We start from the raw sequence: 57,671 nt of genomic DNA, 5'->3' as shown, positions 1-57,671 counted from the left end.
GTCCGAAACGTTACCCGGCCTTTGTCAAAAGCCACTGCTAAATAGTCAGGCTTATAATCTGCAAGCAATTTTACCAGCATGGTCGTAAAGCCGTATACAGCATTCGTATACAGCCCGCCGGCGGTTCGTAACATAGGCAGCGCATGAAAGGCACGATGTACCAGACTGCTGCCGTCAATAATAATAAATTTTTGGGGCACAAGCCCACCACCTAACATTCCATTATTGTCCAATCTATTTGTATTTGCTATAAAACCTAAAATCCCTGCTCCTATTTTCTTAAATCCTGGCCCAGCTTATGTAATAGTATAACAAAAAAAGATTGCTTCCGTGCATTCGCTAGGACCGGACGCAAAATGGCTGCGCCTGACACAATGAATGCATCTATAGCAATCTTACCCTTGCTTTGTCTTTAAATCAAGTTGTAAGTTCCAGAGTCTTGCCCTCGTCATTCCAATATACATACACGTCAAAATATTGATTTATATCGGTGATTTTAACATAGGGAGTTGCGCCAATCATGCTGACAGGCACTTTTATACTTTTTCCCTTATCATCCATTGTTAAGCTTTGCGTACTTTCGTCCCAGTTTATTTGCCGGCCAAGTGCATCAGCCAGTGATCGAGCCGATACGGCTGGCATTCCCTGGAGTTTATTAACCTCAAGATACACCGGCTTCTCATTTAAAAAGGCAGCAACTGCGCCGAAGGCCAGCAGATTCTCACCGGCTTTCCAGTTTTGTTCAACCTGAAACAGCATACCTGCATTTGCCCGCGCCACATATACCACACCGTTGCTATCAATACCCGGAACAATGGTTTTGCCGTACAGAACAGACTTTGTTTTTTCATCCCAGGCAATTTTTTGTTTAAAGGCCTGAGCGACCGGCAATATTGGCACATATTGCACATCACCGACAGTCAGCCCGCTTTCACCTAATAAAACGCCATTAACAGTAATTCCAAACTGACTGGCAATGACAACCCGGCGGTCCCCAGGTTCATCAAGCAACTTTTTCAGCAAATCATTGCTAACCAATGCGTTTAACCGGTAAGCATTAAGCCGGCTCTTTATATCTGCAATTGTTATAGTGCCCGATCCATATATATCCGGATATACCGACAATAATATTTGCCCTTTCGCATCTTTCCGCACGTTTACCCGATCGTAGGTGACTTTCACCGGTGTACCGACATTTACCATATCAAACAGCTCTTCTACGTCTTCTTCATACATGCGGATACACCCGTTTGAGACTGCCAACCTGATTGACCAGGGAGCGTTTGTCCCATGAATGCCGTAAGTGTTCCAAAAACCTATCCACCTGTAACCGAGCGGATTATCCGGCCCTGACGGGACAGCGATCCCCTGTCGGTCCGGCGGATACCAGACAGGGTTTATTTCCTTGCAATCTACTGCAAAACTGCCGAGTGGTGTCGGCGTTGCCAGCTTGCCAATGGCTATTGGATATTCCTTTACCAAGCGGTCACCCGAAAATAATTCGATTGTCCTACTGGGCAAATTAACAGTTATATTCACCGCCGGCACAACGGCTTTTACCTGCCCCACCCCAAAAAATATCACAAAAAAGATAAGTAAGAAAATGGTTCTACTAACCCGGAGTAACACTAGCATCCCTTCTTCACACAGTTTTCTGTAGCAATAACATGATATGAAGAACAGCCGCTAGGTTATTACCCCATAAGGTAACTTTTTTCGGATTATCTTTGACATGGATTATTGAAGATTTAATATTTGCTGGTGAACCACCCGTAAACGCTGGTGACGCTCATCAATGATCGGCAGGTAAATATGAATATTTGCGCCTGATTTGGCGGTGGTTGTGGCCGGATTAATATTAATAAAACCGCCATGTTCACCAATTATCCGGTGCGCTACCGGCAATCCCAGTCCCATATGCTCAAGTTTGGTTGTATAGAAAGGTTCAAATACCCGGGGCAAAATTTCCGGCGCTAAGCCCGGACCGGTATCAGCAATGCCGATTACCAGCATACTCAGCTCAGAATTAATCCAAGATCTAACCGACAGCACACCTTCTCCAGGCATTGCCTCAATAGCGTTTTGCATAATGTTAACGATAGCCTGTTTTACTAAATTACTATCCACACTTACTTGCGGCAGATTTGCAGCAAGTTGCTTGTCGATAGCAATCTTTTCTCCGCCTAATTGTTTAAAAGTTAACAACAGGGCTTCCTCGATCGTCCGGTTTATATCAATATTATTCTCCTTATTAACAGGCGGCTTAGCGAACAAAACAAGTTCTTTTACAACATTATTAATGCAAGAAACTTCATCCAGCATCATTTCGAGTACATCACGGCCTACCGTATACCGGTCATCCTCCAGACGGCCTAACATTACTTGCAAATACCCGCTTATGGTAGTAAGCGGCGTCCGGACATGATGGGCCACGCCGGCTGCCAGTTCTCCCAGCGACATTAGCATTTGCGTAATCTGTATCTGTTTTATGGCGGCCCGGACTGCCGACAAATCTTGAATAATAACAATTAAGCCGCTGCCCTCCCCGATTGAACCCCTGAGCCGCAGAGCGTCAATATGGGCATAGATAAACTGATCCTTAACTTTAAGCTTCAAATTGACAGAATTTAGATCTTCGTATTCTTCCATATGAAATATTTGTAAAAACTTTTCGCCATGATGCTTAAATACATCTTCTACCCGCCTTCCAACCGACTTAGCCCTGTCAATCCCGCAAATCTTTTCAGCTTCCCGGTTGAGGTTTTTTACACGATGCTCGCCATCTATAAAAATAATACCCGTAGTGGTGTCAAACGAATCCTGACCGTCATCCTCCCTGTGCAAGTACACAACATTGTGACTAAGCGCTTCTGCCGCAGACATTGTCGATCGCCTCCCTGTGACCTGATTTAACACTTTGTGCAGTTAAACATTCTTGTAAGATATTGTAATTCCTGCTAAATTAGAACAATTAGTTTTCGTAAAAAACCGACAGTATTTATTTTTTACTTGTCGAAATAGAAGGCCAGGATCAGGCGACCCTTGAATTCCCTGTATTTATCCAAATACATTATTTCGACATGCTCACCTATTATGTCTTCTTAATACAAGCCACTCTTCAACATAAATAGGTATTAAGCCCTATCTAATTCCATAATTTGTAAGTTAAGAGATAAATTTACAAATTATGGCAAATAATAAAATAATAAAAACGGTAAGCAGATGTGTCATACCTGCTTACCGTCTATGTGCCGATGTTATTCACCCTTTAACCGAACAAACGCCGCCAAAATGACTTTGAAGTGCTGTTTTCTCTCGCCTCCATTACTTCCTGTAGCCTGGCATCGACAAGCTGGAAGTGATCTGTCATTTCTGTTTCCAGACGCTCTTCAAGCTTGGCTACTTCCTGTTTTAAATTTTGCAGTTCTTCCTGCTGCCCGTTTACAATATTAATAGTCGCCGCAATTTGCTGCAAAGCTTGATTTTGCGAAGATATAACAGCCATGATCGCAGAACCGTCAAGTTGCGTTAGTGGTGATAATGCCTGCGATTGGTTATTTTCATCATCTTGCGGATATGTTGCGCTACTGTTTTGCGATTCGGTGCTTACTTCAATAAAACGTGTGAAGCGATTATTAAGATCTTTGGCAATATCATCGGCGTTCTTATTTTGGTGCATCCCCTTGGCAATGGCTTTAAACACATCAACTGCTTCCGGATAAAACCGTCTTTTTTTTCCTTCTCCTGTTGCCGGTAAAAACTCCATGAATAGATCACGATAATACCTAAGGGTACTTTGAGGAATACCTATTTCCTGCGAAATGTCTTTGATACTAAGCAATTCAGTCATAATACCACCCTTCGCGTTTTAGTTGTTGCGTTTGTATTCGCTACGCCAAGGTGATTTTCCTGCTATTTTTATGAATTTTTGTAAAAAAATACCAACTAGATTTTATTCACAATCATCTTATTTTATTCCTTAAACAGGATCGACCAATAAAAGAGAGGGCATCTGATCAATCTGTTACCGTGCCATCAACCTTAGGCTATACTGGTTTCGCCCTCTTCATCCTTCGTTCTCGATTTAAAAATCTTATAAATTACCCCAAGTATTATAAACCATACAGGTGTTACAAACAGGGCTACACGAGTTTCCTCGTTGAGTGCCAACGTAACTAAAACAAAAGCAAAAAATGCTAATATTACATAGTTGATGATTGGGTATAGCGGCATTTTGAATTTGTTCTTGGCAGCAAGTTCAGGATTCATTTTGCGATATTTTAGATGGCAGACAATTATAATTGCCCAAATAAAAATAAAGCAGAATGTTGATATACTCGTAATAAGTACAAATACCCCTTCCGGCATAATGTATTGCAGAATAACCGCAATCAAGACAACAACCGCCGAGACCACTGTCGCATTAGCAGGTACTTGATTGGAAGTTAATCTTTTCATTGACTCAGGTGCATTATTTTCTTTCGCCAGAGAATATACCATGCGGCTTGTACTGAAGATTCCGCTGTTGCAGGCAGATGCGGCTGAGGTTAGGACAACGAAATTTACAATAGTTGCTGCGGCTGCGATTCCCACTGCTGAAAATACCTGGACAAACGGGCTCCTATCCGGACTAATTGAAGTCCATGGATATATGCTCATAATGATAAGCAGTGCGCCGACATAGAAAATAATAATTCTGATTGGAATATTGTTGATAGCCTTGGGAATAACACGTTCTGGATTTTCTGTTTCACCAGCGGTTAAACCAACTAATTCGATTCCCGTAAACGCAAATACAACCATTTGGAAGGAAAGGATAAAGCCGCTTAAACCATTGGGGATCCAGCCGCCATAACTCCAAAGGTTAGTAAAACTAGACGCACCTGCATCTGTAGCAAACCCTTTAATAATCATAAATGTACCAATTACAATTAACGCCAGAATCGCAACCACTTTAATTAAGGCAAACCAGAATTCCATCTCACCAAACAATTTCACTGCAGTAAGGTTCATGATCAATAAAATCATAAGAATTATAAGACTTGGAATCCATTGCGCTATATTCGGAAACCAGTACTGTATATAAAGACCAGCAGCCGTTACATCAGCCATGGCAAGTGAAATCCAGCAGAACCAGTAGGTCCATCCGGTAATAAATGCTGCTCCGTTTCCCAGATACTCACGCACAAAGTCAACAAAAGAATGGTAGTTTAAGTTTGAAAGCAATAATTCCCCAAGGGCACGCATAACAAAAAAACAAATTACCCCTGTTATCATATAGGCAAATAAAATAGAGGGTCCTGCCAGGTGAATAGACCGGCCTGCACCTAGAAATAATCCCGTACCAATTGCTCCACCAATCGCAAGCAATTGAACATGACGATTTTTCAGTCCTCTCGATAAATTTTGATCTTCCGACATAGGTATTCCGCCTTTCTAAATGCTACTGTTTTTATAGTTGCGTTATCGCAATCCCAATTTTTTCCCATTTACTATTTGCTTACTGGGGTATGAATTTCTATTGAATTGGCTGACTCCCCCCCAAAAATGATACCGTCCTCCGAAAAAACAGAAAGAGGCCAAATTATACAATCTGGCCTCAAAAAAACAGAAAGAGGCCAAATTGTATAATTCGGCCTCAAAATAAAACAGTTATCTGCTCTGTCCTTTTACCTGAGAGATTCACTGATTCAAAACAAATCAGCTTGCTCCTTCGGTGCTCTATTGAGGCTCTCCAGAGTTTCGTCCAATAACGGTCCTTTTGCCTGAAAGCATGACATCTTCGGCGGATTATACAATCGCTCTCCCATTATCTTCATACGAAGTTCGGTATTAAGTTAGTAGTACATTTACATACTCTACCATCGTTTTTTATAAATGTCAACAGAAAACATACTTTTATATCTTTTGTATGCAAGCAAAGTACAATCGATGTTTTTCCAAACGCTTACTATCAACGATTCTGTAATGTAGTAAGGTAATAAAGGCGCTCCCCCCATCCTGGAAGCCCCTTTCAGCATAGAACACGCTCACCCCAATCACTAGTAGTCATATTTAATTTGACTACTAGACCAACTTTGAAGGACTATCAAGCTAGCCTATACTTTACACTAATCAGAATCGTAACTTAAATCCACTCCTTATAGCTTTCCCATTCGCCGTTTATCCTAGCTTGAACTTTTTCTTTAACAGGGTTAGGTAAATTTGGATACTCTACTACCATTTTATAATATTTGAGAGCTTCTGCACCTCTGCCCATTAGCTCATATGTTTGTCCTAAATTAAAAGCTGAATCCAGAGGATTGCCCTTAAGTTCAAAGCATTTTTGAAAATCTGTTATAGCCTCTTCATATTTCCCCATAATAGCATAGGCATTGCCGCGACCAGCATATAGGATTGCCTTCTTGGGATTAATCTGAATTGCTTTATTCTCATCTTCTAAAGCTAATTGAGCGTTTCTAGCTTTAATATGTGCATAGGCACGTTCATGATAAAAGAAAGCTTCTTTTGGGTTTAACTCAATCGCCTTAGTCATTGCAGCAATAGCTTGGTTATAATCGCCCTTCTCAGAATTAGTATACGCAATTTGATAAATATATTCTGTGTTCTTCACATCTAAATTGGCAGCTTTAGAAAAAGCATCGATAGCTTTATCATATTCTCTATTTTTCTGGTATTCATATCCTTTGAAAGCCCAATCATAAGCTGTCATTGATTGAAGTTTAAATGAATTTAACACTGATAAAAATATAGGTTTTAATTCCTCAAATTTCTCGGGTTTTGTAGAAACTGCTATTTGACATATTGAATCATTTACCCAGAAGTATACATTCATAAGTTTAAGATTAGTATTGTTTTTCGTAGTAAAAGAATAAATCGACGATATAGCTTCTTGATTGCCAATTTTTTCGATTAATTTAGTATCATCAACTGCACCTGGAGTTTTTTTGCTCATTCTGTTGCTTATCTCATTAAGAATTAAATTGCTTTCATCTTGAGATCGGCTTAAGGGGTATTTGGGCAGAAAGGCAATGACAATTTTTGCTTCATTGTCATTGCTGGATATAACAGACATAGTAGGGTTTGTTTGAATAACCCTCCAATATTGCGGTATTTCAATAGAATAGCCATTGTTTTTGTCTTCATATACTTGTGCATCTACAATAGGAATAAAAAAGAATAGATTAATTACAAATAAAAGAAATATCTTACGAAACATTAAACAACCTCCAAATATTATTTGTTATCCGAATTACCTTTAGAGAGCATATTATTTAAATAGTTCCATTGCTTTGTGTTTTGCTATTGTGTTCAAAGATGCGGCTTTGTGTGTCTCAACAATTATTTCCTTACATATAACTTCAAAGCATGAATCATGAAAGAAAAAAATATAATGCTTACCTTGCATAAACCTTTCCTTATTATGATATGGATGAACACTATTGCCTTTTTCTAATTCCGCATACCAATCTGAATTTTCCACCTCATAAATTCGATATGGTAATAGTCCTAATTTCTTGTACTTATGGCCCGCGTATGCTTCATCATTTGGCCAACCGTATTTCACCTGCTTATAATGCCTAAATTGAACACAAGCTACGCCTACATCATCATTATTATCTCTAACATGTATAGTAGTGCCATTCCAGTTTGGCTCAAAGTGATTTAGATAAAATATAAGCATGACAATATGTTCATTCGAAAGTATAACCGGGCTTGGAGCACCACTATCCATTTGAATACCTAAATCTAATTCTTTTAAGATAGGTTTACTCCTCGAAAACAAATCCATATTTAACCTCCAATGGTAAAAAGCACTATCTCGATTATGGCTTCAAATCTGTAACAAACAAATTCATTTCATGCTGAAAATCACTTATATAATAGTCACCAAAGGGAGCATTACTTTTTTCCTGAATCGGATAGTTATCTTTAGTCAAACAATAGTATTTTAACTTAAGATATGCGGAGATAGGAAAATCATGATTAACCCATGTCTCCTTATAGCCAATAAATCCATGCTTACTTAGGAGTACTTCGACGCTCTCAACTATCATTTCTAAAAATTGATCTAAATTGCAGACTAAATCCATCTCAACCTTACGGTCACTACTCGGATCGAAAGCATCTGTGACTGATTCGATTTTAACTCTTATGTTAGAATCACCAAATAGCTCTATAGTCCAATTGTATCCGCTAGGTTCAGCATGCCATAAGAATGAGTTTTTGAAAAACTTCTTAGGTTGTGATTGAGGTAATAGATTAACTAAACAATTTAAGAAGTCTCCTAGAGCGTCTGAAATATAACTAACAAAGAAATATTGTACCTTTCCGTCTAATTCCCAATACACATCTGCCCAACCACTATCAGCTAACTCATATGTAAATTTCATATGCTCCCTACTTCAATTTTAAAATGTTTTTTAATACAGTTATTCATGCTTTAGGACATATTCTTTTTAATTCTTTCATTGCTTTATGCCGAAATTTCCGGCTCCCTTTTTTGTGTTCTACAATTTTAATTAAGGAACCTTTTAAGGCTTCTCTCTTTTCATATCGTAATTCATCATACCAATTAAAAGCCAATTCAGCCCAATATGATGTTCCAACTTCAAAGGCTGCTTTAATGATTTCAATAAAAGGAAAAATATCATCTATATCTTCATCAACGTTTAAAGAAATAAAACTATTCTTTACTTGTCTTCGCACTTCGGAAAGTGGAAGTTCAAGTAAAACAAAAACTCTCCAATATGATGCAAGAGTACTTAAGTCTCCAAAAATCCCACGACTCTCAACAATCCAATATCCCTCGCTAGAAATGCCTACCCATATATCGGCTTTTAATTGAATTATGGGTATCCAGTAAGAACCATTGGATTGACTCAAAACAGAAGATGGATTTGAGTCCACTATCATTTTGAGTTTATTCATTAAGCTAATCTCCCTTATTAACTTGATAATTATTCATTTGCCCTAATATTTAATTCTCTAATTTTCTTCCAATTACCTCCAAAATTTCTTCTAATCATCCTCTTAATAAGTTGAATCTATTCTTGAAAAGAAAAAGCGACTACCTTTTAGTAGTAGCCGCCATTACATTAAGCCTGAATTTCCTTGGATAATAAGGTTAGAGGTTACGCCGTAAAGCCCTTCTTTGATTTTAGCGTTTTTATCATACTTCATTTGAATAATACTTTGGTTAAGTTGGGCTAATTCCGCTTTTCTTTTGGCAAAGTCCTCTTCAAACTTTCGCTGATCCTCAATACCCATAAGATCTTTCTTTTGTAGGTATTCAGCCTCAAGACGTAAAAATTCGTCATTTCATCCGCGTGCTGATAAATGTCTTCTTCATCTGGGTAAATAAAAAAGCCCATGTAATTAAAATTACATCGACTTCCTAATCCTCATAAACCTAACAAATAAGCGGCTTCAAAGGTTTTTCTGGTGCCCGGGAAGGGACTTGAACCCCCACGTTGTTACCAACAAAAGATTTTGAGTCTTCCGCGTCTGCCATTCCGCCACCCGGGCATTTTTTGTTTATGTCTCACATCGGACATTTGTTATGATACCATTTACACAAATTATTGTCAAGTAAGTTTTTATGAGAAAGTTACAGTAGAATTTTTATCCTGATACAGGACAATGTCGCTTTCCGGCTAATATATACATCAATTACAAATACACACAAAGGAAACTAATCATGCCGACAATTCAAATAGACAACTTTGCTATTAACTACATAATACGTCTCGATAAACGCCGCAAAACCATCCAATTAAAATTACTTCCGGCCGCATTGGTCGAGATTGCGACGCCGGGTATACTGACAGCCGACGAGATCGCCCAGATTCTTACCGCCAAAAAGACTTGGCTGACAAAACGGATCAATAAGCTTGCCTCGCTTGCCGGCAACCCTGTAAATCAGGTGCTGGCGCCCGGTCATAAGCTATTATACAAGGGCGAACCCCGCACACTGACCTTTTTGCCTGGCGGCGTCAAGGCTGATGTCGCGGTTAAGCCACAGGAACTGCTTATTACGCTGCCTGGCACCTTTCCGGCCGGAGAAGAGACGGCCATGGCAGCAAAAATACTAAAAACCTGGCTTATTAATGAAGCCGGTGCACAGTTTCTGGATAAAACAAGGCATTGGGCGGCAGTAATTGGAGTCCGGCCAGTTCGCATAGCCATTAAAGATCAGAAAACTCGCTGGGGAAGTTGTTCGAGTCTGGGAAACATAAACTACAATTGGCGGATTATTATGGCGCCGCCAATTGTAGCTGATTATTTGGTTATTCATGAGTTATGCCATTTGCTTGAACCCAATCATTCCGCAAAATTCTGGAATCAAGTCGGGCGGTTTATGCCCAATTACAAGGAATGCCGGCGCTGGCTAACTGATAACGGCAAGTTATTATCCCGTATCCTCTAATGCTGTTTACCGGAAAGTTCATTCTCTGTTATATACCGTGAAAGCAATTCGGCAGTAGTCCCGGTAATTTTTAGGCAGGTTCGCCGCTGTTGCGGGCTGCCGAATTCATGAGGGTTTAGTACCCGGCAACAGGCCGCGCCAAATTCGCTGGCAAAAATGTCATGAAACCCTTGGGAGCTACTGTAAATAGGACCCCGGCTTTGCTCTTTGCTGCTTCTGCCTTGAAACATTCCAAGTACCATGATTGCTCCTGACAGTGCGCCGCACATACAGCCGGCATGCCCCAGACCGCCGCCAAAGCCTGATGCCATTTTAAGGGCTTCATCGGAAGCATCCAGCTTATAGAAATCACGAAAGGCGCGGACAACTGCTTCGGCACAATTATAACCGTTCTTAAAGTTTTGTCCGGCCAAATCCTTAACATTCAAACCTGTCGTTTCATTTTGTTCACTCATATAAAAACCTCCGTTACAGGTATTTAAATTTTTCTGTTTACAGCAAAAGGGAAACTGTTATTTAACGCATTCATAGGGAAGCGCAATTTTTACAGTGGTTCCCAAGCTTTGCTCGCCGGCAATATCAAGACCGAAATGCGCCCCAAAATAATGCTGAATCCGCTTGTGCACGTTTATAATACCCAAACCTGTTGTTTGGCCTTTACCGCCAACGCGCTTTTCGTTGCGGAAGATGCGTTCTATCTGATTTCGCGTTACACCAATGCCTGTGTCCTCAATAAGTAATTCAAACTGATCTTCATACAGCCGCCCGGAAATATTAATATTGCCGCCCCCCCGCTTGGGTTCCAGCCCGTGAATTATAGCGTTTTCTACCAGTGGCTGCAAAGTCATAACCGGAATCTTTTGCTCCAGCAGTGAAGCCGGAATATTGATTTCTGTCTGGATTCTGTCACCAAAACGCATTTTTTGAATCAACAAATAGTTTTTGATATATTCCACTTCTTCGCCAACAGTTACCATTTCATCAATATTTCGCAAATTATTGCGCAACAGATCTGACAGCGCATAGACTACTTCCTGCGTACGCGGCGCATTCTCCAGTAACGCAAGTCTTGCGATAGTATTTAGCGTGTTAAATAAAAAGTGCGGGTTAACTTGCGACTGTAATGCTTTAAGTTCTGCTTCCCGCAACACTTTTTCCAAATCAGCCTTGGCTTTCAGTTCATTCATGAGTTGTTGTTGTGCGATATTGGCCATAGCAATTTCTACAATATAATTAGTCATTATATATAGCAAGTCAGCTGCTGCTTTTACCCGTTCCTCCGGTACTACCCGAATTTCGGCCAACATGTCAAGAATAGCAGCATCATCAAGTTTCAGGTCTTGTAAGCGGTTTAACACATCACCGGCAACCTCTGCTCCATCCTGCGGCAGCAGGACCTGCCCTGCCAAAAAACCGCCTAAATGCTGCTGATTCAGCCTGATAGGAGCTCCTAAATCTATAAGCCCACTATGGCAACGGTATACAGACGGGCATAATTGCTGGGCCGCCATTCTGCCGCCACAGTCATCCGATCCCATACAACGGGACAAGCCTTCCGGAGTTGAACGAATGAGATTGCACAGACGGGTAAAATTACTTGGTTCAGTTACCGGCTGCCCTCCGCTGTCGACAATTACAGCTGCCAAACCGGTAGCTTCTGAAAATTTATCCTGTATTTCCTGCAAAACTTTTACATTAACAATATCCGCCAAGGTTAAGTCGTGATGAACATGCATAAATAACCCCTCCATGGCTGGCTAAAATCGGGCTGCAAATATGATTTATCATATAATTCGCTGTCTTATAAATATTTTGCTATCATCTTGGAAAATTCCTGCCTAAAAATGAAACATTCACGCAAGTGAAAAAAAACACTCGCAAAGAGTGTTTTTTTCCATCTATAAGCTAATTTTGAAAAAAGCGATGTCCGCTTACACTGAAGAAGCTCGTAAGATGAATTATCTTATACGCCTGGCGATAAGGAAGGACAGTATTCCGCCCATTACACCGGTTATTAGTTGCGGCCAGCTCATGGCTAACATGATGCCGGCAGCGATTTTGGCCGGGATGGCAACAAAAGTGAGCAGCCAGGCAAAGGAAATGTATAAAATTCCGGTTTTACCAATTGCCGCTATGGCAATCCGGGCAATACTTCCCCATTGCCGGCAAAGTAAAAACAAAAGGACATAGACTGCATTTCCTAAAGCCACCGGAATTATAAAAACAGGTAAAGGCAATAACTGCTGAAAATAAGCAACGATCGGCGCAATCAGCGAAATAACGGCTGCCGGCCATAAACCCGCTTTCTCAGCAGCAATGAGTAAAGAAGCATTGACAAGACTGCCAATAATAAAAGTCGATAAAAACGGCGGCAGCGGAATAAAAAAACGCAGTGACTGAAAGATAAGGGTAAGGGCCAACAAAAGGGCAGTTCTCGTGATATGCCGGTTGTCTGACATAGCCTGTCGCCTCCGATTATCTACGGCGGCGGTTAGAATAATTGCGCCCAAACATCATATAGGCCAGTAGGGCCAGCAGTGCCAAATTACCGATAATGCCGTTCATAATACCTAAATCCACCAACACATTAACCGCCGTTAAACCGCCAAGAAAGATCATAGAGCGTTTCAGATCAATAAAAGGATCTCTCCTCAATAGTAAATAAGCCACACCTAAAACAGCCAAATCAATGACTACCCATGCCAGAGTGTTAATAACCAGATACTTAAGCATACTGCCAACAATCATGACTGCCAAAACTTGAAACCACATTTGATTCATCATAATTCCCCCTTGATATATCTACCGCCAAAAGCATGACTCTCGGCATGAGATCCAGATTCTCTATGATACAATTATGCCCCGTCCGGGAAAAATCCTGCCTTTTGGCGCTATTTCCAGGAATAACAGCAATAAATATATTATTTTTTTTAATATAATGTTTATAGTTTTGTAAGTTTGAGCATACTTTTATTACAAATATTACAAATTGAAGTTAGGGAGTGAATTAATGTGAATGAAGACCAAAGCTTTTCTTTTACTCTGTTTGAACCACATCGTACCCGCCAACCAAAGAATGACCAGCCGTTAGTAGAAGTTCGTCCAAATGGCCGAATCGTTTTTAACAAACGAGCTACTCAGCTTTTAGACAATAACCATTTCTGTATGTTGGGTTACGACCCCTCAAACCGGGCTCTGGGTATATTGCCGTTAGGCGAATTACAACCTAATACGTTTCCGGTACGCTATGCCGCTAAAGGTGCATATATCGGTGCAAAAAAGTTTTTTAAACACTTCGATATTTTGCCAGGTCAGTTAGTAGAGAATTCACCATTTAAAAGCGGTGAGTTCATCGGTATAACCTTGTAGTCTATTTTACCCTTTAATTCAGTCAAAAGTTACTCGCAGGAGTAGCTTTTGTTTTTTTCTTTGAGTGCAGAATACTTTCGTCTGGAAAAAGACAGTACGGCTTATGGTTTCACAAAATTTACCGCGACTGTGTTTGTATTAGAGAAACGTTTTCTCTTGTCAATTATTATCAAATTGCTGTAAAATTAAAACAACAGCTTGATTACAGATAGGAGATCAATTATGGACATACATACCAACGCCGCTATTACCATGCCGGCATTAAAGACAGCTTTTGAATCCCAAGGCTACATCAGCGATAAGGAACTCTTAACAACTATCTATCTTGCTTTAAAATTAGAAAAGCCATTGTTGGTAGAAGGCGCTCCCGGAGTCGGCAAGACGGAGATAGCCAAGGTACTGAGCAAAGTTTTTAATACTGAGCTTATTCGCTTGCAGTGTTATGAAGGCCTTGACGAAAATAAGGCTCTTTATGAATGGAATTATCAGCGTCAGTTAATCAAAATTCAAATGACAAGAGATACTTCCTGTCAAAATCTTTCCGAGGACGATATTTTTTCATCGGAATATCTCCTGGAACGGCCCTTGTTAAAAGCAATTCGCGCCGAGAAACGTTCTGTTCTCTTGATTGATGAGATTGACAAAACCGATGAGGAGTTTGAAGCATTTTTATTTGAAATCTTATCTGATTTTCAAATTTCAATCCCGGAGCTTGGCACTATAAGAGCCAAACACATCCCCGTCGTTGTCCTTACAAGCAATCATGACAGAGAGCTTTCCGAAGGGTTGCGCCGGCGTTGTGTATACTTATATATCGATTATCCCTCCATCGAGAAGGAAATCAATATTATTCGCACAAAAATTCCTGAGGCTACCGAAAAGTTGGCTCTGCAAATTGCCACTGCCGTTAACCACCTGCGCCGCAACCTAACTCTAAATAAACAGCCTTCCATTGCTGAGACCCTTGACTGGACAAGAGCGCTCATAGCCATGCACGCCGACCATCTTGATTCAACCCTGATTAAACAGACCATGGGGCTTTTATTTAAGAACCGGGATGATTTAACAGGATTTGAAAAAGAATTAGGAGCTGAAGGCCTTTATGCTGCAGTGGAACAGGCAACTGCAGCCAAGAATGAAGGTTGCCATTGTCATGGCCGTACTACAAGCCTTGGAGGCTGATTATATTGAACTCGCTTGCTGATAATATCGTAGGGTTTGTCCAGATTTTACGCCAGCTCGGGGTACGGGTTAGTATTGCAGAAACCATTGATGCGGTTGATAGCTTAACAATTATTGATAATTTTGACCGGGATGAATTCCGGGCCGCATTAAAAAGCACACTAGTAAAAAATTCTGAAGATCAAGTGGCTTTTGACCAGGCATTCAATTTATTTTTTGTGCCTCCCGAGGCCAAACAAGAGCAACGCAGCACCTGGGAATCTAAACAGCAGCTTGAGCTTGAGCAATCACAGCAGGCTGATGAAGAACTTGTCTTTCAGGGCCGCCCACTCGATATTCCCGACGATCTTAAGGATGTTTACAAACGCTTGCCTGAGCAGGATAAGAAACGGCTGCAGGAATTTTTGGAAAAAACGTCAACAGGGCATAATGTTAAAGAATCATTCCAACCGGTCGTGGAAAACCTGCTGAAGAGTTCATTATCTTTCTGGCAGCGCCAGCTTTCGCCTGAAGACCTAGCCCAATTGGCTGCCGCCCGCCGTCAGCTGTTAGGCTACGAAGAACTGGATCATGTGGTCGAGTCGTCTGCAGGAATCGGCGGTACCGGCCGCAATCCTTTATTGTATAAAAATATGCAGGACATTGCCGAGCATGAGATTCCCCAAGTTACTGCCCTGATTAAGCGGCTGGCGCACCGGTTGACAACCCGTATATCCCGGCGATTTAAAATGACTGGCCGCCGCAAACTCATTGATATCCGTCAAAGTATCCGCCGTAATATGCGCTACGGTGGTACCATGATTTCTCTAAAGTATAAAATTAAAAAAATACATAAACCTAACATTGTTGTTATTTGCGATGTGTCTGCCTCCATGACAAAATATGTACGGTTTACATTGCCGCTTTTATTCGGTCTGTCCAGTGTTGTCAAAAATATCGAGACCTTTATCTTCGCCAATGACCTGGAGAAAGTGACCGGTTTTTTTCGCGCCCGCACAGATTTTGCCGAGGTTACCGAAAAACTGATAACAGATTCTGCGCAAATGGGGCAAGGCACTAACTTGTTTATTGCGTTAGCAAGTTTACAAGAGCAGTATAAACAATTACTCTCCCCTTCCACTTTACTGTTTATCATTAGTGACGCCAATACAATGGCGCCGCTGGAAGCAGCAAGTGAATTAGCCCTTGTCAATAAAAAAGTTAAACGCATTTTATGGCTCAACACTCAGCCAAAAGAGCGCTGGCCCCAGGTGAGCGCAATACAGCTGTTTGCTAAATATTGTAGTATGTTCGAGTGTTATTCACTGGCTCATCTGACTAAGATTTTATCTCTTAACTTAACGCGCAATACATAATGGATATTATAAAAAGGATGTGATGAACCATGTTTTATGATGGCCCTACCTTAGTCGCCCATTATCAACGCTGGCTCAATACGTATCGTGAGCCCATTGAGGCCAAGTTAACCACGGCGCTCAGCCATAGAGACCCGAATCAAGCCATGCACAATGCCATGGATGTTTTGCTCACCGAGGTGCTGCCTATGGCGCTGGCTGAAATGATCCTATTTAACAACGGACGTCTGGAGGAACAGATGCAGGAAAACGGCGCCGGTTGCTCCAGCTGCGCAACTAACTTGAAGTAATGTAAAAAAATGCCGCAGGCTTTGCGCCTGCGGCATTTTTTATTCTATATAGAAAGTATAACTTTCGCCTGGATAAGAACAATATCGGCTCTCGCATTCGCCATAGGCGCAGCGAAAGCTGTTTTTTTCTAGCAGGATGTACAGTCACCACAGCTTTGTCTAGGCATTGGCAATCCAAACATGCCTAATTTTTGTCCAAACAGGTTCGTTTCAGTATCAATCCGCAGCAAGATCTGGTCATTGTACTCTGCCACCGAACTATGCGCATGCACAGTTACGCCATCAATCTTAAAAGACTGATAGTCGGCTTTTTCATAATCCTGAGGCTCTCCTACCCGCACAGCCGCAACGTCAGCAGTCTGAGTTTTTCCGCAGCCGGGGATCAGTCGTTTTTCAATTCTAACGGTAATCACGCCGCCTTCTTTAGCAATAAACTCCTGAGCCCTTTCTGTCACGGTCATGTTCATTGAAATACCTCCTTTTTCTTTTACTTACGGGCGCATTCTTCGTCAATAAGCGCCCAATAAGCGTCTTGAATTTTGCGGGTAATCGGGCCTACGCCACCATTCCCCACTGGCTGCCCATTTAGCGCAACGATAGGTACAATTTCACTGTTAGTGCCGGAAATGAAAGTCTCTTCCGCCGCTTTGGCAAACGCCTCATCAAATTTCTTCTCCACTACTATAAGACCAAGTTCTGGTGCTATCTTTTCCATAATCAGCGTTCTAGTAACACCGGTAAGAATGAGATTGCTTTTGGGATGTGTCCAGGCAACGCCATCTTTAATCACAAAGAAATTACTGCTGGTTCCTTCGGTTACAAAGCCGTCCCGGACTTGAATGCCCTCGAAGCAGCCGGCGTCCTTTGCTTTTTGCTTACCCATGACATTGCCCAGCAGGTTTAAGGACTTGATATCACAACGCAGCCATCTTTCATCAGGTATCAACAGCCCTTTGGTTCCCTCCAGTTTATTCTTATCCGGAGCAGCGCTGACAGGACGAATTGACATGGTCAAACGCGGCACCACGTTCTCAGGAAAACCATGGGCGCGAGGATAAATACCGCGGGTAATCTGCAGGTAAATGGCGCCGTCGGCAATGCCGCTTTCCTTTATAAGCAAATCATGAAATTCCGCTAATTCTTCATATGTATATACTGCCGGGATACTTAATTCCCGTAAGGAGCGGTAGAGTCGATCCACATGCAGCTTGAGCGCAAAGCAATGTCCGTTATAGACTCTGGTTACCTCATAGACACCATCACCGAATTGATGACCTCTGTCTTCCATTGGCACAACATTTTCGCTTAAATCTATCAATTTCCCATCTAATAAACCGACCGGCTTCATGGAAAACCCTCCCTAATAAATATTTACTATGTTAAATTACCACGACTGTCCACGATTTCCTGCCATTCAGGAAAAAAATCTCTAAACTTTTGCTGTAAGGACAGCCAATACAGCCCGGGCATGACCGTCAACTTTTACTTTACGAAAGACATGGCTTATTTTACCCTGCTCATCAATCACAAAGGTTGATCGTTCAATACCCATAACCTTTTTGCCGTACATAGTTTTTTCTTTTAAAACACCATACAGCCGGCAAATGGTACTGTTTATGTCACTCAATAGCAAATACGGCAATTCATGCTTGTTAGCAAACTTTTCATGGGTGCTGAGGCTATCCCTGCTTATTCCCAGGATAACGGCCCCATAGGCGGCAATTTCAGCGTGGACTTCCCGGAACTCGTGAGCCTCAGCGGTACAACCGGCGGTATTGTCTTTCGAATAGAAATACAGCACTACTTTCTGCCCACGGTATTCACTTAGGGATATTGTACTGCCGTTAGTTGCCGGCAGGGTGAACTCCGGTGCTTCCTGACCCGCTTTTAGTTCTTTATCCATATACTTTCATCTCCCTTATGGAAATTGTATTGCAGTTAAAACATTTACGGCCTATAATAAATGAAGACAGTTGGAGTGAATTATACTTGGCAATACTATGCTCCGTCTGTACTTTTTATATGTTAACCTAAGTACGGGCCTGCACCAGCACCAAAACAATATCTTAAGGAGCAGAATGTAAAGTATGGCTAAACAGCACATCGTTGCTTTGGATTATATCCGTGGATTGTCCATGCTGGGGGTTTTGGGTATTCATACCGGCGCTTACTCCTTAACCAACCCGGCTGCTAACCCTCATCTGTTCGTATTGCTCGAAATAGTATCAAGATTTAGTGTACCCATCTTTTTCTTTGTGTCGTCCTTCGGGTTATTTATCAGTCAACCCTTACAAAAGGAATTTCACTATCTCGATTTTATGCGGCGGCGTTTTAACGCGGTATTCTTACCCTATATAGCCTGGTCACTGCTGTATATGCTGCATTATACCTGGATCAGCGGCGATGCCGGTATCTGGGATAAACCGCATTTTTATGAGTTTCTCTTCTTTGGTCTGGCTTCTTACCAACTTTATTTCTTAGTTATCCTGATTTGGTTTTATGCGCTGATGCCTTTATGGCGAATGTTAGCCCGTTTTTTGATTAATAATCCACTGTCAGGGCTTGTATTGCTTATTGTCCAGATAGCCTTTAATTATTATTCCAGTTATATCCTAAAGCCGGGCTATGACAATTATTATCTTAATCTGGCTGTTCAGCACCGGATGAGTTATCTTATTCTGCATTATGTATTTATCTTTATGCTAGGGGCCGTATGCGCTGAATTATACCCGCAATTTACAGCCATATTGAAACGAAAAAAAACATGGGTAACCGTTTTTTTTACCGCTACTTTGACCGGCATGATCGGCTTCTACTACTATTTGCTATACGGTGAACACTATTCCCTGGAGGCCACGGTCAATACCATTCATCAGCTTAGTCCTATTGGAATACTATATACCATTGGCGCAACCTTATTCTGGTTTACAGTGTTCAGCCGGGATCTGCCAGGCTGGGTAGCCAACTGCTTTGCACGCCTGGGGGAATATTCCTATTTAATTTATCTTGTTCACCCGTTAGTAATGTATTATGTGTTTTTCTATATGGAGCAGGCTTCTCTCATCTTTACGGCAAATATCACCATAGCTTTTTACGCTGCCACTCTGGCCTTAAGTACAGGCCTGGCTATAACCGTAAAAAAAATCGGGAGCCTTATTCCCCTGCTGGGCCTGGCTCTCAGCGGCACTTTTCCAAAACAAAACACTCTTAAACAGAAGGTATAAAGGCGGATAAATTCCGCCTTTTTACATGATCAGGAAATACATCCGCCTTATAATAAGAAGCCGAGCTTTTGTAAATGTTCCTGGTGAGCCAGCGTTATAACATTGCCGGCATTAAAACTGCTGCCTTCGGCTGTTATGTGCTTTTGCCGGCGTTTAATCCTTGTCCCATACAAAAACAATAACTGGCAAAATCGCTTAATGGACTTTTCCTGGCCAATATTATTTTGCTGTTTGCTCCACTTGTGGTAAATCTCATCGATGATATCCGCAAAAGTTGTGGTAAAGTTCTGCCTGGAGACAAATTCCACTAGTTGCAGGCATTCCCGTAACAGGGTATACAGCGCATCCTGCCGAAAGGTATCATTATAGTGACCGGCATTCAGCTCTGCGCCCAACAGGCGCCTGCCTGCCTCAAACAAGGGATAGACCACCCCGAAACTCTCTGACAAAAACCTTTGAGCCACTGCCAGCCGGGCGGCATGCCCGGCCCCGTCAACAGCCTGCCGCCAGATAGCAGGCGTTTTTACTTTTAGGGCCAATTCCAGGACAAAAAGGGATATTCTGCCGGCCAGACGGCTAAAAGGATTAAGGCTTTCCATACCTGCTAAATGCACGCATTCCTTGACAATAGTATTTACTGCCGGTGCTGTTAACCGCTGTTCCTCAACCAATTGATCAATATACTGCGTCAGAATCTCATACATATCGACATCACCGGCTTTTACGCTCCTGTGCAGCCATGCCGTTATCACTTCAACCGCCAGCTCTTGTCGGGAAGCAAATTCCGGCTGCGCCGCCAGCCACCCGCCAATTTTGACAAGCATTTCGCGGATAAGTCCCGAATCATGCCTGCGCAACGCGGTAAGGCCGGCTAAACGAAAGGCTCGCATCACGGCAGCCTGCGCACCATCTTCCTGTGCGCTTGACATTCCGGCAGAGATAACTTCAATTGCGCGGGCTGCTAAAAAGTTCTGGCGCTGTTTCAAACTAATAACAGCAATCAGCCCCAGCTGTTCAATGACAGCAGGCAATTCGGCCGCCGTCACATTTTTCAGCAAAGGGCGAAATGTATCAATACAGTGGCCAGCCGCATCCAGTTGTTTCAGCCTCAGTGCCAGATAAAAAACGGCACTAAGGTGTACGGCTTCTCCTTTTCGCCCCAGGCCGTTGCCTAAAGCCAGCTTTAATAAATCAAAAGCCCGATACGCTTCATCAGCTTTACCGGCAAGCAAGCAGGCATTCACAATTTTATAAAGCTGACGCAAAATCCGTTTACTGCCAGCATGACTCTGCCGCGAGACAGACATTTTGTTCAATTGAGACGCAATACGGGCAAATTGCCAAGCAAGCCGCCTGGTATAAAACCACCAGGCGGCTAAAACTATCGCAACTGCTGTCAGCACAAAAAACCATACTGCCATAAGGGTTTCTCCCTATCTAGCGTTTATTTCTCCCTGGTATACAATTCCCCGGGCCGCATCCACAGTGACAATGGCACCGTCCTGCAGGCGTTCTGTAGCGCCTTCAACCCCGACAAGCACCGGCATGCCGAAACTAACGCCGACAATGGCGGCATGCGAGGTTAACCCACCTTCTTCAGCCACAATAGCGGCGGCTTGGGCGGCATATGGAGCGGTCTCTTCGTCGACACTGCTGACTACCAGGATATCACCCGGCTGAAACTTGGTTTTAATGTCTTTGCATGATGAAACCACGGCGATTTTTCCGGTAACGGCCCGTTGCCCAATACCTGTGCCGCGCATCAAAATATTACCAACAACATGTACTCTGATCATATTTGTCGTCCCGGACATTCCTGCAGGTACCCCGGCTGTAACGACAACTAAATCTCCGTCTTTTACTACGCCGGCTGTTAAGGAACTGGCAACTGCACTTTGCACCATTTCATCCGTATTATTGAAGCTAGGCCCTAAAATCGGATAAACACCCCAGAGCAGAAGCATCCGCCGTACCGTTTTCGAACTGGGGGTAACAGCCACCACGGTTGACTGCGGACGGTATTTAGATACCATGCGGGCAGTATAACCGGTTTGCGTTGAAGTAACAATAGCCGCCGCACCCAATTCATGCGAAATCTGGGCAGTAGCGTGACTGATCGCATCTGTGGTCGTACGCTGCAGTTGGATACCTTTTCCCTTTAATATATCAGTGTGACGTAAAGATGTTTCCGTACGCATAGCAATACGGGCCATAGTCTGTACAGCTTCCAGCGGATATTGGCCTGATGCGGTTTCCCCGCTGAGCATAATGGCATCCGAGCCATCGAAAATAGCGTTCGCGATGTCACTGGCCTCAGCCCTTGTCGGCCGCGGATTGGTGACCATCGACTCCAGCATTTGTGTTGCAGTGATAACAGGTTTGCCGGCCCTATTGCATTTTTGAATCAGCATTTTTTGAACCAAGGGCACTTCTTCGGCAGGAATTTCAACCCCCAGGTCGCCCCGGGCAACCATGAGACCATCGCAGACTTTTAGAATTTCATCAATATTTTTAACGCCTTCCGCGTTCTCAATTTTAGGAATGATATCCATGCTGTAGCAGGCATCCTCAAGAATTTTACGGATAGCCAGCACGTCGGCCGCTCTTTGAATGAACGATGCAGCAATAAAGTCCATTTGTTTTTCAATGCCAAACTTGATATCCAGGATATCCTGTTCCGACAATGGCGGCAGGTTAACAGCCACCCCCGGCGCAGCAACCCGCTTGCGGTCGCCAATCTGGCCGCTGTTATTCACCGTAGTGATAATATCATCGCCTTCAACAGCATCAATATGAAGACTTACCAGACCGTCAGATATAAGGATTGTCTGCCCTGGTGCAACTTCCTGCGGCAGAAACTTATGATTGACAGAAGCGATTTCCTTTGTGCCTGTGACATCCCGGCCGGTTAACACGAACTTCTGGCCTTTCTCCAATAAAACCTTGCCTTCGCCAAACAAACCTAACCGCATTTCCGGACCTTTAGTATCCAGCATCAGTGCAACCGGCTTTTTCACGTTTTCCGCCGCTTCCCGAACCCTGTCAATGCGTTTGGCATGCTCTTCATGCGAACCATGCGAAAAATTGAACCTGGCAACATTCATGCCAGCCTCGATCATAGCTTCCAATACACCGACGTTATCAGTGCTTGGGCCCACAGTGCAAACAATCTTGGTTTTCTTTAACAAATATATCACTCCTTCAAATATTACAATAATTAGCGTATTGCATGTTGACATAAAATCGAATGCGCTTCGTCGGCTTCCGATTCTAAAACCAAAATTTCGTATAAGCCGTCACCAAGAGCGGAAACCACTCCGGCCGGGCGTATATTGGCAAGCACACCTTCATTGCACAGTACGTTTTTATACAGCTCCGCCTGTGCTCTATTAGAAGCTATGTATACTACGGTCCACATAAGTATCCTCCTATTAGCTTCTTCCTACTAAGCTTTACAAATACTCCAAAAAACAACAAGAAGCTAGCTACTATAGCTTTGTTCTCCAAAGCCGGCAGTATTCCTGCAAAAAAAATGGTTTTTATAACAAGTATCAGTGCAATTTATAAATCCACAAAACCTAAAAATACCCGGTAAGGTCCTGGAGTTCCCGGCGGTACCAAGGCAACCCTGTCACCAGCCTTTATAACCGCGTGCGCCAGCGGCTGGGCTCTGCCGTTAATAAACATGGCTTCAACTTGTTCCGCAGGGATAGCAAGCAGTTCTAAAAGCTGGTGTCCGTTTACCGGCGCCGCGATTGTATAATGATAAGGAATTTTCCAGCCTCGCTCATTAAACAATTCAGCTAAATGCAAAAAACCGCGCAACTCAATCGTACCACTGGCTTCTTCAGAATTAGCCATACCCTTTCCTCCATCCTGAAATTATTGCCAAGGTATATTTCACCAAAATACGTATTTTTCCTCTAAAAGAAATATATTTTTTTTAAACCGGTACCGATTCGTTTTATTTTCCCTCAAGAGTTAGCTTCCTGGTTCAGTAGTTGCAGCGCTGATTCCACCATGATTTCCACGCCATAACCGAGCGCTTTTTCGTCCATATCAAATTTCGGGTGATGATGAGGGTATATCAGACCTTTATTAGAATTGCCAATCCCGATAAACATAAAACATCCCGGTACATGCTGCTGATAAAAGGAAAAGTCTTCACCTACCATAACCGGGCTTATTTCTATTACTGCATCTTTTCCTAGTACTCTTTTACCACACTCTGCCACTACTTTTGCAATTTGCGGGTTATTAACCACCGGCGGATGGCCAAAACAACTTTCCAGTTTATAGGTGGCTCCCGCTGCCGCGCTAATACCGCTCGCGATCCTGTCAATATGAGCGAAGACTAGTTCGCGGGTTTTGGTATCAAATGTACGAACCGTTCCCTGCAAGATAGCAGAATCAGGGATAATATTAAAAACCTCGCCAGCCTTAAACATCCCCAGTGATAATACCGCCAGTTCGTTAGCATTGATGTTATTGCCAGTGATAGTTTTGAGTGCTAATACCATCTGGGCGCCGACATATAGGGGGTCTATTGTCTGATGCGGCATGGATCCGTGCCCGCCCCGTCCTTGCACTGTAATTGTGAATTGATCAGGCGCGGCCATCATCGGCCCAAAAGTTATTCCCATGGCCCCTGCTTCCAGCGGCTGCCACAGGTGAGCGCCGATGATTGCATCCACCGCTGCCAGCGCCCCCTCCTCAATCATGCCCAGGGCCCCGCCGGGAAACTGCTCTTCACTGGGCTGAAACAGCAGCCTGATACTTCCGGTCATTTCAGATTTAATGGCATTAAACACTCTGGCAATACCAAGCAGCATGGCAGTGTGTCCATCGTGCCCGCAGGCATGACATATTCCGGCGTGCTGCGAACAGTAAGGCTGTTCAACCTCATCTTGAATAGGCAAAGCATCCAGGTCGGCGCGAATAGCAACCGTTTTGCCGGGCTTGCCGCCATCAATCTGAACAATTACACCTGTGCCGGCAATTGCCTTTGGAGTCAAGCCCATAGCTGTCAGCTCGGACATAATTTTTTTCTGTGTTTCGTATTCCTTGCCGCCGACCTCCGGGAAAGTCCGAAAATGCCGCCGGAGAGCTATGACATAGTCGGCGTTATCTACAACAATATCATGAATCTGCGTTTTCATACCATTCGTCCTTCCTGCCCCTGTTTAGAAATTAATTCTTATACAAGCATATCAAAAAATCCTTCTTTGGCATCTGCCGGCTGCATATTATCTATATAATTCGCAAATTGTCCAGTATTTACAAAAAAAATAAAGGCTCAACCATATATGGTCTGCCTTTTCTGCACGGGAACTACCAATAGTAATAGACTTTGTTTCCGTCGTGCTTAATGTAACCGTGACGAAGCTGTTTTGTTCTTTTCTCGTCAGCTTTCAATTGCGTGCTGTTAGCACTTTTTCCAGTAAGCTGAGCTGCTTCGGCGAGCGCAGACGCTCCCAGCATAGCTAAAAACACGGCGGAAAACAGGGCAATAAACAACCTGGGTTTCATGACTACCAGCCTTTCCTTATACTACTGATATTATTCGCTTCCCGACTGCCAGTTCCTGCAATGCCGTGGCCTGTCCCGCCGCGGAATGTTTTTCCATCAGGCGTTTGAAAGCCTGCGCAATTCGAGCCATAAATAACTGCCTGTCAGGATGGAAGATACTATATCAGCAACCGGCGCTGCGTACCAAATGCCATTCATTCCGAAAAACTGCGGCAAAAGGATAATAGCCGGTATTAAAATAATAACCTGCCGTGACATGCTGAGAAAAATAGCAAAACCAGCTTTTCCCGCCGCCTGAAAGTAGTTGGCGCCAATAACCTGAAAGCCAATAATCGGCAGCATAATTAAAAACGCTTTAAGCCCGTCAGCGCCAATCGATATTAAAGCAGGATTGTCATTAAAAATGCGGATAATCGGCTCAGCGAATAGCTGAGTCACAGCAAAGCCGGCAATCGATATTCCGGTAGCAGCAATAATCCCCAGTCTCATGACGGCAATAACCCGGTCATAGTTTTGGGCTCCGTAATTATACCCTAGTATAGGCTGAACACCTTGGCTAATACCAAATATGGGCATAAGTATCAGCATGCTTACCCGGTTAATAATACCGATTGCCGCCACTGCCAGGTCGCCGCCATACCGAAGCAGACTGTAATTAAACAACACAGTGACCACACTGGCGGCAAGCTGCATTAAAAAAGGTGATAACCCAAGTTTAAAAATCTCCCAAACAATGTTTGCATCCAGTCGCAGGTTGGCGCTGCGCAGCCTGAGAATGCCTTGATCACTGGTAAGAAACCGGAGTACCCAGGCGGCCGAAACCGCCTGCGAAGCTACAGTGGCCAGGGCCGACCCCGCTATCCCCAACTTGAAAACAAAAATAAATAGCGGATTTAACATTGTGTTTAATACGGCGGATATCAGCATGGTTGCCATGGCGACCTTTGGATGGCCCTCAGCACGTATTATGTTGTTGAGTCCGAAGCCAATATGCATAAATAAGCTGCCGATAAGTATAATCCTGGTAAATTCGCGGGCATAGGGCAACACGCCAGGCTCGGCGCCCAGAAACAGCAGAATCTCATCTAAGAATGCCAATGCCAGCGCCGTTGTCGTTAGAACAGCAACCACCATCAAGCTAAAGGCGTTACCCAGAATTATTTCCGCTTCGGCGTGTTTCTGCTCGCCAAGCCGGATTGAGACCAGCGTCGAAGCACCGATGCCAATAAGCATTCCTATTGCCATTAGGATAATCATAATAGGAAAAGCTATAGTTACGGCAGTCAGCCCTACTTCCCCCACACCGTTGCCGACAAAAATACTGTCGACAACGTTATATAATGCATTTACCACCATGCCAACTATAGCCGGTAACGAGAACCGCCACAACAACTTGCCAACCTTTTCCTGACCTAATGCCTGGGCTTCATCCATGTTTTCCTCCTAAATTACAGTCAAGACTAACAGTCAAAGTATTGACAGTTGCAACAATACTATACTTGCTAAAAAATCAGCGATAATTCACCTCTGTGTTCACACAAGTAACCAGCGGCTTTCCCTCCACTCCTAAGAGCAGATTTTCGGCAGCCAGCAATGCCATTCGGTTGCGGGTTTCGGTGGTTGCACTGCCAATGTGCGGAACGATAAGAATATTAGGCAGCTGTAAGAGCGGATGGTCTGCCGGCAAAGGCTCCGGATCGGTGACATCCAGTGCGGCGTACGCAATCTGCTTTGCCTGTAAGGCATTATACAACGCCTGGGTATCAACAACAGCGCCTCTGGCTGCATTAATAAAGTAAGCTGTCGGTTTCATTTTGGCAAATTCATTGGCGCCGAACATTCCCCGGCTCTCTGGCGTTAGGGGTGTCAAGACCACAATAAAATCAGCCTCGCTTAACAGTTGATCAAAAGTACAGTATTCCGCTTTAAGATCAGCTTGATCAGCCCGGGGAGTGCGGTTGTTGTAGATAACTTTCATCCCGCTTGCCTGCCCCCGTCTGGCTACTGCCGAACCAATGGCGCCCATGCCCACAATGCCTAATGTCTTACCATATAGATCAACTCCATACGGCAACTGTGCCCCGGGCTGCCATTTGCCGGCCCGCACCCAGTCCCAGCCTTCATGAATACGCCGGGCGGCCGTCAGCAGCAAACCAAAGGCCAGATCGGCGGTTGTTTCCACAAGTACTCCCGGAGTATTGCCAAATGGGATTTTACGGCTAGTACACGCAGCTATATCAATATTGTCGTAGCCTACTGCAGGTTGGGCAATAACTTTTAGTCGGGGCGCAGCCGCCAGCAGTTGCTCGTTAACAGCAATGTTTGTTGAAACAAACAGTCCGTCGGCGTCTTTAAGCCAGCCGGATAAATCCGCTAACGTCGGCGCTGTCGGCTGCTCCCAGCGGTACACCTGGCATTGAGTCTCCAGAGCCGCTAAAGCCGCCGGCAGAACCCGGCCCGTAATTACTACTTTGTACTTTTCCATATTAAGCCACCACCATTATATAAATTCTAAATTAACCTATTCCGCTTTGCTCGGGAAAAATCCTTGCGCAAACAGAAAAAACAGCAATCCCTACTTACAGGATTGCTGCATACCCCCAAAACTATGCCTGCCTATTCTCCATTTTTATAATCTGCTCCATTCTTCTTACAGGCATTATTCGCAAGAGAATAATACAGATGATACATTCCGGGATTAAATAGCTGGCGTTAAATACCAGTGAATAATAATAAGGGGACATACCGGCCGGCGCATAGCTGGCAAAAAAAACAATACCGGAAATATAATGGCATAGGAAGCGAATACCGATACCGCATACCGTACCTGCCAAAATATTATCTTTGAAACAGCCGGCCAGTCCCAATGCCATAAACGGCAAAGGATAATCAAATAGCACCTGTACCGGATGCAGTATAAATGGATTTTGGATGAGATTGACCAGACCGTATAAAAAACCGGTAAGAAAGCCGACTTCTTTTCCATAAAAAACCGCCAGCAAAACAATCGGCAGCATACTTCCCAGTGTGATGCTTCCCCCTTGCGGCATTTTATACAATGTAATCGTGTGCAAGATAGCGGCCATAGCAATAGCCAGACCCACATGCGCCATAATTCTTGCATTGAGTTCTACCTTCTTCATTCTCATAAGCCCGAGTATCAGCGCTACAACTCCTATAAGCGTTATTACAGTCGTCGGACTCGAGACAACGGTGACCAGATTTTCGCTAAGCGATGCTTTCACACTTCTCAACCTCACTTTATTGTCTTAAAAAGATATACAGCCGTGCTCCCGCAGGGCACGGCTGTCGACGGTACAATCGCTTCCCTCCGCTGGCATTATCCAGATCAGGTAAAGGGTAATGGCAAGCCATTTCTCAGCCCAAAAAGGCACCCCTAGCTTTCTGCTTCCATTTATTACTATTATAATAATATAATTTGATTTGCTGTTCAAATATTTTTTATTTACAAAATCAAAAAATGTGTAAACCCCGACGCTTGGGCGAAGGGGTTCGCAAAATTTATCCGGCGACTAACCTGCAGACAAGGTTAAAGCCTCACCTGAAGCTAAGTTATTGAAGCGACTCGATACGGGATATGACTTGCTCAGGAGTCATACCGGCGGCATCTATCACCGGCGCTTTGGTAATAGTATTTTGAATGTCCATCAGGTTATTGTCCATCCCCATCACAATACATGCCATTACACTTTCTTTGCTTTTAGGGCTGACTACTGTGTACCCTTTTCGCTCTAACGCTTGTTTGATTGTTGACAAGTTGTCCTCTACCGCAACCTTTTTTGTCAAAAGAACACCCCCTTTCTCAATTATTATGGCCTGAAGCGCAGGTAACCATTACTTTAATTTAATGCTGATATCGGCCTCTTTAATCGAGTGGGTTATAATGAGGCTGGAAATAATATTTACGCCGACGGCAGCTAACTCGGACACTTCCGCCACAGTAATATTCCCTGAAACCTCGATCATGGCATTATTATCCACTATATCAACAGCCTGTTCAATCATGGTAATCGACATGTTTGATAAGTCAATCACATCTACCCCGGCGGCAACTGCTTCCCTTACTTCCTCCAAGGTTTCCACTACAATCTCAATTTTCACAAAGGGTGAAAGCTGTTGGCGAATCTTTTCCACTGCCGGAAGAATGCCACCGGCGGCTTTGATATGATTGTCTTTAATAAAGGCCATATAATCAAGCCCATAACGATGACTTCTGCCGCCGCCTGTTTTGACGGCATACTTTTCCAGCATTCTAAGGCCGGGAGTAGTTGTTCTGGTATCGGCGATAACGGTATCAGGACCGGCGGCCTCCACAAAGAGCCGGGTTTGGGTGGCTATCCCCGACATTCGTTGTAAGAAATTCAGCGCTACTCTTTCCCCGCTTAAGATACTGCGAGTGGGCCCCTCAAGGATGGCGAATTTTTCGCCTGTTGGTATTTTGTCGCCGTCGTTATAGCGGAATGCTATCTTAATCTGCCTGTCCAGCAGTGCATATACCTTGGAAAATATATCCTTACCGGCCAACACCATATCCTCTTTGGCCAGCAAATATCCTTCTGAATAATGATCGTCGGTAAATATAGCCTGGCTGGTAATATCGCCGGAGCCGATGTCCTCCCGTAGTGCTTGACGAACGACTTCTTCAACAACAAGATTATTCATAATATTGCCTCCTCCCCGGCAGTCATAAGCTGAAAGTTCGTCTTAACGCTGTCAGTTACCATATTTGTTGAATAAAAGACCTGCTTATATTTTGTTCAAACTAAAAAAAAACATCCTCTGTAAATCAGAAAACGTCTATATAGTAGCCAATTAAAGATTTCAAGCAGAGTGTTAATACAATAATTCAGCCTCCCGGTAACCTATCCGGGAGGCTGCTGTTTTGTTTCTGCTGGTAATTTTCATTACAAATGATAAACAGGATACGAACCCAGGTTTTTATACCACAATGATTTGGCTTGCACAGCACGTACAGCCGCTGCAATATTATCCTCTTTTATACTGCCTTCAATATCAAAAAAGAATATATACATACCAAGTCCGGTACGTGCGGGCCGGGATTCAATCCGGGTAAGGTTGACTTCCCGCTTGGCAAATTCCTGCAAAATATTACATAGGCTTCCCGGTTTTTCGCCATGTATCTGGCATACTATTGATGTTTTGCACTTCCCCTTGAGACTGGCAGCCGGCTGCCTTTCCAAACCAATAAAACGCGTTGAGTTGGCACGGTTGTCCTGAATATTGGCGGCTAAGACGGTGAGACCATATATATGCCCGGCCTTCTCACTACCTACTGCGGCGTAAAAACCATCGCCTGACGCCACAATTCTGGCCGCCTCGGCCGTGCTTTCCACCGGTTTCAGTTTAGCTTGCGGATACAGCTTTGCCAGTGTCTTGCGACATTGGGCCAAAGCCTGGGGATGAGAAACAATAGCAACAAGCTCCTGGCTGTCCTTTTTAGCCAGCAAATTATGCCGGACAGGCAAAACTACTTCTTTGGTAATATATAAATTCACGTCATGAGCCATAGTATCAAGGGTAATATTGACTGACCCCTCCAGGGAATTTTCCACAGGTACAATACTTTCAGCCACTTCACCCGACGCAACAGCCCTGATGGCGGCATCGATACCGGCAAACGGCTCTAATGCAGCGGAAGTATCGCTATAAAGCGATAACGCTATCTCCTCACAATACGTTCCCTGCGGCCCTAAATAGCCAACTTTTCTGGTCATTGCGAAACCTCCCCATAAAGTAAACTTAGCTTCAGGTGGGTTTTAACCCCATCTGAAGGTTAGTTGCCCTTATCCCGGGACTTATCCGCTCTTACTCCCACTTACAGAAGGGGGAGTCTTAGAGCGGGTTATCACAGGATAAATAAAAAAAGCAAAATCTGCCGACACTCCTTTGGCGCTAAGCAAAACCGCTATTGCCCTTATACTAAAGAATTCTATACCTTCTTTACGAATTAAAAAACTCCCGTCCTCAAAAAGGACGAGAGTTGATCTCGCGGTACCACCTTCGTTATCCGCCGCTAGGCGGATCACTTCAAAGTACGGGCTAACCGGCCGATACTCCCCTTCGCTGATAACGGTGAAGGTCTCCGGCTTCGCCTACCATCCAGGCGCCTGGACTTCAGCAAGCAACTCCGAGGTGAACTTCAGTATAATAACCCGTGCCGGTTCTCAGCTTGCCGGCTCTCTGTAACGGAAGAAATATACCTACTTTTCCTCTTCATTGTCTTTTGTGCTATTACATTTACTATACCATGCGGCGCAAAGTTATTCAAGCAGAAGTTGTAACGTTGTATACAGTATCTTGTTTTGTTTTTGTCAGAAAATTCTCCAGTATTTTTATTCCCTTGGGAGTCAAAATCGATTCCGGATGAAACTGGACCCCTTCCACATCGAATTCACGGTGCCTGAGGCCCATGATAAGACCATCCTGGGAAGTAGCTGTGATTTCCAGACATTCAGGCAATCCCTTTTTGTCGACAATAAGCGAATGGTATCTGCCGGCACTGAGCGGTTTGGGTAAATCCCGGTATATGCCTTGACCCTTGTGAATAATATACTCGGCTTTGCCGTGCACGGGCTGTGGGGCACGGATAACCCGTCCGCCAAATACCTCGCCAATGGCCTGATGCCCGAGACATATGCCCAGGATGGGAACTTTCCCGGCAAACCTGGCGATTACTTCCTTGCTAATGCCTGCACTGTCCGGCGTTCCCGGTCCCGGTGAGATAATTATGCCCTGATACCCAGCCTGTTCGATAGCTGAAACCGAAGTCATATCATTTCTTATGACAGTTACCTGATAACCAAGATTGGCAACATACTGATACACGTTATAGGTAAAGGAATCATAATTGTCAATAAGTAAAATCATGTCATTATACCTCCTCAACCAGTTGCATTAATACCCGCGCCTTATGCAAGGTTTCCCGGTATTCCATCTCCGGCACGGAATCGGCGACAATTCCTGCCCCGGTACGTACCGTCACTTGTTTCCCGTCGATAATTAACGTGCGGATAGTAATGCAGGTGTCCATGTTGCCCCTAAAGTCGAAATATCCGACGGCGCCGGCATACGGTCCACGGCTGTCGCCTTCCAGTTCATAAATAATTTCCATAGCCCGGACCTTGGGCGCGCCGCTTACCGTCCCGGCCGGAAAGCAGGCTGCCAGTACGTCGACCGCCGTAAAGCGGGGATCAAGCTGACCGGAAACCTCGGACACAATATGCATGACATGGGAAAACCTCTCGATTTCCATCAGCCGGTCGACATTTACTGTTCCCGGCATACTAATCCGGCCAAGATCGTTACGGCCCAGGTCTACTAACATGGCATGCTCGGCGCGTTCTTTGGCATCGGCCAGCAGCTCCTCTGCCAGTAACTCATCCTCAGCCTGAGTTTCGCCGCGACGCCGTGTGCCGGCAATCGGACAGGTAAGGACTTTTCCATCCTCCAGTTTGACAAGCCGCTCCGGTGAAGCCCCCACCAGTTGCCGTTCGCCGAAATTGATATAAAACATATAGGGCGATGGATTGGCCTGCCTTAAACGCCGGTAGAGCTCGAAAGGATGTTGAGTCAACTTGTAATGAAACGGGCGCGAAAGGACGACCTGGAAAATATCGCCGGCCGCAATGTATTCCTTAGCCTGTTCAACCATATTCATATACCGTATTTTTGCCCCGCCTTCCGCATGACCGGCGTGTAATTCGGGCAGCACAGACAAAGCCTGGTCTGATTCGTATTGAGGTAAAACAACCGGTTGCTTAAGTTTTTCAGCCAACTGGCTAAGTTCCAGCACAGCCAGGTCGTATTCCTGTGCTACTTTCATGTCTGGCGCAATATGCACTAAATTTATCAATTGGGTAGAATGAGTCAGGTGATCCATAACTATGATGTATTTACACACCATTTGCTCCATTAGCGGTAACTCCTGAGGTATGTTCAGGCCGCAGACGCGTTCCCAGGAAGCGACGGCTTCGTAGCCGGCGTAGCCGACTGCTCCGCCGGCAAAAGACGGCAATTCCGTCAGGGCCGGCATGGAGAATTTCTGTAAAAACTCCTTAAATAGCAGATGAGCTTTCCCTTCCCGTTTTTCCTTGCAACCGTCAGCCATAATTTCTACGTATTGGCTATGAGCCGTGAACGTAGCCAGCGGCTTTGTACCGATAAAGGAGTACCGGCCAAATGTTTTGCCGGTTTGGGCGCTTTCGAGAATAAACCCCTGTTCATCCCCTACCAGCTTATAATACAGGGAAACAGGCGTTTCCATATCTGTAGACAGTTCAATACTGACAGGTAGGATTGTATAAGTTTTTGCCATTCGGCAAAACTCTTCTTTTCCCGGATAAGTTCGCATGTTATTCACGCTCCCTGTCTAAAGCCTGTCTCAGCGAACTGACAAATTCCCGTACCGCTTCCACGCCCTGCTTACTCAGCCGTTCCATTACGGCACTGCCGACAATGACAGCATCGGCATATTTAGCAGCCTGGCAGGCAGCCTCCGGACTGCCGATACCAAAGCCGATAGCCAGGGGTAATTCGGTTTCTCGGCGAACTGCCGATATAAGTGGCGCCAATTGGCCGTAATCAATGTGCCGCACACCGGTAACGCCGGTGCTTGAAATGCAGTATAGAAAACCGGCCGCTTGGCGGCAAATGCTTTTAAGCCGTTCCGGGGTAGTAGTTGGCGCAAGGAATTTAATCAAATCCATGCCTTGCTGACGGCAAGCAGGTTCAACGGCGCCAGCCTCCTCAACCGGTAGATCAGGAATAATTAATCCCCCCAGCCCCGCCTGGGAAAAATCAGCCGCAAACTTATTGATACCGTACTGCAATACGATATTGTAGTATGTCATAGCGGCCAACGGAATATCGGTTTCCTGCCTGATTTCTCTTACCAGTTCCAGAGATTTTCCCATAGTGGCCCCGGCAGCAAGCGCTTGGGCAGCTGCCTGTTGAATTATGGGGCCATCGGCCATAGGATCTGAAAACGGCAGGCCAATTTCCACCAGGTCGGCGCCGGCTGCCGCCAGTGCCTTGATCGTCTTTAAAGAAGTACTATAGTCGGGATAGCCCGCCGTCACATAAATTATCAAGCCCTTGCGTCCGGCAGCTCTTATACTGCTCAGTTTTTCCGCGATGTTCATCCTACCCTTCCCTCCAATACACTAGCCACCAGCTGAACGTCCTTATCGCCCCGGCCTGATAAGCAGACTACAACGGCGTCAGTCACCGCCGTTTGCGGCATTAATTCTTCAAGGTAAGCCAACGCATGTGAACTTTCCAGCGCCGGAATGATACCTTCCACCCTAGCCAGTCTTTGAAAGGCCGCCAGGGCCTGTTCGTCGGTTACGGCGGTGTATATTACCCTGCCGGTATCTTTGAAAAAGGAATGCTCAGGTCCGACGCCGGGATAGTCCAGGCCGGCCGATATGGAGTAGGCCGGAATAACCTGCCCCTCGCAGTCTTGCCGGAGATAGCTTAAAGCGCCATGCAGGACTCCGGGCGTGCCATATGTCAAGGACGCTGCGTGCTCACCGGTACTCAAACCTTTTCCGGCCGCTTCTACACCGATCTTGGCTACCGACTTGTTGTCGCGAAAGGAATAAAACATCCCCATAGCGTTGCTGCCGCCGCCAACACAGGCAATTACATATTTGAGGTTAACCCCCGCTTCCTGTATCTGCTGTTCCACCTCCCGGCCAATAACTGCCTGAAAGTCTCTTACAATCATGGGATACGGATGCGGCCCTACTACCGAGCCGATAATATAATGGGTGTCCTGAATGTTGGTAACCCAATACCGAATGGCCTCACTCGTCGCATCCTTAAGCGTGCCGCTGCCGCTCGTCACGGGAATTACTTCGGTCCCCAGGAGTCGCATGCGAAATACGTTCAACGCCTGCCGCTCCATGTCTTCCTGCCCCATAAATACAGAACATTCCATGCCAAACAGCGCCGCCACCGTCGCGCAGGCTACGCCGTGCTGCCCGGCGCCGGTCTCGGCCACAATGCGCCGCTTGCCCATACGCCCTGCTAACAGCGCCTGCCCAATGGCATTATTAATTTTATGGGCGCCGGTATGAAGCAAATCTTCCCGTTTCAGATAAATAGGACCACGACCGTAATGCTGCGTAAGATTGGCAGCATAATACAGCCGGGTTGGCCGTCCTGCATACTCACGGAAGTAGTCGGCGACCTCAGCCTGAAATCCGCTATCCTCCTTCAGCTTACGGTAATTCTCTTCCAGTTCGATAAGTGCCGGCATTACTGTCTCCGGCACAAACTGTCCGCCAAAACTTCCAAATCTACCCCTTTTGTCAGGCATTATGATTTCTCCCTTCCTTTGCTGGATCGCGCAGGGCCAGTTCGCTTGTCATAACGCCAATGTCACTTGCCGTTACCAACCCTTCGCCCACCAGAATTCCTTTGACACCGGCCTGTTTAAGCCTTAGTGCGTCCTGTCTGCTTTTGATGCCGCTTTCACTAATAATCAGGCGATCGGACTGACAGTATGGCAGCAGATTTAATGTCTGTTCAATGCTGGTCATAAAGGTCTTCAAGTCCCGGTTATTGATTCCCACCAATTTGGCATCGGTTTGCTGCACCCGTTGTAATTCAGCCAGGGTATGAACCTCAACAAGTGCATCCATGCCCAAATCAGCCGCAATTCGTAAAAAAAGACTGAGTTCAGCATCTGTCAATATAGCGGCTATCAGCAGCACGGCATCGGCCCCCGCCGCCCGCGCGGCATATATCTGATATTCATCAATAATAAATTCTTTGCACAATACCGGCAGGCCGGCAGCTTGCTTTACAAGGGCGATATCAGTCAAGTTGCCGCGAAAGGCGGCATTGGTATGGACTGATAGCGCCGCTGCGCCATAATGGGCATAAATATCCGCAAGTTCAGGCACCGTATAGTGAGTGCATAACGTTCCTTTTGCCGGCGAAGCCAGTTTACACTCGGCAATGAGCGTCCATTCCTGCTGGCTTATAGCGGCCCTCAGCGCTAATTGGCCGGGCGCAAGTTCACGGTCCAAAAGGGCATACGGCCTGACAAGCTTTTGTAAGGCTACCGCCTGCCGCGTCTCTTCTACAATCCTGTTTAACATCCGGCTACCGTCACCTCCTTTACTGCTGTTATAAAGCGCTTGATTTTATCTATATCTTTTCGTCCATTGGTTTCGACGCCGCCTGATACGTCGACGCCGTCAGGCCGCAAAAGACCAATTGCCTGGGCCACATTATCAGGTGTCAGGCCGCCGGCAACCAATAGCGGCCTGGGCGCCTGCCGGACTAATTCTTTAGCAGCCTGCCAGTCGAAGACTTTGCCTGTTCCTCCCTGCTGCCCGGCTGAGAAGCTGTCAAACAGTGACCAGGCCGTCTGATAGCCGCTGCAGTCCGTCAAGTTAAAGCCGGCTCTGATTTTATATGCTTTGATAACCGGATAACCTACCTGCCGGCAATATTCCGGTGATTCGTCACCGTGCAGCTGGACATAATCCAGGTGGCATTCGCGGGCAATGGCCTGTACTTCAGCCAGCGGCATATTGACGAATACACCAACTTTGCCAATACCGGCGACCTGCCGGGAAATGTTCCGGCAGAGAGCCGGCGTGATCTGCCGTTTGCTTTCGGCAAACACAAAGCCAAGCAAATCGGCCCCCAGGTCGCGAGCCGCCTCGGCTGATTCCATTGTTGTGACACCGCAGATTTTTATGATAATAGCAATTCCTCCTGATAACTTTGCGTAAACTTTTGCAAAGCCGTGAGTTTTGCCAAGGCTGCGCCGCTATCAATACTAGCCGCCGCCAGTTCTAAGCCTTCCCGGATATCCCGGGCCGCATCTGCCACTACCAGCGCGGCAGCGGCGTTGATGAGTACGATATCCCGTTTGAAGCCAGGTTCCCCCTGTAGCAGCCGAATAATTATCCGGGCATTTTCAACACTGGTGCTTCCCTGATAATCAGCAAGCGTACAACGGCTAAATCCGTACATCGCCGGGTCTATGGTATAGGTTTTTATTTCACCGCCGCAGACTTCAGCAACCAGAGTCGGTGCTGTCGTAGATATTTCGTCAAGACCATCCTGGCTGTGCACGACCATGGCCCGGCTAATGCCCAATCCGGCCAGCGCGTGCGCTGCTGTAGCCGTTAACGCCGGATCGTAAACACCGATTAACTGGCAATGAGCACCCGCCGGATTAGTCAGCGGCCCCAGCAGGTTGAATACCGTCCTAAACCCAAGTTCCCGTCTGGGGTTTACGGCATATTTCATTGCCTGGTGAAAACGCGGCGCAAAGATAAAGCCTACGCCAATCGTATCAATCGCTTCGGCTACACCTCTGGCGGGAAGTTCCAGCTTTACCCCCAGGGCGGTCAGAACGTCAGCACTGCCACAGGAACTCGATACTCCCCGGTTGCCATGTTTAGCCACATGCATACCGGCACCGGCCAAAACAAATGCAACCGCTGTCGATACGTTAAATGTGCCGCGGCAATCTCCGCCTGTACCGCAGGTGTCAATAATTTTCGGGGAACTGCATTCCACTTTCAACGCATAATTACGCATGGCTTCGGCAAAACCGGCTACTTCCATGCTGGTTTCCCCTTTCATCCGCAGAGCGGTCAGAAAAGCGGCAATCTGCAATTCACTGGCCTGGCCGGACATAATGACCTGCATTGCCTTCCTGGCGTCTTCACGGGATAAGTTCTGACCGGCAACCGCCTGCGAAAGATAATCCTTTAACATACAGCAAGCCTCCTTCAAACAAAAATAAAAAGACCATTTCACCAAAAGGGGCGAAATGGTCCGCGGTACCACCCTAATTTGGAAAGTATAAGCACGATCCGGGTAAATAAAAAGACCATTTCACCCCAGGGGCGAAATGGTCGCGATACCACCCTTTTCGAAAAGCCGAAACTTTCCCTTGTTCAGGTACGGGAATAAATTCCGATACCCTAGCCTGATAACGGCGGCAGCCGGTCCAGCCTACTCACAAAAGTTTTCGGGGGACAGCTCACAGGTCCATTCCACATGTTCTCTAGGCCGATCATCACACCTCCGGAATTCCGGTCACCGGCTCGCTGAACTACAGTGTACATATGTACTCGTCCTGTTCACAGCATTTACATTAATTTACTTTATAGTCATTCTATCGTATGATTTTTGTCTTGTCAAGAGAATTTTTCCCGGTGCTTGTATGAATTATTCCCGGAATAAAATTAAACAGTTGGAATAGCCAGGGAGCTCCTAATGTCAGCCATATTCCGGCCAGCCAATAACGAATATAACGAAACAGCAAAAAGTACGCCTGGTTTTCCTGCGGAAACAGAAGCTTACACCCGCCCCATATTGCTATCAGCCCAGTCATTCCTACTGCCATGCGTCCTGAAAGCTTGAACCATTCGCCATAAGGAACCGAACGGGCCGCCATAAAATAGTTATCAGCAATGATAAGCCCCGCGCCTGCTCCGGACAGCGCGGCAGTTACCGCCGCACTCTCTTTGGTGGGATGCAGGGCGAAGAAGAGGGCCGGTCCGAAAATAGCCAATAGGCCTTTCTGCCATGATCCCATTCTGACAATGCTGCCAGCCGTCACAGGTTCAGCAGCTGTGAATATACTAAACAGCACCAGTCCTAACAACCAGCCGGCCAACACATCTGTCGGGTAATGAACACCTAAATACACCCGGGAAATACCGACCATAATCACCAGAAAAACCGCTCCAAACCATAAATACCGCACTTTTGCCCACTGCGCCAAACTCAGCCAGAACAATAAACCTGTCTGGGAGTGATTGCTAGGCAGGCTATAGCCGTCGGCCGGAAACAGCTGAATCTCCGGTTTAAACACAAAGGGGCGCGGCTCGGCCAGCAGATCTTTAATAGTGATATTCAGGTAATGAGACGTCAGCACAGCGAAAGACATTCTTAAACCAAGCCTGAAATCCACGCACCAAAGCAGAAACGGCAGCGTCAGTAAGTAGAACTCTTCCTGTCCTAACAGGGTAACTGTCATAAAAAAAACGTCAATGGACGGCGTACGTATTTGCTGAGCAAAGGTTATGACTTCAAGGCCGCTAAGTAAAATATCCTTCATGCCAATTCACGCCAGCTTACCGGCTGTCCCATTCTCCGCCATAATTATTTCGCCAATGCTTTCGGCCAGTTCCTGCAAAGTTCCCTGATAGTCGGCTGTATATGCCAGTTTTTTCTGATTAAGCAGATAGTCAGTTACTAAAAATGTTTTCATGCCAATAGTTGCAGCGATAAGGTCCTCTTCAACATCATTTCCCACCATAAGGCATTCTTCCGGTTTACGGTCTATACGCCTGGCCACTTCCAGATAGTACTCCGGATTGGGCTTACAGAAATGGCAGTGTTCATAACTGGTAATATGGCTAAACTTAATGTCACTCAAACCTGCCCAACCCAGCCGCTGCTTTACGGCAGCAAGCGGAAACACGGGGTTAGTGGCCACAACCACGTCCAGACCAAGCAAGGCTACCGTTGTAACTGCCCGGCGGGCCGCCGCATTTTCGCTGGAAGTTACTTTTGCCGCACAAAAATCGGTTTTATAGAAATCATTAATAACCGGCAGCAGAACCGCTTCATCCACCCCGATATTAGGTAAAAAATCTTCAAAAAACACCTGCTGGTTGGTTTTAGTTCTGTCGTTGCTGCCAATCATGATCATGGTCGAAGCTAATAACTGGTCAATAAACTTCTTAGGCTCAACAATACCGGCTACCCGTATCCCAAAAAGCCGCAAATATTCGCGTAGAAATGCATCCTGATCAAGCGGCAGCAATGTACCGTCAAGGTCGAAAAGAACACTCTTAATCATGTTGCGTCAACTCCCTCCCTTAGTCCTCTACCGTTTAGTTTACTAAAAAAAACAGCCTAAGCCAAGCCAGGATGGAATCTTACTTGTTTTATACACGCTATAAAGAGAAGGAATCTTCGCGTCTTTATGGTATAAGTTATAGGTATATGTAAGTTGAGGTGTTAAACATGCAGGTACATTTAATCTTGGCACTTGTCGCCCTACTGTGGGGCCTAAATCCGCCCGCAATGAAAATCGGACTTATGCATATCCCGGCCATGGCTTATAATGCCGTACGGCTTTTTGCCGCTTTTGCGATCGGCTGGTTTGTTTTGCGAAGACTATGCGTCTGGGTACCGCTCCGTAAGGAAGACAGGAAAGCGCTGGTTATTTCCAGTCTGGGTTTTTTCTTTTTTCAGATATTCTTTACTTTTGGACTGGAACGTACAACAGCAGGCAATTCCTCGCTGATTTTAGGCTGTCTGCCTGTCAGCGTTGCCATAATCAACCACTTCCACCGTTTTGAAAGTATCAAACCCGGCGTTATTACCGGTATTGCAATTTCCCTGGCCGGTGTCATACTAATGGTGGCCGGTACAGGCAAGGAGGTTAGTCTCTCCGGCAGCCACCTTCTGGGAGCTTTACTGCTCTTGACTGCCCAGTTGAGTTATGGCTATTACACTGTTTTCTCCCGTACATTGTCAACCACCTATTCGTCTTACCAGATTACTGCTTTTATCTTGTTGATTTCCACCGGCCTGTTTGCCATCATATCCTTGCCTGCCATACTGACAGTCGACTGGCAGGGCATTCCCTGGCAAGGCTGGGCCAGTGTTTTGTACTCCGGCATCTTCCCGCTCTGCCTGGCCAACTGCCTCTGGATCTGGGGAGCCGCCAAGGCTGGCAGCAATACAGCGTCACTATACAATAACCTGGCTCCTGTTTTCGCCGTTGGCGCCGGTTATCTTTTCCTGGGTGAGACATTCGGCTGGCTGCAGTTTGTCGGTGCAGCAGTAATTCTTACCGGGCTGTATGTTGCCAAAACCCAAAGCAGGAAAACGGCAGAAACCAGCTCCCGGTAATCCCCCCCAAAGATAAATCCCTCATTCCGTTTATCGGCATGCGGGATTTATTACAGCTTGCGCTGTCAACGCAGCTTGCACAAACCGGAATGTCAGGCTATTAACATGCTTGCTTGAGTTTCTTAAATTCCTCAATCAACACCGGCAGTATTTCCAAAACGTCGCCGACAATGCCAAAATCGGCAAACTTAAAGATTGGGGCGTCGGCATCCTTATTAATGGCAATTATGATGTCAGAGGTAGACATGCCGGCCAAATGCTGGATTGCGCCACTAATGCCGCAGGCTATGTAAACTTTGGGAGCAACTGTTTTCCCCGTTTGCCCGACTTGGTGAATGGCTGGTTTCCAGCCGGCATCTACCGCTGCGCGAGACGCGCCGACAGCGCCGCCAAGTACATTGGCCAGTTCCTCAATCAGCGCAAAGTTCTCGGGTTTGCCCATACCCCGGCCACCGGCAACAATAAACTGGGCCTCATCAAGGTTGCAGGCTGCCGTTTCACCGATAGTTAAGAGTTCAATCAGCCTGGTACGTATGTCCTCCGCCTTAACCTTGCTGGCAACACGAATTACCTCGCCGCTGCGGGTGGTATTCGGTTCAGGCCGCTTAAACACATTGGGTCGGACAGTTCCCATTTGCGGGCGGTGATTGGGACATAGAATTGTCGCCATAATGTTGCCGCCAAAAGCAGGGCGTGTCCAGGCAACCAGACCGGATTCCTCGTCAATCCCTAAGTTTGTGCAATCGGCTGTCAGGCCGGTGCCCACCCGGCAGGCTACCCGCGGGCCAAGATCGCGCCCGTCATTGGTGGCCCCGATCAGGATAACCGAAGGTTTGTAAACATTAATTAAGTCAGTCAGCGCAATGGTATATGCATCTGTACTATAATGCCTGTACTCTGAGCCTTCCAGCAAATACACCTTGTCGGCGCCGCTGGCAAACAGTTCTTGGAGGAGCGGCTCTACACCGGCGCCAATCACTACGGCGGCTAATTCCTCGCCCATAGCGTCGGCCAGTTTACGGCCCTCACCCAGTAATTCATGCCCAACATTGCGTGCTTTGCCCTGAAACTGCTCTATGTATACCCAAACCCCTTTAAAATCGCTGTTGTCGGCAGCCGGCTCACCTGCCGCCGGACGGCTGATGGCCGTTACTGGACATACATCCACACAGGCGCCGCATACGGTACAGGCGTCAGTAACTACCGCCTTATCGCCTTCCATAACAATAGCGCCGAACGGACAGGCGCCTACACAGGCGCCACAGCCGATACATTGTTCTTTATCTATGATTACAGCCATTTTCTATCCCCCTATGATCAAATGATTTTAGCCTGATTCAATTTAGTCAGCAACCTGTCTACAGCCGCCCGGGGGGTATCCTCCTGAATGATTTCACCCTGAACCCGCTGTTTGGGGGTAAAGATGCGGCGCACCTGCGTGGGCGATCCTTTCAGCCCGATTTTTTCCAGATCAACCTCGACGTCTGCCGCCGCCCAAACCGGTATCTCCTTGCGGTTGGCTTTCATGGTACCTTTGATACTGGGATAGCGTGGTTCATTAATAGACTTGACCACACTAACGAGTACCGGCAGGTTTGTCTCGATAACTTCGTAGCCTTCTTCATGTTCGCGCTCAACCCGGACGATGCCGTCGGTGATTTCCAGTTTGGATACGTAAGTGAGCTGGGCAATATCCAGATGCTCGGCAATTTCCGGCCCTACCTGGGCAGTATCGCCGTCGATGGCCTGTTTGCCGCAAAGAATAACATCATACCGGCCAAGCTTTTTAATGCCGGCAGCCAGCGTGCGGCTGGTAGCCAGCGTATCAGCCCCGCCAAAAGCGCGGTCACTCATTAATATCGCCTCATCAGCCCCCATGGCCAGGCACTCTTTCAGAGCTTCCTTAGCCTGCGGCGGACCCATTGAAATGACAGTCACCCGGCCGCCATGCTTGTCCTTTAACTTTAGCGCCTCTTCAACGGCATTTCTGTCAAAGGGGTTTACAATGCTTGGTACGCCCTGACGGATTAATGTATTGGTCGCAGGGTCAATCTTAACTTCAGTAGTATCAGGCACCTGCTTGACACAGACGATGATTTCCATATAATATCCTCCTGTTGTAAATTATCAAATAATGCCAATAAATATAATCTCTCTTATTCTAATATTATTCACTGGAAAACTGCAACATTTTTCGCAAAATCAGTGAAAATTCAGTTTAGCTGCCGATAAAGTAAACTAACCTTCAGGTGGGGTTTTAACCCCATCTGAAGGTTAGTTTCCCTTATCCCGGGACTTATCCGCTCTTACTCCCACTTACAGAAGGGAAGTCTTAGAGCGGGTTAGTCACAGGATAAATCATAGGTATTGCTATAGCACATGCCTGATCTCTTAGTGCTATAATAGAGTTAGTAAAACACAAATATCCTGGAGGCATCGTACTATGAAACTGCTAATAAATCAAAAACTGCGCCGTTTCCTGCTGATGGTTGTTGTTATAACCGTGGTGGCTGTTGAAATTCCCATAATTGCTGTAGGTCATTTAACGAAGCCGGTCCCCGGCGATGCCATCATTGTCCTGGGAGCCAAGTTAATTGGCGATGAACCCAGCACTATGCTCCGCCTGCGTCTTGATGAAGCAATCCACCTGTATAGCCAGGGATACGCACCGGCCATTATCGTCAGTGGCGCGCAGGGTCAGGATGAGAGTATAAGCGAAGCGGCGGCCATGCGTCATTACCTTATAAAAAAAGGTATCCCCGACAACAGCATTTATATTGAGGATAAATCCTATAATACCTATCAGAACCTGCTGAATTCGAAAAATATTATGCGTGAGCACGGCTTTCGACAGGCCATTATCGTTTCTAACGCCTCTCATATCAGGCGCTCACTGGTTCTGGCGCAGCAATTAGGCATAGAAGCCAGCGGTTCGCCGGCTCCCATGGCTGATAATGCTTATTTGACTGCCAAACAATACGCCCGCGAGGGGGCCGCCATGCTGTCACTCATTATGTTTAGCCGGTAGTCACGCTTCCCTTGCCCAGCAGTCCTTCAATGGCGGCCAACGCTGCCGGCGTAGGCTCGATCCAGAATTTTTTTTCAGTCTTAATTACCCGTACCCGGCGGCTATCCTTGAGATGCAAATATACGGCAGTCGAGCCGCTGAATTTTGTCAGCAATTCTTGCAGCTTTGACAGGACAGACGGGTTTTCCTGTTCCTTGCTGAGCGTAATTCTAACTTCGGCCCCGGCATTTTCCAGCGGCATTATGTCATCAGCCATTACCTTGGCGCCTTCTTCATGGATATTAAGGCGCCCGGAAACGAGGACCGGTAAATCCGGCGCCAGCAGACGGCCGGTTTTTTCGAAAACTTTCGGGAAAACAATGACCTCAACCTGGCCTGTGAAATCTTCCAGATTAATAAAACACATCATACTGCCGTTTTTGGTGGTAATCCGTTTGGCGCTGGCAATCAGTCCGCCCACGCGGATAACCTGTCCGTCAGAGTACTGGCCTTCGGCCAGATTCCCCAGTGATGGCAACTTTTCCAGTTTAGCCCGATATCTATCCAAAGGATGACCGGTTACATAAAAACCGGTTATTTCTTTTTCCAGCGCCAATAATTGCTCTTGCGGCATTTCAGGAACGTCAGGCAGGACAACATCATCCACACACTCCATGGTTTCATCGCCAAAAAGCCCCATTTGTCCGCTTGCCGCATCTTTCTGTTTGCAGGCCGCGACCTCAACCGCCTGTTCAAGCACATTCAGAAACTGTGAGCGGCGCGCCTTAAGCGAATCAAAGGCGCCGCACTTAATCAAACTCTCAATAACCCGCTTATTCACTACCCTCATGTCTACCCGGGAACAAAAATCTACCAGCGAGGTGAATTTGCCGCCTTTCCGACGGGCCGAAATTATGCTCTCCAGGGCATTGCCGCCCGCGTTCTTAACCCCGGCAAGGCCAAAACGGATGGCTTCGCCGTCAACCGAAAAAGCAGTACCGCTGGCATTAATATCAGGCGGCAAAACGTCAATTCCCCGGCGACGGCATTCTTCAATATAGTAGCCGACCTTGTCATTGGTTCCCATAACACTGGTCAACAGCGCGGCATAAAACTCCTGCGAATAATGAGCCTTTAGATAGGCGGTCTGATAGGCTACCAGCGCATAAGCGGCACTATGGGATTTATTGAAGCCATAGTCGGCAAAATGGGTCATGAGTTCGAAGACATCATGAGCCAGCTTAGCATCAATGCCCCGTTCGGCTGCCCCTTTAAGAAAGTTTTCCCGCTGTGCAGCCAGTACCTCATGCTTCTTTTTACCCATAGCCCGGCGCAAAAGGTCGGCTTGTCCCAGCGTAAACCCGGCCAGTACCGACGCAATCTGCATTACCTGCTCCTGGTACAGGATAACGCCGAACGTATCTTTAAGAATTGGCTCTAATAAGGGATGCAGGTATGTTACCTTTTTTTTGCCGTGACGGCTGTCAATAAAGTCTGATACCATGCCGCTGCCAAGCGGTCCCGGACGGTAAAGAGCCACCAACGGGATTAAATCATCAAACCGTTCCGGTTTCAAATCTTTGACCAGGTTTGTCATACCGCTGGATTCCATCTGGAATACGCCCGATGTGTCACCTGCCGCCAGCATGGCGCAAGTCTTGGCGTCGTCCAGTGGAATGCTCTCGATATCCAATTCCTTTCCCCGGTTTTCTTTAATTAAAGCGATAGCATCACCAATAACGGTTAGTGTCCTAAGACCCAATAAGTCCATTTTCAGAAGACCGATTTCCTCAATCCGGTCTTTGTCAAACTGAGTTGTGACAAAACCTTCACTGGAAAGCTGCAACGGCGCAAAATGAGTGAGAGGTTCTTTGGCAATTACCAGACCGGCGGCATGCGTGGAGGCATGTCGCGGCAAACCTTCCACCGCCATAGCCAGATCTACCAGTTTTTTTACCGTTTCTTCCGTCTCATAGAGATTTTTTAATTCCTGATTGGCGTTTAGCGCCTTTTTCAGAGTAATGCCCAATTCAGCAGGCACAAGTTTGGCAATTCTGTCAACCTCGCCATAGGGCTGGTTCAGGGCCCGCCCCACATCACGGATGGCCGCCCGCGCCGCCATGGTACCAAAGGTAATGATTTGCGCCACCCGGTCACTGCCGTAACGGGAAACAACGTATTCAATGATTTTACCGCGGCGCTCATAACAAAAGTCAATATCAATATCAGGCATGGAGACCCGTTCAGGATTCAAAAAACGCTCAAACAGCAAATTATATTTAAGCGGATCAATATTAGTAATACCTAGTAAATAGGCTACAATACTGCCTGCCGCCGAACCACGTCCCGGTCCGACCGGGATAGACTGCCGACGGGAATAGTTGACAAAATCCCAGACAATCAGAAAATAACTGGAGTATCCCATTTTCCTGATAACATCAAGCTCAAAATCGAGCCGCGCCAATACCTCGGGCGTCGCTTCCGGGTACCGCCAGGCAAGCGCTTCCCGGCAAAGCTGCTGTAAATATTCATCATCACTAATTCCGTCCGGCGTCGGAAAGTCGGGCAGGTAGATCTTATCAAAATCAAACGTGACATTGCAGCGTTCGGCAATCTTCACTGTATTGGCCAGCGCCTCCGGATAAGCGGCAAACAGCTCCGCCATCTCCGCCGGGCTTTTCAGGTAAAAATCATCGCTGGGAAACTTCATCCGGCCTGGGTCATCCACAGTCTTACCTGTCTGAATACATAACAGCACATCATGACATTCAGCATCTTCTTTATTAATGTAATGAGCGTCATTGGTGGCTACCAGGCCCAGGCCCAGTTTCCGCGCCAATTGCACCAGGTGCTGGTTGGCCTCTTTTTCTTCGGGCATGCCATGATCCTGCAATTCGATGAAGAAGTTTTCCGGTCCGAATATTTCGAGATACTCACGGGCCAATGCTTCGGCAGCAGCCAAATTCCCCCGCAATATAGCCGCCGGAATCTCCCCGGCAATACAGGCGCTTAAACCGATAAGTCCCGCGCTGTAAGAGCGCAATATCTCCCTGTCGATGCGCGGTTTGTAATAGAAACCCTCACTGTAGCCGCGTGATACCAGTTCGATCAGATTGCGGTAACCTTGCTCATTGGCGGCCAATAGAATCAGGTGATAATATGACTCCCCCTCAACAGCCGCTTTATCAAAGCGCGACCGTGGCGCTACATAGACCTCGCAGCCGATAATCGGCTTTATACCGCATTTTTGGGCTTGCTTATAAAAATCGATGGTGCCGTACATCGTGCCATGGTCAGTTATGGCCACTGCCGGCATTCCCAATTCCTTTGCCCGGCGCACCAGTTCCTCAATCCGTCCGGCTCCGTCTAACAGACTGTATTCGGTATGGTTATGAAGATGAACAAATCCGGCAGAGCAGGCATCATTTTTTTCAGTGTTAACCATGGTTTTCATCCTTTCAATCAGGTAAACTGACCAGATTAATCAGCCAACTATATATAGTATCCAATACAGATTTACGACAACATGACTTCTATTCTTTCCTTGCCTTTGCCAATATTGTTTCTTTTCAGGACAAGGCTGCCAATCTCACCGGTTTTTTTTATATGTGTGCCACCGCAGAACACACTGGCAAAACCTTCAATTTCCCAGTAACGGACTTCGTTCTCCTCATCGCGGAACCTGCTGACAACAGGCAGGTCGGCAGCTATCAGCCGGCCCGCTTCCTGATTTAACGCGGCAAAAGTCCGGGAAATATTGCCCTGCCACAAAAAATCCACTCTGGCCTTGTCCTGTGATATATGGGCGCCAATTTTTTCCGGATTGCCGAAATGCTGATTCATTAATTCCAAAATAATTTCGGCGGCAAAATGCAGTCGCATGAGTTTATAGCGACGTTCCCAGTCAATGGTTAGCTGCACTTCATCGCCAGTCCTCAGGTTGTGCAGTCCATCCAATCTATAAAAAATTTGCTTATCTACTTTTTCGGCGTTTACTATATTAAACCCATTTATTGTTCCGTGATCAGATTCCTGCCCGCCGGAAAAAGCAAACGCAATGGTTCTGTCCAGGGTGACTGTATCGCCGGCCACACCAGTAACCCTGGCGGTAAGTTCGCACAGGTACGGATCATCCCAAAATACTTTGGCTACATACATCAACTGTTACCTCCGCTTGTCCGAAGTCTTCTAGTTTCTAGTTTACCACGACAGCGCCCAGCTTGTGAATTGCTTTGGAATTTAATCACCTATTTTGTCGTTTTACCGGCAGGTATTAATACACTAAATGTGGAAACTGTATTAAAAAAGAAACATTGAGGTGTTGTACGTTTGTATCATATAGGAATTCTTCAGCTAACACAAAATCTGGACGATGCAGTGCACGGCTTTAAGTCCGGTCTGTCTGAGCAGGGCCTCACTGCAGAGTTTCACTATTTGAACGCCGACGGCGCCGCAGGTGACTTGTCGCTGCTCGCCGGTAAGCTGGCAGAACAAAAAGTTGATCTCATTTTTGCCTGTTCTACGCCGGCGGCCCAGGCTGCGGTCGGCTTACCAGGCAATATACCGGTTGTGTTTACGCCTGTTTTTGACCCTGTGGGCGTGGGTCTGGCCGCTACCATGGACAAGCCTGGCGGGAAAACTACCGGCGTAGCGGGTATGGTTCCGGCTGCCGCTAAAGTGGCTTTTATCCGTGAACTATTGCCTGCTGCCAAGACGATTGGCATTTTATACCACAGTGGCGACGGTAATGCTCTCCTGGAGGTAAAGAACTTTAAAGAAGCAGCCGAAAATGAATTTACGCTTATTGATTTGCCGGCAGACAAACCGGAGGACCTGTCTATCCTGGCCGACAGACTGCCACCGGAGCTGGATGCCTTATTTTTGCCAATTGGCAGGATTATTGAAGAAAACTTCGCCAGTGTAGCCTACTATGCCGAAGCAGCCAACCTGCCGGTTATCACCTCACATGCTCCCAATGTTCCGTTAGGTGCGCTAGGAGCACTGGTAGCCAATCACTTTGAACTGGGGCGCGCCTGTGCGGTCAAGGCGGCACAGATTCTTGCCGGTACCAAACCCGGGGATATTCCTGTTGGCATTGCCGATAACCCGGAGATTCAGCTTAACGCTTTTGCCGCCGCCAACCTGGGGGTTATGCTGCCGCAGTCTCTGCTTGCCAAGGCGCGGGAAATATACGAATAATTAAAGAAAATCTGGAGTGAAATACATGCTATTAAACCGGCAATCTGTAGAATTATTAGCGCCTGTCGGCACCTGGGAAGTGCTGGAAAACGCCGTTAATGCAGGCGCAGACGCCGTCTACCTTGGCGGTAAACGCTTTAATATGCGTCTGCACCGTACAGACACGAATTTCGATGACGAAAAACTGTCCAAAGCCATTAAATACGCTCATGCCAATAACGTTCGGCTGTATGTTACCGTTAACAATCTCATTAGCGAGCAGGAAATCCCCGGTATGCGGGAATATCTTAAACTACTTAACGCGCTTCAGCCTGACTCGCTCATCATACAAGACCTGGCCATTTTGGAGCTGGCGCGTGAAATGGACATTACGGTGCCGCTGCATGCTTCAGTCATGATGAATACTCATAATGAACACGCGGTAAAAGCCTTGATGGATTACGGGATTACCAGGGTGGTAACCAACCGCGAACTGACCTTGTCCCAGCTTACCCTGCTTAAAGAACGTACCGGCATCGAGCTGGAATATTTCATTCATGGCGATATGTGCGCGGCTCACAGCGGCCAGTGCTTCCATTCCGGAGTGGTCTTCGGGCAAAGCTCCAATCGCGGCCGCTGCCTTAAGCCCTGCCGCTGGCCGTATCAGCTCGTTGATACAATGACCGGTACGGCTGTGACTGATAAAGACCCTGGACCTTACAAACTGGCTATGAAAGATATGTGCATGTATACGGCCCTGCCGCAGCTCATTCAGGCCGGCGTTTGTTCTTTCAAGATCGAAGGACGCATGCGTACCGCTGATTTTGTTGGCCGGATAGTGAAAATATATCGCAAGGCCATTGACCGTTATATCACCGATCCTGCCGGCTATACCTTTGATCCGGCCGACTGGCAGGACCTTTACGATTACCGGTCCCGTGACTTTTCCACCTGCTATGCACTTGGCAACCCGGGCGCCAGCTCAATCGGTTATTCCGGCGAGCGCGAACCCCGCTTTTTCAGTCAGGCAGTCAAAGAAGCTCCCCTGACAGCGAATACTGCTGTTCCGGCAGTCAATGCCGCAGCTACCGTTTCGGCAGACCATCCTCTGCCTCACCCTCGTCCCGCGCTGGCAGTACGGGTAGCTGACCTTACCGCACTTGGCACGGCGCTTGCTAGCGGCGCTGATATCGCCTATGTTGGCGGCGAAGCCTTCCGGCCCTATAAACCCTGGTCTTTACAGGATATCGCAACCGCTGTTGAAATGGCCAAGCAACATAACGCCCAGGTTGTTGTCACGACACCGCGTATCACCATGGAACGCGAAACCGGTGAGCTTGAGCAGTTATTCACGGCGCTTACGGCTGTCAAGCCACATGGAATTATGGTTGCTAACAGCGGCATGCTGCGCCTGGCACGGCAAATTTCCGGGCTGCCTGTACAAACCGATTATTCGCTGAACCTGTTCAATCACCTGACAACCGCCTGGCTGCAAGCCAACGGAGCCAGCAAGGCAACCTTATCCCTGGAGGCCACCTATGAGCAAATTGCCGAATTGGCCAAGCATAGTACACTGCCGCTGGAGGTGATTGTTCACGGCCCAACCGAAGCCATGGTGCTTGACCACTGTGTACCGTCGGCTGTCCTGGAGAATACTCCTCCCCTTCCCTGCCAGCATATCTGTTCGGACCGGCAATACTCCTTGCTGGACAGCGCCGGCGAACGTCATGACATCAAAATTGACCAATACTGCCGCAATCATATTTTATTCGCCAAAGATTTATGCCTGCTGCCCCATTTACCGGCCTTAGTAAAAGCCGGTATCAACCAATTCCGTATTGAAGGTCAGCACTATACCCCTGAACTAACCGGTATGCTCACCGCTATTTACCGTGGCGAGCTCGATAAACTGGCTGCCGGCGGCAACTACGTCTTTGATAAATCTTTTGTCGACAAAATTGCTGCCGCCAGTCCGCGTCAATTGGGAATTGGCGCTTTCCGCTACCGCATCTCAAGATAAGTTAATTTAAGAAATCTCCTCTTGCCGGAGGAGTGTTACGAGGTGAATTATGTCCGCTAATAATACTGACCGGTATATCGGCCCCGCAGAGGTGCTTCGCAAAAAGAAGGACTATATCATTCCCTGTGTATATCATTTTTACGCCGAACCTATGCAATTAGTTAAAGGCGAAATGCAATACCTTTATGATACTACCGGCAAGCAATACCTTGATTGTTTTGCCGGTGTGTCGGTGGTTAACTGCGGCCACTGCAATCCTGAGATCACCAAGGTCATTTGTGACCAGGTTACTACCCTGCAGCATACCTGTACAATCTATCTTACGGAAAACATTGTAAACCTGGCCGAACGCCTGGCTGCTATTACTCCTGGCCGCTTGCAAAAAACTTTCTTCTGCTCCAGCGGCACGGAAGCCAATGAGGGCGCTGCCCTGCTCGCCTCCATTTACACCGGCAGACAGGAGTTCATCAGCCTGCGGCAAGGCCTGCACGGCCGCACCAAACTGACTATGAGCCTGACCGGTCTGTCCATGTGGCGCACAGATACCAGCCCGGTCGGCGGCATTAGCTTTGCGCCCAACGCCTACTGCTATCGCTGCCCGTATGGCAAACGTCATCCTGAATGCGACCTTGCTTGCGCCAATGAGATAGAAACAATCATTAAGACAAGTACTTCCGGGCAGGTTGCCGCTTTGTTCGCCGAACCCATCCAGGGCAATGGCGGCATCATTACTCCACCGCCCGGTTATTTCAAGCGGGTAAAAGAAATACTCGATAAATTCAATATCCTGTTAATCGTAGATGAGGTTCAGACCGGTTTTGGCCGTACTGGCAAGATGTTTGCCATTGAACATTATGACGTAGAACCTGATATCATGACAGTGGCCAAGGCGTTAGGCAACGGCACGCCGGTCGGCGCCTTCACCACCCGGCCGGAGATCGCCGACAAATATACCCGCCCGGGAGCCTCAACGCTCGGCGGCAACCCGGTTACCTCTGCGGCTGCTATGGCAACTATCGACTTCATTACTAAGAATGATCTGCCCTCACGCGCCGCCGAACTTGGTGATTACCTACGACAGGGTTTGACCGAACTGCAGCTAAAAAATCCTTTGCTGGGCGATATACGCGGTCATGGACTTATGCTGGGGGTAGAAATGGTCAATGCTGATAAATCACCGGCTGCGGTACAGCTCGACCTACTCCTGGAGCAGATGAAAAACCGTGGTTTCCTTATTGGTAAAAATGGACCGGAACGGAATGTTATGGCTTTCCAGCCGCCGCTGGTCATTACCCGCAAGGACCTGGACAGCCTGTTAAACAACTTAGCCGATGTGCTGGCAGCTTTGACTTAATGGAATAACGCAAAAGCGTCCTGTATAGGGCGCTTTATTTTTTAGTCTTAGCCTTATAAAGGTTCGCGACACACTTGCCAAAGAAGCCTGGAAGGCCAAACTGGAGGAAACCATGCAGGCCATATACAAAAAAGCCGCCGAACTGGGCGTCCAGGTATCAGGCGAACACGGTCGCGCAGGCCAAACAGCCCTATTTGGCCTGTTCCTTAGGAACTGAGCATATCGGCTTATTGTGGAATACCTTTGATCCCAAAAACATATTGAATCCCGGAAAAGTTTGCTGGAAACCACACGTCATTAACCGCGCATACGCACTCTTTGTATTTTTTTCCGGGTGCGGCCAGCCAAGAGCGGCGGCATGGCAGGCTGACGCTGCCTGTCGGCCATTAAGCGAACCGTATGCGCCGTCAATATAACAAGTGCAAAGCCCCCCCAAAATCCGGCAAATATCCGGCCCGTCTCAGACTCCATAAATACAGGCCAGTTGACTGAAAATACAATAGCCATAGCACTAAGCGCAATCAAGCTAATTAATGAGCCGAACCTGGTGTTTTTCGCTTTAAACCGTTTCATAGTTCCCCTCCTGCTTTGTAGTTAATTCTCAATAAAACATATGATATGAGGGGCCTCATTATTAACTTTGAAATTAAAAAAGCTGTGCACTGTAATAAATACAGCCGCACAACTTTTTAATCAGGAAAGAAAGCCATTCACTTTACACACGCACATAAGTAGGAACGGAGTAGGCAAAGATTTTCTTATCTACTTCAATGTTGGCATAGGCATACAGGATCACTCTGTCTGACACCCGCTGAACACAGCCGCCCAGCACATAACAGACCCCATTTAAGAAATCGCTCATACGTTGCTGAGTCGCAGCATCTACTTGCTGATAATTTATTACAACCGCAATATTGCTCTTAAGATAATCGGCATACATCTGCACATCGTCAAAGCTTGTCGGCAAGTCCACGTACAACTTTAGGTTTCCTGGCTGCTGCGTGTGAACTTTTAGTTTAGGACGACGTTCCTGTTCCTGAATCATCATTTCTTTTTGATTTGTTTCTTTTGCCGCAGACGCTTCCGCTTTTTCCGGCGGCGCCGTTTCCTCTTCAATAGGTATCAAAAAATTAGCTAATTTATCAATTAATCCAAGCGCCACCGATAAACGCCTCCCTAGGATTTTTTACTCCAAGTTTTGGAAGGTATTCGACATATATTATGCTGATTCCTGCCAGACTAGGGCGAAAATTCACTGCAATGGAAAAAAAGGGTAAAATATCCTACTAAGCTAGGACTTTATTACTAGTAAAGCAAAGAAAAAATTACATTATCACCAAAAAAACCGGCTTTGCAGCCTATTTGGTTAATCTAAACGACATTCTTCACAAGGCACATTGACGCCATGGGTAAGAACTTGTTGTTCGCGACTGGCGTCACGGTATACAGTTACCCCTTTGCACCCTTTAGCATACGCTGCCCAAAATACCTCGGCCACATTTTGCCTTGTAGCATGTTCAGGAAGATTGACTGTTTTGGATACACCGTTATCAGTATATTGCTGTGCGGCTGCCAAATGGGCAACATGCCAGGCAGGTTCAATACCGTGCGCCGTAGCAAGCACTTTAGTAACCCGTTCCGGCAACCCCAGCCCCGCCACACTGCCTGTTGCAGTTATATGCTCCTTAACCTTCCGGCTGAATAAATCGTGCTTATTAAGATAATTCAAGGCTGCCATGTTAATGCTGGTAATCAACTGGCCTTCCAGGACCCTTCTGGTCATTGCCAGTCCAAATAACGGCTCTATGCCGCTGGAACAACCGGCAATCATACTAATGGTACCTGTCGGTGCAATCGTAGTCACTGTGGCATTACGCATATGACTGTAACCTAATGAAGGATAGACACTGCAGCCGAATGCCGGGAAATTACCGCGTTCCCGTCCTAATTCAGCCGACATCGCTCTTGCCTCGTCGCTGATGAAATGCATAGTATCGCGCGTCAAATCTACTGCCTGCTGGCTGGCATAAGGCAAATCCAGCAGTATAAACACATCGGCAAGCCCCATAATTCCCAACCCTATTTTCCGTGTCAGTCCGGTGGCGGCAGATACTTGCGCCAAAGGATAATGATTCACGTCAATGACATTATCCAAAAAACGCACTGCTGTCCGGACAGTACGGGCCAGCTTTTCTTTATCAAGATACATGCCCTGACCTTTACCGGCAATCATCCGGGTAAGATTCACGGACCCCAGAACACAGGATTCGTAGGGTAATAGCGGTTGCTCCGAACAGGGATTGGGAGCTTCAAACCTGCCTAGCGCCGGTGTAGGATTGGCTTTGTTAACAGTATCCAAAAAAAACAAACCGGGCTCACCATTTTCCCAGGCCATCTCCACCAGCAGGTTAAAAATTTCAGCAGCCGGCACACTTTTAAGGATAGCTCCGTTACGGGGATTAATCAGCTCATAATTGGTCTGATTTTGGACTGCCCGCATAAATTCGTCGGTGATACCTACCGACAGATTAAAATTATTGAGTACATCCCGCCGGCGTTTCGCTGTAATAAATGTAAAAATATCCGGATGGTCGACCCGAAGTATAGCCATATTGGCGCCACGCCTGGCGGCACCTTGCTTAACAATCTGGGTAGCCGCATCGAAGATATGCATAAAAGATACCGGCCCGCTGGAAGCGCCATCGGTTACGCTGACGATGTCCCCTTCCGGGCGCAGCCGCGAAAAAGAAAATCCGGTGCCGCCACCGCTCTGGTGAATCAGCGCAGTGTATTTCAAGGTGTCAAATATTCCGGGTAACGAATCCTCCACCGGCAGAACAAAACAGGCAGCCAACTGGGCTCTTGCTTTGCCGGCGTTGATCAGTGTGGGGGAATTGGGAAGAAAGGTCAGTGAGGACATCAGCGCATAATATTCCCGGGCAGCAGCGGCAACATCCCGGCCGTAAGCCGCTTCCGCTTGAGCAACGTGATCAGCCGCACGCTTAAATAAATCCGCCGGTGTTTCCTTCCCGCGCAAATATCTTGCCTTGAGCACAGCTTCAGCTTCAGGTGATAACGTTATCATAGTTACCCTCCCGGATTTAATTATAGAACGAGATTGCCAGCCCGCACCGGCAGTGACCTCCCTTGTTTCTGAAAGTCAACGCCAATACAGTTAAGCAATCTCGTTTATAATACGCATTCTGGTGTCAAATGGTATCTCGCAAAATACTCTACTGTTTACTAAGCCTCTTTTTTCCGTTCCCGGCCGCGTGTGTGTCTGTCAAGAATGGTTTTCCGCAACCGGATGCTTTGCGGTGTAACTTCCACAGCTTCATCATCATTTATATATTCAAGCGCTTGCTCCAAACTCAGGATTCTTGGCGGAGTTAAACGAATCGCATCGTCTGAGCCGCTAGCACGCATATTGGTAACATGCTTTTTCTTGCAAGGGTTAACGTCCATGTCCATTTCCCGGGCATTTTCGCCGACAATCATCCCCTGGTACACAGCTTGCCCCGGGACGACAAACATAATACCTCTGTCCTGAATACTGTTTATGCCATAGCCGGTAGTTTCGCCATCCTCAAAGGCCACCAGGGCGCCGCGGGTGCGGCCGGGAATGTCACCTTTATAGGGTACATAGCCATGAAACACATGATGCATAATGCCATTCCCTTTAGTATTGGTCAGAAATTCCGATCTAAAGCCAATAAGTCCTCTGGCGGGAATAACAAATTCCATCCGCAGATAGCCGGCCAGTTCCACCATATTAACGAGCTCGGCCCGCCTGGTTCCCAGCGACTCCATAACGGCTCCCATGAATTCCTGCGGTACGTCAATTGTCAAAAATTCCATAGGTTCGCAGCGTTTGCCCTGAATCTGTTTATAAATTACCTGCGGCTTGCCGATTTGCAGTTCATAGCCCTCGCGCCGCATGGTCTCAATAAGAATAGATAAATGCAGCTCGCCCCTGCCGGCCACTTCGAATGCGTCCGGGCTGTCAGTTTCAATGACCCGCAAGCTGACATTGGTTTCGGCCTCACGGAACAAACGTTCACGCAGATGGCGGGAGGTAACAAATTGGCCTTCCCGGCCGGCAAACGGACTTGTATTAACCGCAAACAGCATGGAAAGTGTCGGCTCATCAATCCGGATTGCCGGCAGCGCCTCCGGATTCTCGGTATCGGCAACCGTATCCCCAATGTTGACTGATTCGAGACCAATCATGGCAATAATATCACCCAGCGCCGCATCTTTAACTTCAGTGCGCTTTAGGCCTTCATATATATACAGTTTGCCAATTCTTGCCTTGCTTTCGCTTTCACCGTTTAGGATGGCAACATTCTGGCCACCGGCAATACGCCCTCGAACTACCCGGCCAATAGCAATCCGGCCGACGTAATCATCATAGTCAAGCGTTGTTATCATAACCTGCAGCGGGCCGTCAATATCGCCATGCGGTGCAGGTATGGTCTTCTCAATACATTCAAACAGCGGCTGCAGACTATCACTGTCATCAGCCATCGCCATTTTCGCAATCCCCTCTCTGGCGGTGGCATATACAACCGGGAAATCGAGCTGATCATCATTGGCTTCAAGTTCAATAAACAGTTCCAGAACTTCATCAACAACATCTTCCACCCGTTGATCCGGACGGTCAATTTTGTTAATAACCACAATTGGCTTCAGTTTCTGTTCCAAAGCTTTTCTCAGCACGTATTTTGTCTGGGGCATGGGTCCTTCGAAAGCATCTACTAACAGCAATACGCCATCAACCATATTG

General features: G+C 46.6%; 57 protein-coding genes, 1 tRNA gene, 2 riboswitches and 2 other annotated features (2 of these 62 cut by a window edge). Of the genes, 11 read left to right on the top strand and 47 right to left on the bottom strand.

Annotation, left to right across the window (positions count from 1 at the left end; translation table 11 throughout):
* The 11 genes from polA to SATMO3_RS15145 all read right to left on the bottom strand — a co-directional run.
* Nucleotides 1–200, bottom strand: partial view of a DNA polymerase I gene (gene polA / locus SATMO3_RS15195; RefSeq protein WP_371381623.1) — the start only. It extends 2,446 nt beyond the left edge of the window; only the first 200 of its 2,646 coding nucleotides appear in the window; its start codon is at nt 198–200; the stop codon falls past the left edge of the window.
* Nucleotides 201–417: 217 nt separating this feature from the next.
* Nucleotides 418–1,629 carry a L,D-transpeptidase family protein gene (locus SATMO3_RS15190; RefSeq protein ID WP_371381622.1) on the bottom strand — a complete coding sequence of 404 codons (1,212 nt, stop codon included), beginning with the start codon at nt 1,627–1,629 and terminating at the stop codon, nt 418–420.
* Between the two features lie 108 nt (nt 1,630–1,737).
* A complete protein-coding gene (locus SATMO3_RS15185) occupies nt 1,738–2,883 on the bottom strand; it encodes a nitrogen regulation protein NR(II) (protein WP_371381621.1) in 1,146 nt (381 codons plus the stop codon).
* A gap of 385 nt (nt 2,884–3,268) precedes the next feature.
* Nucleotides 3,269–3,850, bottom strand: a complete 582-nt coding sequence (locus tag SATMO3_RS15180; RefSeq protein ID WP_371381620.1) for a MerR family transcriptional regulator — start codon at nt 3,848–3,850, stop codon at nt 3,269–3,271.
* Between the two features lie 191 nt (nt 3,851–4,041).
* Nucleotides 4,042–5,421 carry an amino acid permease gene (locus SATMO3_RS15175; protein WP_371381619.1) on the bottom strand — a complete coding sequence of 460 codons (1,380 nt, stop codon included), beginning with the start codon at nt 5,419–5,421 and terminating at the stop codon, nt 4,042–4,044.
* Nucleotides 5,422–5,651: 230 nt separating this feature from the next.
* A riboswitch (glycine riboswitch) is annotated at nt 5,652–5,748 on the bottom strand.
* A 379-nt stretch (nt 5,749–6,127) separates the two neighbouring features.
* Nucleotides 6,128–7,219, bottom strand: a complete 1,092-nt coding sequence (locus tag SATMO3_RS15170; RefSeq protein ID WP_371381618.1) for a tetratricopeptide repeat protein — start codon at nt 7,217–7,219, stop codon at nt 6,128–6,130.
* A 51-nt stretch (nt 7,220–7,270) separates the two neighbouring features.
* A complete protein-coding gene (locus tag SATMO3_RS15165; protein ID WP_371381617.1) occupies nt 7,271–7,792 on the bottom strand; it encodes a hypothetical protein in 522 nt (173 codons plus the stop codon).
* A 34-nt stretch (nt 7,793–7,826) separates the two neighbouring features.
* Nucleotides 7,827–8,393 carry a hypothetical protein gene (locus SATMO3_RS15160; protein WP_371381616.1) on the bottom strand — a complete coding sequence of 189 codons (567 nt, stop codon included), beginning with the start codon at nt 8,391–8,393 and terminating at the stop codon, nt 7,827–7,829.
* A gap of 43 nt (nt 8,394–8,436) precedes the next feature.
* Complete coding sequence (locus SATMO3_RS15155) at nt 8,437–8,931, bottom strand: hypothetical protein (protein ID WP_371381615.1); 495 nt, start codon at nt 8,929–8,931, stop codon at nt 8,437–8,439.
* Between the two features lie 162 nt (nt 8,932–9,093).
* Nucleotides 9,094–9,270, bottom strand: coding sequence for a hypothetical protein (locus SATMO3_RS15150; RefSeq protein ID WP_371381614.1), 177 nt, complete (start codon nt 9,268–9,270; stop codon nt 9,094–9,096).
* 172 nt (nt 9,271–9,442) lie between these two features.
* Nucleotides 9,443–9,528, bottom strand: a tRNA-Leu gene (locus tag SATMO3_RS15145).
* A gap of 172 nt (nt 9,529–9,700) precedes the next feature.
* Here SATMO3_RS15145 and SATMO3_RS15140 point away from each other — a divergent pair.
* Nucleotides 9,701–10,429 carry a M48 family metallopeptidase gene (locus SATMO3_RS15140; protein WP_371381613.1) on the top strand — a complete coding sequence of 243 codons (729 nt, stop codon included), beginning with the start codon at nt 9,701–9,703 and terminating at the stop codon, nt 10,427–10,429.
* On the opposite strand, the gene SATMO3_RS15135 is transcribed toward SATMO3_RS15140, so the two are convergent.
* From SATMO3_RS15135 to SATMO3_RS15120, 4 genes are all read right to left on the bottom strand, one after another.
* Nucleotides 10,426–10,884, bottom strand: a complete 459-nt coding sequence (locus SATMO3_RS15135; RefSeq protein ID WP_371381612.1) for a C-GCAxxG-C-C family (seleno)protein — start codon at nt 10,882–10,884, stop codon at nt 10,426–10,428. The two genes, SATMO3_RS15140 and SATMO3_RS15135, sit on opposite strands and share 4 nt — an antisense overlap.
* A 57-nt stretch (nt 10,885–10,941) precedes the next feature.
* Nucleotides 10,942–12,165, bottom strand: a complete 1,224-nt coding sequence (locus tag SATMO3_RS15130) for a PocR ligand-binding domain-containing protein (protein ID WP_371381611.1) — start codon at nt 12,163–12,165, stop codon at nt 10,942–10,944.
* Between the two features lie 222 nt (nt 12,166–12,387).
* Nucleotides 12,388–12,888, bottom strand: a complete 501-nt coding sequence (locus SATMO3_RS15125) for a hypothetical protein (protein WP_371381610.1) — start codon at nt 12,886–12,888, stop codon at nt 12,388–12,390.
* Between the two features lie 16 nt (nt 12,889–12,904).
* Nucleotides 12,905–13,213, bottom strand: coding sequence for a hypothetical protein (locus SATMO3_RS15120; protein WP_371381609.1), 309 nt, complete (start codon nt 13,211–13,213; stop codon nt 12,905–12,907).
* Between the two features lie 228 nt (nt 13,214–13,441).
* Here SATMO3_RS15120 and SATMO3_RS15115 point away from each other — a divergent pair, with 228 nt between their 5' ends.
* From SATMO3_RS15115 to SATMO3_RS15100, 4 genes are all read left to right on the top strand, one after another.
* Entirely contained in the window at nt 13,442–13,798 is a 357-nt protein-coding gene (locus tag SATMO3_RS15115) for a hypothetical protein (protein ID WP_371381608.1), read from the top strand.
* Nucleotides 13,799–14,020: 222 nt separating this feature from the next.
* The gene (locus tag SATMO3_RS15110; RefSeq protein ID WP_371381607.1) at nt 14,021–14,980 is read left to right on the top strand and encodes an AAA family ATPase; all 960 of its coding nucleotides are present in this window, start codon (nt 14,021–14,023) and stop codon (nt 14,978–14,980) included.
* A 5-nt stretch (nt 14,981–14,985) separates the two neighbouring features.
* The gene (locus SATMO3_RS15105; protein ID WP_371381606.1) at nt 14,986–16,335 is read left to right on the top strand and encodes a VWA domain-containing protein; all 1,350 of its coding nucleotides are present in this window, start codon (nt 14,986–14,988) and stop codon (nt 16,333–16,335) included.
* A 29-nt stretch (nt 16,336–16,364) separates the two neighbouring features.
* Nucleotides 16,365–16,625 (top strand): hypothetical protein, encoded by a 261-nt coding sequence (locus SATMO3_RS15100; protein WP_371381605.1) that lies wholly within the window; start codon nt 16,365–16,367, stop codon nt 16,623–16,625.
* A 128-nt stretch (nt 16,626–16,753) separates the two neighbouring features.
* Here the strand turns inward: SATMO3_RS15100 and SATMO3_RS15095 are convergent, their stop codons facing one another.
* The 3 genes from SATMO3_RS15095 to bcp all read right to left on the bottom strand — a co-directional run bounded on the left by SATMO3_RS15095 (nt 16,754) and on the right by bcp (nt 18,528).
* A complete protein-coding gene (locus SATMO3_RS15095) occupies nt 16,754–17,092 on the bottom strand; it encodes a CC/Se motif family (seleno)protein (RefSeq protein ID WP_371381604.1) in 339 nt (112 codons plus the stop codon).
* A 20-nt stretch (nt 17,093–17,112) separates the two neighbouring features.
* Complete coding sequence (dat, locus tag SATMO3_RS15090; RefSeq protein ID WP_371381603.1) at nt 17,113–17,973, bottom strand: D-amino-acid transaminase; 861 nt, start codon at nt 17,971–17,973, stop codon at nt 17,113–17,115.
* A gap of 81 nt (nt 17,974–18,054) precedes the next feature.
* A complete protein-coding gene (gene bcp, locus SATMO3_RS15085) occupies nt 18,055–18,528 on the bottom strand; it encodes a thioredoxin-dependent thiol peroxidase (RefSeq protein ID WP_371381602.1) in 474 nt (157 codons plus the stop codon).
* A gap of 184 nt (nt 18,529–18,712) precedes the next feature.
* Between bcp and SATMO3_RS15080 the strand changes: the two genes are divergently transcribed.
* Nucleotides 18,713–19,849 (top strand): acyltransferase, encoded by a 1,137-nt coding sequence (locus tag SATMO3_RS15080; RefSeq protein ID WP_371381601.1) that lies wholly within the window; start codon nt 18,713–18,715, stop codon nt 19,847–19,849.
* 47 nt (nt 19,850–19,896) lie between these two features.
* Here SATMO3_RS15080 and SATMO3_RS15075 read toward each other — a convergent pair whose 3' ends face one another.
* From SATMO3_RS15075 to SATMO3_RS14975, 21 genes are all read right to left on the bottom strand, one after another.
* Complete coding sequence (locus SATMO3_RS15075; RefSeq protein WP_371381600.1) at nt 19,897–21,270, bottom strand: hypothetical protein; 1,374 nt, start codon at nt 21,268–21,270, stop codon at nt 19,897–19,899.
* Nucleotides 21,271–21,282: 12 nt separating this feature from the next.
* Entirely contained in the window at nt 21,283–23,037 is a 1,755-nt protein-coding gene (gene pyk, locus SATMO3_RS15070; protein ID WP_371381599.1) for a pyruvate kinase, read from the bottom strand.
* A 29-nt stretch (nt 23,038–23,066) separates the two neighbouring features.
* Nucleotides 23,067–23,267: a hypothetical protein gene (locus SATMO3_RS15065; protein WP_371381598.1), complete on the bottom strand. Its 201-nt coding sequence runs from the start codon at nt 23,265–23,267 to the stop codon at nt 23,067–23,069.
* Between the two features lie 143 nt (nt 23,268–23,410).
* Nucleotides 23,411–23,710, bottom strand: a complete 300-nt coding sequence (locus tag SATMO3_RS15060) for a MoaD/ThiS family protein (protein ID WP_371381597.1) — start codon at nt 23,708–23,710, stop codon at nt 23,411–23,413.
* Between the two features lie 113 nt (nt 23,711–23,823).
* Nucleotides 23,824–25,008, bottom strand: a complete 1,185-nt coding sequence (locus tag SATMO3_RS15055) for a M20 family metallopeptidase (protein WP_371381596.1) — start codon at nt 25,006–25,008, stop codon at nt 23,824–23,826.
* 172 nt (nt 25,009–25,180) lie between these two features.
* Nucleotides 25,181–25,378 carry a hypothetical protein gene (locus tag SATMO3_RS15050; RefSeq protein ID WP_371381595.1) on the bottom strand — a complete coding sequence of 66 codons (198 nt, stop codon included), beginning with the start codon at nt 25,376–25,378 and terminating at the stop codon, nt 25,181–25,183.
* Between the two features lie 96 nt (nt 25,379–25,474).
* Complete coding sequence (locus SATMO3_RS15045; protein WP_371381594.1) at nt 25,475–26,812, bottom strand: MATE family efflux transporter; 1,338 nt, start codon at nt 26,810–26,812, stop codon at nt 25,475–25,477.
* A 76-nt stretch (nt 26,813–26,888) separates the two neighbouring features.
* Nucleotides 26,889–27,863 (bottom strand): 2-hydroxyacid dehydrogenase, encoded by a 975-nt coding sequence (locus tag SATMO3_RS15040; RefSeq protein ID WP_371381593.1) that lies wholly within the window; start codon nt 27,861–27,863, stop codon nt 26,889–26,891.
* A 121-nt stretch (nt 27,864–27,984) separates the two neighbouring features.
* Nucleotides 27,985–28,623, bottom strand: a complete 639-nt coding sequence (gene thiT / locus SATMO3_RS15035; protein WP_371381592.1) for an energy-coupled thiamine transporter ThiT — start codon at nt 28,621–28,623, stop codon at nt 27,985–27,987.
* A 64-nt stretch (nt 28,624–28,687) separates the two neighbouring features.
* Nucleotides 28,688–28,787: riboswitch (TPP riboswitch) on the bottom strand.
* A gap of 164 nt (nt 28,788–28,951) precedes the next feature.
* Nucleotides 28,952–29,185 (bottom strand): YkuS family protein, encoded by a 234-nt coding sequence (locus SATMO3_RS15030; protein ID WP_371381591.1) that lies wholly within the window; start codon nt 29,183–29,185, stop codon nt 28,952–28,954.
* Between the two features lie 48 nt (nt 29,186–29,233).
* A complete protein-coding gene (gene nadC, locus SATMO3_RS15025; RefSeq protein ID WP_371381590.1) occupies nt 29,234–30,061 on the bottom strand; it encodes a carboxylating nicotinate-nucleotide diphosphorylase in 828 nt (275 codons plus the stop codon).
* Nucleotides 30,062–30,303: 242 nt separating this feature from the next.
* Nucleotides 30,304–31,134 (bottom strand): prephenate dehydratase, encoded by an 831-nt coding sequence (gene pheA, locus SATMO3_RS15020; RefSeq protein ID WP_371381589.1) that lies wholly within the window; start codon nt 31,132–31,134, stop codon nt 30,304–30,306.
* A gap of 252 nt (nt 31,135–31,386) precedes the next feature.
* Nucleotides 31,387–31,646: a binding site (T-box leader), on the bottom strand.
* Between the two features lie 38 nt (nt 31,647–31,684).
* On the bottom strand, nt 31,685–32,287 hold the full coding sequence (locus tag SATMO3_RS15015) for an aminodeoxychorismate/anthranilate synthase component II (RefSeq protein ID WP_371381588.1): 603 nt from the start codon (nt 32,285–32,287) through the stop codon (nt 31,685–31,687).
* Between the two features lie 4 nt (nt 32,288–32,291).
* Nucleotides 32,292–33,770, bottom strand: a complete 1,479-nt coding sequence (gene trpE, locus SATMO3_RS15010) for an anthranilate synthase component I (protein WP_371381587.1) — start codon at nt 33,768–33,770, stop codon at nt 32,292–32,294.
* Between the two features lies 1 nt (nt 33,771).
* Nucleotides 33,772–34,560, bottom strand: coding sequence for a tryptophan synthase subunit alpha (gene trpA / locus SATMO3_RS15005; RefSeq protein ID WP_371381586.1), 789 nt, complete (start codon nt 34,558–34,560; stop codon nt 33,772–33,774).
* A complete protein-coding gene (gene trpB, locus SATMO3_RS15000) occupies nt 34,557–35,741 on the bottom strand; it encodes a tryptophan synthase subunit beta (RefSeq protein WP_371381585.1) in 1,185 nt (394 codons plus the stop codon). Before trpB ends, trpA begins: the two co-directional genes overlap by 4 nt.
* The gene (gene trpC, locus SATMO3_RS14995; RefSeq protein WP_371381584.1) at nt 35,734–36,528 is read right to left on the bottom strand and encodes an indole-3-glycerol phosphate synthase TrpC; all 795 of its coding nucleotides are present in this window, start codon (nt 36,526–36,528) and stop codon (nt 35,734–35,736) included. Before trpC ends, trpB begins: the two co-directional genes overlap by 8 nt.
* The gene (locus SATMO3_RS14990) at nt 36,522–37,112 is read right to left on the bottom strand and encodes a phosphoribosylanthranilate isomerase (RefSeq protein ID WP_371381583.1); all 591 of its coding nucleotides are present in this window, start codon (nt 37,110–37,112) and stop codon (nt 36,522–36,524) included. Before SATMO3_RS14990 ends, trpC begins: the two co-directional genes overlap by 7 nt.
* Nucleotides 37,113–37,132: 20 nt before the next feature.
* A complete protein-coding gene (trpD, locus tag SATMO3_RS14985) occupies nt 37,133–38,167 on the bottom strand; it encodes an anthranilate phosphoribosyltransferase (RefSeq protein WP_371381582.1) in 1,035 nt (344 codons plus the stop codon).
* Nucleotides 38,168–38,210: 43 nt separating this feature from the next.
* Nucleotides 38,211–38,548 (bottom strand) — a binding site (T-box leader).
* Nucleotides 38,549–38,570: 22 nt separating this feature from the next.
* Nucleotides 38,571–39,518: a phosphatase PAP2 family protein gene (locus tag SATMO3_RS14980; RefSeq protein WP_371381581.1), complete on the bottom strand. Its 948-nt coding sequence runs from the start codon at nt 39,516–39,518 to the stop codon at nt 38,571–38,573.
* 6 nt (nt 39,519–39,524) lie between these two features.
* Entirely contained in the window at nt 39,525–40,265 is a 741-nt protein-coding gene (locus SATMO3_RS14975) for an HAD family hydrolase (RefSeq protein ID WP_371381580.1), read from the bottom strand.
* 167 nt (nt 40,266–40,432) lie between these two features.
* On the opposite strand from SATMO3_RS14975, the gene SATMO3_RS14970 reads away from it, so the two are divergent.
* Nucleotides 40,433–41,326 (top strand): DMT family transporter, encoded by an 894-nt coding sequence (locus SATMO3_RS14970; RefSeq protein WP_371381579.1) that lies wholly within the window; start codon nt 40,433–40,435, stop codon nt 41,324–41,326.
* 100 nt (nt 41,327–41,426) lie between these two features.
* On the opposite strand, the gene SATMO3_RS14965 is transcribed toward SATMO3_RS14970, so the two are convergent.
* The gene (locus SATMO3_RS14965) at nt 41,427–42,626 is read right to left on the bottom strand and encodes an FAD-binding protein (RefSeq protein WP_371381578.1); all 1,200 of its coding nucleotides are present in this window, start codon (nt 42,624–42,626) and stop codon (nt 41,427–41,429) included.
* A gap of 17 nt (nt 42,627–42,643) precedes the next feature.
* The gene (locus tag SATMO3_RS14960) at nt 42,644–43,429 is read right to left on the bottom strand and encodes an electron transfer flavoprotein subunit beta (RefSeq protein ID WP_371381577.1); all 786 of its coding nucleotides are present in this window, start codon (nt 43,427–43,429) and stop codon (nt 42,644–42,646) included.
* 340 nt (nt 43,430–43,769) lie between these two features.
* On the opposite strand from SATMO3_RS14960, the gene SATMO3_RS14955 reads away from it, so the two are divergent.
* Nucleotides 43,770–44,354 (top strand): YdcF family protein, encoded by a 585-nt coding sequence (locus SATMO3_RS14955; protein ID WP_371381576.1) that lies wholly within the window; start codon nt 43,770–43,772, stop codon nt 44,352–44,354.
* Here SATMO3_RS14955 and SATMO3_RS14950 read toward each other — a convergent pair.
* Nucleotides 44,344–47,778, bottom strand: a complete 3,435-nt coding sequence (locus SATMO3_RS14950) for a DNA polymerase III subunit alpha (RefSeq protein ID WP_371381575.1) — start codon at nt 47,776–47,778, stop codon at nt 44,344–44,346. The genes SATMO3_RS14955 and SATMO3_RS14950 overlap by 11 nt on opposite strands.
* Nucleotides 47,779–47,849: 71 nt before the next feature.
* Nucleotides 47,850–48,491 carry an alanyl-tRNA editing protein gene (locus tag SATMO3_RS14945; protein WP_371381574.1) on the bottom strand — a complete coding sequence of 214 codons (642 nt, stop codon included), beginning with the start codon at nt 48,489–48,491 and terminating at the stop codon, nt 47,850–47,852.
* A gap of 171 nt (nt 48,492–48,662) precedes the next feature.
* Between SATMO3_RS14945 and SATMO3_RS14940 the strand changes: the two genes are divergently transcribed.
* From SATMO3_RS14940 to SATMO3_RS14930, 3 genes are read left to right on the top strand one after another with little or no spacing between them, the layout of a single operon-like run.
* Nucleotides 48,663–49,532, top strand: a complete 870-nt coding sequence (locus SATMO3_RS14940; RefSeq protein ID WP_371381573.1) for an ABC transporter substrate-binding protein — start codon at nt 48,663–48,665, stop codon at nt 49,530–49,532.
* 25 nt (nt 49,533–49,557) lie between these two features.
* Entirely contained in the window at nt 49,558–51,531 is a 1,974-nt protein-coding gene (locus SATMO3_RS14935) for a peptidase U32 family protein (RefSeq protein WP_371381572.1), read from the top strand.
* A 49-nt stretch (nt 51,532–51,580) separates the two neighbouring features.
* Nucleotides 51,581–52,885 carry an aspartate aminotransferase family protein gene (locus tag SATMO3_RS14930; protein ID WP_371381571.1) on the top strand — a complete coding sequence of 435 codons (1,305 nt, stop codon included), beginning with the start codon at nt 51,581–51,583 and terminating at the stop codon, nt 52,883–52,885.
* A gap of 297 nt (nt 52,886–53,182) precedes the next feature.
* On the opposite strand, the gene SATMO3_RS14925 is transcribed toward SATMO3_RS14930, so the two are convergent.
* The 4 genes from SATMO3_RS14925 to typA all read right to left on the bottom strand — a co-directional run.
* Nucleotides 53,183–53,458 carry a hypothetical protein gene (locus tag SATMO3_RS14925; protein WP_371381570.1) on the bottom strand — a complete coding sequence of 92 codons (276 nt, stop codon included), beginning with the start codon at nt 53,456–53,458 and terminating at the stop codon, nt 53,183–53,185.
* A 142-nt stretch (nt 53,459–53,600) separates the two neighbouring features.
* On the bottom strand, nt 53,601–54,047 hold the full coding sequence (locus tag SATMO3_RS14920) for a cell division protein SepF (protein WP_371381569.1): 447 nt from the start codon (nt 54,045–54,047) through the stop codon (nt 53,601–53,603).
* A gap of 204 nt (nt 54,048–54,251) precedes the next feature.
* The gene (locus tag SATMO3_RS14915) at nt 54,252–55,970 is read right to left on the bottom strand and encodes an adenosylcobalamin-dependent ribonucleoside-diphosphate reductase (protein WP_371381568.1); all 1,719 of its coding nucleotides are present in this window, start codon (nt 55,968–55,970) and stop codon (nt 54,252–54,254) included.
* Nucleotides 55,971–56,128: 158 nt separating this feature from the next.
* A protein-coding gene (gene typA / locus SATMO3_RS14910; RefSeq protein WP_371381567.1) for a translational GTPase TypA crosses the window boundary here: on the bottom strand, nt 56,129–57,671 show its 3' portion. The gene runs 269 nt beyond the window's last position; 1,543 of the gene's 1,812 nt are visible here — the last part of the coding sequence; its start codon lies beyond the right edge, outside the window; it ends in the stop codon at nt 56,129–56,131.

Source organism: Sporomusa aerivorans (genome assembly GCF_041428895.1).
GTDB classification, from domain to species: Bacteria; Bacillota; Negativicutes; order Sporomusales; family Sporomusaceae; genus Sporomusa; species Sporomusa aerivorans.
The sequence above is the reverse complement of the archived record's forward strand: the minus strand, read 5'-3'. Positions and strand labels throughout refer to the sequence as shown.

Bases quoted from the DNA above. Each gene is read 5' to 3' on its own strand.
- SATMO3_RS15185 (WP_371381621.1), bottom strand. From the start codon at position 2,883: ATGTCTGCGGCAGAAGCGCTTAGTCACAATGTTGTGTACTTGCACAGG.
- SATMO3_RS15180 (WP_371381620.1), bottom strand. From the start codon at position 3,850: ATGACTGAATTGCTTAGTATCAAAGACATTTCGCAGGAAATAGGTATT.
- SATMO3_RS15175 (WP_371381619.1), bottom strand. From the start codon at position 5,421: ATGTCGGAAGATCAAAATTTATCGAGAGGACTGAAAAATCGTCATGTT.
- SATMO3_RS15170 (WP_371381618.1), bottom strand. From the start codon at position 7,219: ATGTTTCGTAAGATATTTCTTTTATTTGTAATTAATCTATTCTTTTTT.
- SATMO3_RS15165 (WP_371381617.1), bottom strand. From the start codon at position 7,792: ATGGATTTGTTTTCGAGGAGTAAACCTATCTTAAAAGAATTAGATTTA.
- SATMO3_RS15160 (WP_371381616.1), bottom strand. From the start codon at position 8,393: ATGAAATTTACATATGAGTTAGCTGATAGTGGTTGGGCAGATGTGTAT.
- SATMO3_RS15155 (WP_371381615.1), bottom strand. From the start codon at position 8,931: ATGAATAAACTCAAAATGATAGTGGACTCAAATCCATCTTCTGTTTTG.
- SATMO3_RS15150 (WP_371381614.1), bottom strand. From the start codon at position 9,270: ATGGGTATTGAGGATCAGCGAAAGTTTGAAGAGGACTTTGCCAAAAGA.
- SATMO3_RS15140 (WP_371381613.1), top strand. From the start codon at position 9,701: ATGCCGACAATTCAAATAGACAACTTTGCTATTAACTACATAATACGT.
- SATMO3_RS15135 (WP_371381612.1), bottom strand. From the start codon at position 10,884: ATGAGTGAACAAAATGAAACGACAGGTTTGAATGTTAAGGATTTGGCC.
- SATMO3_RS15130 (WP_371381611.1), bottom strand. From the start codon at position 12,165: ATGCATGTTCATCACGACTTAACCTTGGCGGATATTGTTAATGTAAAA.
- SATMO3_RS15125 (WP_371381610.1), bottom strand. From the start codon at position 12,888: ATGTCAGACAACCGGCATATCACGAGAACTGCCCTTTTGTTGGCCCTT.
- SATMO3_RS15120 (WP_371381609.1), bottom strand. From the start codon at position 13,213: ATGATGAATCAAATGTGGTTTCAAGTTTTGGCAGTCATGATTGTTGGC.
- SATMO3_RS15110 (WP_371381607.1), top strand. From the start codon at position 14,021: ATGGACATACATACCAACGCCGCTATTACCATGCCGGCATTAAAGACA.
- SATMO3_RS15100 (WP_371381605.1), top strand. From the start codon at position 16,365: ATGTTTTATGATGGCCCTACCTTAGTCGCCCATTATCAACGCTGGCTC.
- SATMO3_RS15095 (WP_371381604.1), bottom strand. From the start codon at position 17,092: ATGAACATGACCGTGACAGAAAGGGCTCAGGAGTTTATTGCTAAAGAA.
- dat (WP_371381603.1), bottom strand. From the start codon at position 17,973: ATGAAGCCGGTCGGTTTATTAGATGGGAAATTGATAGATTTAAGCGAA.
- bcp (WP_371381602.1), bottom strand. From the start codon at position 18,528: ATGGATAAAGAACTAAAAGCGGGTCAGGAAGCACCGGAGTTCACCCTG.
- SATMO3_RS15080 (WP_371381601.1), top strand. From the start codon at position 18,713: ATGGCTAAACAGCACATCGTTGCTTTGGATTATATCCGTGGATTGTCC.
- SATMO3_RS15075 (WP_371381600.1), bottom strand. From the start codon at position 21,270: ATGGCAGTATGGTTTTTTGTGCTGACAGCAGTTGCGATAGTTTTAGCC.
- SATMO3_RS15065 (WP_371381598.1), bottom strand. From the start codon at position 23,267: ATGTGGACCGTAGTATACATAGCTTCTAATAGAGCACAGGCGGAGCTG.
- SATMO3_RS15060 (WP_371381597.1), bottom strand. From the start codon at position 23,710: ATGGCTAATTCTGAAGAAGCCAGTGGTACGATTGAGTTGCGCGGTTTT.
- SATMO3_RS15055 (WP_371381596.1), bottom strand. From the start codon at position 25,008: ATGAAAACGCAGATTCATGATATTGTTGTAGATAACGCCGACTATGTC.
- SATMO3_RS15050 (WP_371381595.1), bottom strand. From the start codon at position 25,378: ATGAAACCCAGGTTGTTTATTGCCCTGTTTTCCGCCGTGTTTTTAGCT.
- SATMO3_RS15045 (WP_371381594.1), bottom strand. From the start codon at position 26,812: ATGGATGAAGCCCAGGCATTAGGTCAGGAAAAGGTTGGCAAGTTGTTG.
- SATMO3_RS15040 (WP_371381593.1), bottom strand. From the start codon at position 27,863: ATGGAAAAGTACAAAGTAGTAATTACGGGCCGGGTTCTGCCGGCGGCT.
- nadC (WP_371381590.1), bottom strand. From the start codon at position 30,061: ATGAATAATCTTGTTGTTGAAGAAGTCGTTCGTCAAGCACTACGGGAG.
- pheA (WP_371381589.1), bottom strand. From the start codon at position 31,134: ATGACCAGAAAAGTTGGCTATTTAGGGCCGCAGGGAACGTATTGTGAG.
- SATMO3_RS15015 (WP_371381588.1), bottom strand. From the start codon at position 32,287: ATGATTTTACTTATTGACAATTATGATTCCTTTACCTATAACGTGTAT.
- trpE (WP_371381587.1), bottom strand. From the start codon at position 33,770: ATGCGAACTTATCCGGGAAAAGAAGAGTTTTGCCGAATGGCAAAAACT.
- trpA (WP_371381586.1), bottom strand. From the start codon at position 34,560: ATGAACATCGCGGAAAAACTGAGCAGTATAAGAGCTGCCGGACGCAAG.
- trpB (WP_371381585.1), bottom strand. From the start codon at position 35,741: ATGCCTGACAAAAGGGGTAGATTTGGAAGTTTTGGCGGACAGTTTGTG.
- trpC (WP_371381584.1), bottom strand. From the start codon at position 36,528: ATGTTAAACAGGATTGTAGAAGAGACGCGGCAGGCGGTAGCCTTACAA.
- SATMO3_RS14990 (WP_371381583.1), bottom strand. From the start codon at position 37,112: ATGGAATCAGCCGAGGCGGCTCGCGACCTGGGGGCCGATTTGCTTGGC.
- trpD (WP_371381582.1), bottom strand. From the start codon at position 38,167: ATGTTAAAGGATTATCTTTCGCAGGCGGTTGCCGGTCAGAACTTATCC.
- SATMO3_RS14980 (WP_371381581.1), bottom strand. From the start codon at position 39,518: ATGAAGGATATTTTACTTAGCGGCCTTGAAGTCATAACCTTTGCTCAG.
- SATMO3_RS14975 (WP_371381580.1), bottom strand. From the start codon at position 40,265: ATGATTAAGAGTGTTCTTTTCGACCTTGACGGTACATTGCTGCCGCTT.
- SATMO3_RS14970 (WP_371381579.1), top strand. From the start codon at position 40,433: ATGCAGGTACATTTAATCTTGGCACTTGTCGCCCTACTGTGGGGCCTA.
- SATMO3_RS14965 (WP_371381578.1), bottom strand. From the start codon at position 42,626: ATGGCTGTAATCATAGATAAAGAACAATGTATCGGCTGTGGCGCCTGT.
- SATMO3_RS14960 (WP_371381577.1), bottom strand. From the start codon at position 43,429: ATGGAAATCATCGTCTGTGTCAAGCAGGTGCCTGATACTACTGAAGTT.
- SATMO3_RS14955 (WP_371381576.1), top strand. From the start codon at position 43,770: ATGAAACTGCTAATAAATCAAAAACTGCGCCGTTTCCTGCTGATGGTT.
- SATMO3_RS14950 (WP_371381575.1), bottom strand. From the start codon at position 47,778: ATGGTTAACACTGAAAAAAATGATGCCTGCTCTGCCGGATTTGTTCAT.
- SATMO3_RS14945 (WP_371381574.1), bottom strand. From the start codon at position 48,491: ATGTATGTAGCCAAAGTATTTTGGGATGATCCGTACCTGTGCGAACTT.
- SATMO3_RS14935 (WP_371381572.1), top strand. From the start codon at position 49,558: ATGCTATTAAACCGGCAATCTGTAGAATTATTAGCGCCTGTCGGCACC.
- SATMO3_RS14930 (WP_371381571.1), top strand. From the start codon at position 51,581: ATGTCCGCTAATAATACTGACCGGTATATCGGCCCCGCAGAGGTGCTT.
- SATMO3_RS14925 (WP_371381570.1), bottom strand. From the start codon at position 53,458: ATGAAACGGTTTAAAGCGAAAAACACCAGGTTCGGCTCATTAATTAGC.
- SATMO3_RS14915 (WP_371381568.1), bottom strand. From the start codon at position 55,970: ATGATAACGTTATCACCTGAAGCTGAAGCTGTGCTCAAGGCAAGATAT.